Below are 57671 nucleotides of genomic sequence, written 5' to 3' on the forward strand. Positions count from 1 at the left end.
TCCAGCAGGATTCTCATAAGTTCAGGAATGGCAAGAACCGGATGTGTATCATTAATATGAATGCTCACATATTCGTGGAAATCTCTTAAACTATTATGCTGCTTTCGATAGGAACGCACAATGGAACGGATACTGGCCGAGACAAGAAAGTATTGCTGCTTCAGCCTCAGAATCTTTCCCTCATCATGGGTATCATCAGGATATAGAAATTCCGAAACAGATTCGGTTTCCCGTTTATATTTTAAAATATCATGATTTATAGGATAAGGAGACGGTTCAGCATTCCAGAGTCTTAGAGTGTTAATCGTATCTGTTTTATAGCCAGCGACAGGCATATCGTAAGGAACAGCTGAAATTGTTTCAGCATTCACATGCCGGAACACAAGCCTGCCATTGTCCTCTTTCATTTCGACTTTTCCCCAAAAAGGAACTTCAATTGCCAGGTCTGCTTTTCTTACTTCCCAGACATGGCCGTTCCGCAGCCACTGCTCCGGAAGCTCCACCTGATAGCCATCCACAATTTTCTGCTCAAATAGGCCATGCTTATAGCGAATACCACATCCATGGCCTGGAAGATTTAAGGATGCCAGTGAATCCATAAAGCAAGCTGCCAGACGTCCCAGTCCGCCGTTTCCAAGCCCTGCATCTGCCTCGATTTCTTCAAGACGGTTCAATTCAATTCCCAGATCAGCCAGACCTTCCTTGACAACCTGCTCAATTCCCAGGTTTATCAGATTATGATGAAGCAGGCGCCCCAATAAAAACTCAATGGATAAGTAATATACCTGCTTTTCACGGTCGATGCGGTAGCGTTCATTAGTATTAATCCACTCTGTGCTCACATGTTCTCTGATCATATTTCCAAGTGTGAAGTAATGATCTCTTTCTGTGCTTTCACCAAAGCTTTTACCGCATGTCATCTCCAATTTCTTCAAGAATTCCTCCTTGAACTCATCGCGATCAGAAAACATGGCTTTCACTCCTTGAAACAAGGCCTGCATATAGCTGATTGTATTTGAAAGCAGATTGCGCCCAGCTGTTATCCATTCCCATTGCATTTTTCATAATTTGCTCCCATATTTTGCTGTTACCGTAAAAGCCTATTGCTCTTCTAATAGTATAGAGCATATCATGGGCATTAAAATGGCTGAAGGAAAAGCCGTTGCCTTCTCCTGTGACTTCATTGTAAGAATGAACAGTATCATTTAATCCGCCTGTTTCCCTGACGATGGGAATGGATCCATATCTCATTGCAATCATCTGCCCTAAGCCGCATGGCTCAAATTGTGAAGGCATTAAGAATAAATCGGATCCTGCATAGAACTCATGTGCAAGCCCTTCATCAAATCCAATATATGCTTTGCACTTATCGGGGTAGCCCGCTTCCATCTCCCTGAAAAATTGCTCAAACTCAGGGTCCCCAGTCCCCAAAACAAGGACTTGAATATCATCCTGCATAAGCTCATGGAACACACATTTAACCAGGTCCAGGCCCTTTTGTTTTGTCAGCCTCGTAACCATGGCTATCAGAGGAACCTCTTCCTTAACCGGCAGGCTGAATTTTTTCTGAAGATCCATCTTATTTTCTTTTTTAATCTGAAGTTTTTCAACGGCATAGTTCTCTTTTATAAATGGATCCTTCTCAGGATTATAAAATTCATCATCAATCCCATTTAAGATTCCTTCCAGATCATAAGCTCTGCGCTTCAGCAAATCATGCAGCTTCTCTCCGTAATATTTCGTCTGAATTTCATCTTTATAGGTAGGGCTGACTGTTGTAATTTTATCAGCAGCGACAAGTCCGCCCTTCATAAAATTGATGTTTCCGAAGAATTCAAGCTTATCTGGATGAAAATGGCTATAGTCAAGCCCTAATAGATCCCCTAAAGCACTCCCCGGCATGATTCCCTGAAACTGAAGATTATGAATGGTGAAGACTGTCCGAATGAACTCATACCCTTTTTTCGCACGATACTCAACCCTCAGCAGAAAAGGAATCATTCCAGTATGCCAATCGTGGCTGTGAATGACATCCGGATAGTAATCAATATGCTGAAGAGCATCCAGCACGGCCCGGTTAAAATAGGCAAACCTCTCTCCATCATCATAATAACCGTATAATTTTTCACGGTTGAAGTAGTATTCATTATCAACAAAATAGAATAGGATTCCCTGATGCTCAAGTTCTTCAATTCCGCAATACTGGTTTCTCCAGCCTACCTGAACTGTAAACTCGCACCTTTTAGTCATTTTCTTTTTTAAATTATCTGATATGGAACCATACTTAGGAAGGATAACCCGTACGTCAGTCCCCTGCTTTGCAAGTTCTTTCGGGAGAGAACCAGCTACGTCAGCAAGTCCTCCGGATTTAACAAATGGAACACATTCAGAAACAGCAAACAATACTTTCACGAGTTCATCAGCGCTCCTTGTACGGTGCCTTTGCGAATAACCATAGGCATTTCACGTCTTCCCTCAATCATGGCACCGGATTCTACCTTAACATCTTTATCTAAAATAACGGAGTCTAAAACACAGTTTTCTCCAATTTGGGTTTTTTGCATAATTATGCAGTTTTTCACGACTGAACCCTTGCCAATTTTTACCCCTCGGGATATAATGCTGTTCTCAACCGTCCCTTCAATCATGCATCCATTCGCAATCATCGAATTCTTTGCACTCGCACCTTTCATATAACGGGTTGGCGGTTCATCTTTTACTTTTGTAAAAATCGGCTGACTTCGCAGAAAAATATTTTTCCAAGCCTCCGGTTCCAATAGACCCATGCTGGCAGCAAAGTAATTTTCAATGGAATCAATCATGACGGCCAAACCGGCATATTCATAATTGCATATCGTGTAAGAATGATGGATGTCTGTAACGACATCACTCATGCATGTGTATCCAGTCTCGTTTCTATTTTCTATTAAGCTAATGAGCAGCGAAGTTTTTACAAGGTACATTTCAAGGGAGCGCCCATCCTGCCGAACAACTGTAATATCACACCCCGTCATAATATGTCTATCAAGAACAGGCCTGAAGTCCATATTAAAAACGGTAAAACAGTTTGAGATCAATGCATACTCCTGCTTACTTCGATAAAAATAATCCAAATTAGCTGCAAAGTGATTGAAAGATCCAATTCCTTTACTTGGACTATCCAGCAAAGGAGATGGGAAAAAGAATAGCCCATCCCTTTTTCTGTTAAGATCCCAATTTTTCCCGGAACCAAGATGATCCATTAAAGAGCGATATTGATACTTCGGAAATATGGCAACACTTTCAATATCCGAGTTGACCATATTGGAGAGAACAAAATCGATTAGCCTATAGCGGCCTGCAAACGGAACAGCTGCGAGCGACCTGTGTACTGTCAATTCCTCTAACTCTTCATGGTAGGTTGTTGCGTCTATCACACCAAGCATTCTCTTCTTCATGACATTCCCTCCCGTTTTATTGGCCAGGCGCCGTTTTGGCATCCAGGCTGTGAATTAAGAACAAATTCCCTGTATCATTTCCTGTGTTATCAGAATAATTTCATCTTCTTCTTCGGAAGCACTAATAACAACGCCATCAGGTATGTTCATTCCGCTTGGCACTATAGCCTTTTCTATATAGACATTTTCACCAATTACAGCATCAGGCATGATGACCGATTCACGGATCACAGTATTCTTTCCAACCAGAACCCCTTGAAATAGCACTGACTTTTCAACTTCCCCTTCAATTGTACAGCCTTCATTTATCAAAGACTCTGCAACCTCTGCTTGAGTTGAAATAAACTGTGGAGGATGATTCGGATTCACCGAATAGATCCGCCAATCATGATCGAAAAGATTCAGCTCGCATTCATCATCCAATAAATCCATATTTGCTTCCCACAGGCTCTTGACTGTACCGACATCCTTCCAGTAGCCATTGAATGGGTAAGCGAACAGCTTTTTATTTTCATCAAGCATCAGTGGGATAATATCCTTTCCAAAGTCATGACTTGATTCCGGATTGCGGTCATCCATTTCCAGATATTCCTTTAAAACAGACCAATTAAAAATATATATTCCCATGGAGGCCAGATTATTTTTTGGATATGCTGGTTTTTCCTCAAATTCTGCAACCCGCATCTCGTCATCGGTGTTCATGATTCCGAACCTGCTTGCCTCCGGCCAAGGCACTTCAATTACAGAAATAGTGGCATCCGCGCCTTTTTCAATATGATAATTCAGCATCAGCTCATAATTCATTTTATAAATATGATCACCAGATAAAATCAGGACATATTCAGGATCATACTGCTTTAAATAATTGAGGTTCTGATAAATGGCACTCGCTGTTCCCGTATACCACTTCACTTCCGATGATTCACTGTAAGGGGGCAGTACGGTCACACCTCCGTTCTTTCTATCAAGATCCCATGCGCTGCCTATGCCAATATACGAATTCAGAACCAGCGGCTGGTATTGGGTAAGAACACCGACTGTATCAATTCCGGAATTGGTGCAATTGCTCAATGTAAAATCAATAATCCGGTATTTCCCTCCAAAGGGAACTGCAGGTTTCGCAAGACTTTTTGTCAGAGAACTAAGCCTGCTCCCTTTCCCTCCTGCTAATAACATTGCGACGCACTTTTTCTTTCCCATTTCCCTTCCTCTCCTTCCGATGTTTTACAGGGCGTAAGATTGAAATGCCAAATGGCGGAATAGACATTTCCAAACTGAACGGCTTGCCATGAAACTCTAATTGCTCTGTCTTAAGGACCCTCTTGTTAGTGCAATTTGATCCTCCAAAGCTATCACTGTCACTGTTGAGTATTTCCCGATAGGAACCCGCCTTTGGAACTCCAATACGATAATTAAGGTAGAAAGCAGGTGTGAAATTGCAGACAATCACAAGAAAATCATCCACTTTAGAGCCTTTCCTGATAAAAGAAAAGATGGATTGGTCTGCATTATGACAATCAATCCATTCAAAACCATCCTGAAGATGATCAAGCTCAAAAAGAGCCTTTGAACGTTTATAAACCTTTATTAAATCTTTCACATAATCATTTGCTTTTTTATGCATCTCGTAATCAAGCAGATGCCAATCAAGCTGTTCTTTGTCTTTCCATTCCGAAAACTGCCCAAGTTCACTTCCCATGAAAAGAAGCTTCTTACCGGGGTGGGCAATCATATATCCAAGCAGGAGCCTGAATTGAGCAAATTTTTGCCAGTAATCTCCCGGCATTTTATCAAGCAGCGATTTTTTTCCATGAACAACTTCATCATGTGAAAAAGGCAGTATGAAGTTTTCTGTAAAAGCATACAAAAGCGAAAATGTCATCTTTCCATGAACACCAGATCGCCTCTCAGGCGCTGTTTCCATATATGTAAGAACGTCATTCATCCAGCCCATATTCCACTTGTAATGAAAACCCAGCCCTCCATAATGGACTGGTGCAGTCACTTGCGGCCAGTCTGTTGAATCCTCTGCCATCATGAGAAAGGAAGAGTCATATTGAGAAACAACTTTATTTAAGTTCTGCAGAAAACTGGTGCCGAATGGATTTTCTGTCTTCCCATCCCGGTTAGGCCAATAGATAATATTAGCGACCGCATCAACCCGGAAGCCATCAATATGATATTTCTCCATCCAAAAAACAGCGTTGGAAATAAGAAAGCTTTGAACTTCATTTTTGCCGAGATCAAAATTGGCTGTGCCCCATACTCTGTTCTCTCTGTCGCCCTCAGTTTCATACTCATACAAATACGAACCATCAAACTGATAAAGACCATGGGCATCTTTGCAGAAGTGCCCCGGCACCCAGTCCAGAATGACACCAACACCATGCTGGTGGCACTGATCAACAAAATACATAAAATCATGCGGGCTGCCATAACGGCTTGTAACAGAGTAATAGCCTGTTCCCTGATAGCCCCAGGAAGCGTCGAGCGGATGCTCAATTAGAGGAAGCAATTCTATATGCGTAAACCCATGTTCGACCACATAAGGAATTAGCTCATCTGCAAGCTCCCTGTATGTATACAGACTTCCAGATTCTTTTTGCTTCCATGAACCCATATGGACTTCATAAATGACTGCAGGCTCCGTATAAATAGACTTCATTTCTTTTTTTTGGATCCATTTGCTGTCATTCCACTGATACCCGTCCAGCGAATATACTTTAGATGCTGTATTGGGCCTTACTTCTGAAAAAAAGCTATAAGGATCAGCCTTTAATAAAACATCTCCTTTCTTTGTTTCAATTTCATACTTATACAAGGCACCTTCCATGTTTCCATCCAGCTGAATAAACCAGACACCTTCATTATTCACTCTATGTAAGGTATAGCCTTCTCCATTCCAATCATTAAAATCACCGACTAATCTGATAACTTCAGCATTCGGTGCCCAAACACAAAAGCGGGTAAACACATCTCCGCCATTGGAAACAACATGTGCACCAAATAACTGGTGACTTTCATAATATGTCCCTTCATGGAACAAATGCAGCTGATAATCGGTTGGAAACAAAGTATCCACTACCATCCTTCTCCCCACCCAGTCTCGTTTCTTTTGACTTTCCTGTTATATTCGCGGAACATGAGAAAAATCCTTGTAAAAGTTTTTTTAATTTTATGACAACAATGTCTAAAACCCGCTATAATCCGATAACATTCTGCCCAATTTAACAGACTTCGACATAATCTCCGGTAAACTCAGACAAAATAAGACAAAGTATGCAAGCAAAAAATGAAAGGAGAATAATATTTTGAGTAATAAAGAAGAGGAATTATTATTGAATGAGGCATCAAAAAATGAAGTAAGAGTTCCGTTATTTGAAGCACCGGATGGAAAGATTATGGCCACTGGTGATATGTTTAGAGGCCCCTATACGGGGATATCTTCCGAGATCGATTTGAATAATCCAGGCAATAAATTAAGCAAGGAAGAAGAGAAGTTTGATTAAAAAACAGAGATGTAACTAACTGAAGGTATGCTGGAACAGAACAGAAAAGACAGAAAAAAAGCTGCCAACAAATTGTTGACAGCTTTTTTGTATGACCCCTACGGGATTCGAACCCGTGTTACCGCCGTGAAAGGGCGGTGTCTTAACCGCTTGACCAAGGGGCCAATATGGCGGAGAAGGAGGGATTTGAACCCTCGCGCCGGTTACCCGACCTACACCCTTAGCAGGGGCGCCTCTTCAGCCACTTGAGTACTTCCCCATATATGGCTCCGCAGGTAGGATTCGAACCTACGACCGTTCGGTTAACAGCCGAATGCTCTACCACTGAGCTACTGCGGAACAATAATATAAAATGGTGGGCCTAAATGGACTCGAACCATCGACCTCACGCTTATCAGGCGTGCGCTCTAACCAGCTGAGCTATAGGCCCATTTTGGAGCGGGTGAAGGGAATCGAACCCTCATCATCAGCTTGGAAGGCTGAGGTTTTACCACTAAACTACACCCGCGTTAAGATTAAAGATGGTGGCTCAGGACGGAATCGAACCGCCGACACAAGGATTTTCAGTCCTTTGCTCTACCGACTGAGCTACTGAGCCGTATATTGTTTATTTTATAAAAATGGCGGTCCGGACGGGACTCGAACCCGCGACCTCCTGCGTGACAGGCAGGCATTCTAACCAACTGAACTACCGGACCAGATTGCGGGGGCAGGATTTGAACCTGCGACCTTCGGGTTATGAGCCCGACGAGCTACCGGACTGCTCCACCCCGCGATAGTATTATTAAAAATATGGAGGAGGAAAGGGGATTCGAACCCCTGCGCGGTTTGACCCGCCTGTCGGTTTTCAAGACCGATCCCTTCAGCCGGACTTGGGTATTCCTCCGTATAAATGAAAGTGGTGGACCTTGTAGGACTCGAACCTACGACCGGACGGTTATGAGCCGTCTGCTCTAACCAGCTGAGCTAAAGGTCCAGCATTGTTTAATTAAATGGTAGCGGCGGAGGGGATCGAACCCCCGACCTCACGGGTATGAACCGTACGCTCTAGCCAGCTGAGCTACACCGCCGAAATGTTAAAATAATAATGGTGGAGCCTAGCGGGATCGAACCGCTGACCTCCTGCGTGCAAAGCAGGCGCTCTCCCAGCTGAGCTAAGGCCCCAATAATAAATGGTCGGGAAGACAGGATTCGAACCTGCGACCCCTTGGTCCCAAACCAAGTGCTCTACCAAGCTGAGCTACTCCCCGTTAATAATGGCGCGCCCGAGAGGAGTCGAACCCCTAACCTTTTGATCCGTAGTCAAACGCTCTATCCAATTGAGCTACGGGCGCATTATTAAATTCTTCTGGTGCCGAGGACCGGAATCGAACCGGTACGGTAGTCACCTACCGCAGGATTTTAAGTCCTGTGCGTCTGCCAGTTCCGCCACCCCGGCAAAAAATGGAGCGGAAGACGGGATTCGAACCCGCGACCCCCACCTTGGCAAGGTGATGTTCTACCACTGAACTACTTCCGCTTAAAGAATGGTGCGGGTGAAGGGAGTCGAACCCCCACGCCTTGCGGCGCCAGATCCTAAGTCTGGTGCGTCTGCCAATTCCGCCACACCCGCAATATTAAATTAAAATGGTGAGCCATGAAGGACTCGAACCTTCGACCCTCTGATTAAAAGTCAGATGCTCTACCGACTGAGCTAATGGCTCATATTTTATGAGACTTCCTAAAGCCTGAAATGTGCAGTCAGATGTTCCAAAGCTAAACGCTTTGTCACAGATTGCTATTCGGGTGAAGTAATTCACTGGTGCTGCAATCTGCTCTACCGACTGAGCTAATGGCTCGCTAAAGTGGTGCCGGCGAGAGGACTTGAACCCCCAACCTACTGATTACAAGTCAGTTGCTCTACCAATTGAGCTACACCGGCAGCTTGTATAATTAAATTGATGGTGGAGGATGACGGGATCGAACCGCCGACCCTCTGCTTGTAAGGCAGATGCTCTCCCAGCTGAGCTAATCCTCCATTATTAACGCCCGGCAGCGTCCTACTCTCACAAGGGGACAGCCCCTAACTACCATCGGCGCTGAGAAGCTTAACTTCCGTGTTCGGTATGGGAACGGGTGTGACCTTCTCGCTATCGCCACCAGACTATTTTTCAAAGACAAGTTTTATTATACCGTCTTTTTAGGATTTTTCAAGAGGAAATTTCATATTTTTCATTCCCTCAAAACTAGATAATGCATGAAGAAGTTTTCCGAGTATTCACCAATGACTTGTCTAGCTTCGGCTCCTAACTTCTCGGCCGTTTCGATCCGTCCCTCCAAATCCCAAAACCAGGATTTGAATGGCCGGCTCTCCAACGTCTCTCGAAGTTGAACAGTCGCCTCCGCTTTTCGTTTTGGTTAAGTCCTCGATCGATTAGTATCAGTCAGCTCCACATGTCGCCACGCTTCCACCTCTGACCTATCAACCTGATCATCTTTCAGGGATCTTACTAGCTTGACGCTATGGGAAATCTCATCTCGAGGGGGGCTTCATGCTTAGATGCTTTCAGCACTTATCCCTTCCGCACATAGCTACCCAGCGATGCCTTTGGCAAGACAACTGGTACACCAGCGGTGCGTCCATCCCGGTCCTCTCGTACTAAGGACAGCTCCTCTCAAATTTCCTGCGCCCACGACGGATAGGGACCGAACTGTCTCACGACGTTCTGAACCCAGCTCGCGTACCGCTTTAATGGGCGAACAGCCCAACCCTTGGGACCGACTACAGCCCCAGGATGCGATGAGCCGACATCGAGGTGCCAAACCTCCCCGTCGATGTGGACTCTTGGGGGAGATAAGCCTGTTATCCCCGGGGTAGCTTTTATCCGTTGAGCGATGGCCCTTCCATGCGGAACCACCGGATCACTAAGCCCGACTTTCGTCCCTGCTCGACTTGTAGGTCTCGCAGTCAAGCTCCCTTGTGCCTTTACACTCTGCGAATGATTTCCAACCATTCTGAGGGAACCTTTGGGCGCCTCCGTTACTTTTTAGGAGGCGACCGCCCCAGTCAAACTGCCCACCTGACACTGTCTCCCGCCCCGATCAGGGGCGCGGGTTAGAATTTCAATACAGCCAGGGTAGTATCCCACCGACGCCTCCACCGAAGCTGGCGCTCCGGCTTCTCAGGCTCCTACCTATCCTGTACAAGCTGTACCAAAATTCAATATCAGGCTACAGTAAAGCTCCACGGGGTCTTTCCGTCCTGTCGCGGGTAACCTGCATCTTCACAGGTACTATAATTTCACCGAGTCTCTCGTTGAGACAGTGCCCAGATCGTTACGCCTTTCGTGCGGGTCGGAACTTACCCGACAAGGAATTTCGCTACCTTAGGACCGTTATAGTTACGGCCGCCGTTTACTGGGGCTTCGATTCAAAGCTTCGCTTGCGCTAACCTCTCCTCTTAACCTTCCAGCACCGGGCAGGCGTCAGCCCCTATACTTCGCCTTGCGGCTTCGCAGAGACCTGTGTTTTTGCTAAACAGTCGCCTGGGCCTATTCACTGCGGCTCATCAGGGCTATGCACCCTAATGAGCACCCCTTCTCCCGAAGTTACGGGGTCATTTTGCCGAGTTCCTTAACGAGAGTTCTCTCGCTCACCTTAGGATTCTCTCCTCGCCTACCTGTGTCGGTTTGCGGTACGGGCACCTTTTCCCTCGCTAGAGGCTTTTCTTGGCAGTGTGGAATCAGGAACTTCGGTACTAAATTTCCCTCGCCGTCACAGCTCAGCCTGTGTGGTAACGGGATTTGCCTCGTTACCGGCCTAACTGCTTGGACGCGCTAATCCAGCAGCGCGCTTACCCTATCCTCCTGCGTCCCCCCATTGCTCAAACGGTAAAGAGGTGGTACAGGAATATCAACCTGTTGTCCATCGCCTACGCTTTTCAGCCTCGGCTTAGGTCCCGACTAACCCTGAGCGGACGAGCCTTCCTCAGGAAACCTTAGGCATTCGGTGGATGGGATTCTCACCCATCTTTCGCTACTCATACCGGCATTCTCACTTCTAAGCGCTCCACCAGTCCTTGCGGTCTGGCTTCAACGCCCTTAGAACGCTCTCCTACCACTGACATCGAAAGATGTCAATCCACAGCTTCGGTGATACGTTTAGCCCCGGTACATTTTCGGCGCGGAGTCACTCGACCAGTGAGCTATTACGCACTCTTTAAATGGTGGCTGCTTCTAAGCCAACATCCTGGTTGTCTAAGCAACTCCACATCCTTTTCCACTTAACGTATACTTTGGGACCTTAGCTGGTGGTCTGGGCTGTTTCCCTCTTGACTACGGATCTTATCACTCGCAGTCTGACTCCCATGGATAAGTCTTTGGCATTCGGAGTTTGTCTGAATTCGGTAACCCGATGGGGGCCCCTAGTCCAAACAGTGCTCTACCTCCAAGACTCTTACTACATGAGGCTAGCCCTAAAGCTATTTCGGAGAGAACCAGCTATCTCCAAGTTCGATTGGAATTTCTCCGCTACCCACACCTCATCCCCGCACTTTTCAACGTGCGTGGGTTCGGGCCTCCATCCAGTGTTACCTGGACTTCACCCTGGACATGGGTAGATCACCTGGTTTCGGGTCTACGACCACATACTCATTCGCCCTATTCAGACTCGCTTTCGCTGCGGCTCCGTCTCTTCAACTTAACCTCGCATGTAATCGTAACTCGCCGGTTCATTCTACAAAAGGCACGCTATCACCCATTAACGGGCTCTAACTACTTGTAGGCACACGGTTTCAGGATCTCTTTCACTCCCCTTCCGGGGTGCTTTTCACCTTTCCCTCACGGTACTGGTTCACTATCGGTCACTAGGGAGTATTTAGCCTTGGGAGATGGTCCTCCCTGCTTCCGACGGGATTTCTCGTGTCCCGCCGTACTCAGGATCCACTCTGGAGGGAACGAAGTTTCAACTACAGGGCTTTTACCTTCTCTGGCCGGCCTTTCCAGACCTGTTCATTTACCTCGTTCCTTTGTAACTCCGTGTAGAGTGTCCTACAACCCCAGGAGGCAAGCCTCCTGGTTTGGGCTAATCCCGTTTCGCTCGCCGCTACTCAGGGAATCGCGTTTGCTTTCTCTTCCTCCGGGTACTTAGATGTTTCAGTTCCCCGGGTCTGCCTTCAATACCCTATGTATTCAGGTAAAGATCCTATCCCATTACGGATAGGGGGTTTCCCCATTCGGAAATCTCCGGATCAAAGCTTACTTACAGCTCCCCGAAGCATATCGGTGTTAGTACCGTCCTTCATCGGCTCCTAGTGCCAAGGCATTCACCGTGCGCCCTTTCTAACTTAACCGTATTTGACGTGTTCATCGAAGATGAACAAGATCAAAGGTTTTTAACTCTATTTAACATAGAGAGAATTGACTAAAATGGCGATTACTCGGTTATTGCTTCTTCATTAACATTATCTAGTTTTCAAAGAACGACTCTTTCATTGAGAGATTGAACTCTCAAAACTGAACGAACAAAACACGTCACGTTTCATGTAAATATCCTTAGAAAGGAGGTGATCCAGCCGCACCTTCCGATACGGCTACCTTGTTACGACTTCACCCCAATCATCTGTCCCACCTTAGGCGGCTGGCTCCAAAAGGTTACCCCACCGACTTCGGGTGTTACAAACTCTCGTGGTGTGACGGGCGGTGTGTACAAGGCCCGGGAACGTATTCACCGCGGCATGCTGATCCGCGATTACTAGCGATTCCGGCTTCATGCAGGCGAGTTGCAGCCTGCAATCCGAACTGAGAATGGTTTTATGGGATTCGCTTAACCTCGCGGTCTCGCAGCCCTTTGTACCATCCATTGTAGCACGTGTGTAGCCCAGGTCATAAGGGGCATGATGATTTGACGTCATCCCCACCTTCCTCCGGTTTGTCACCGGCAGTCACCTTAGAGTGCCCAACTGAATGCTGGCAACTAAGATCAAGGGTTGCGCTCGTTGCGGGACTTAACCCAACATCTCACGACACGAGCTGACGACAACCATGCACCACCTGTCATCCTGTCCCCCGAAGGGGAACGCCCTATCTCTAGGGTTGTCAGGAGATGTCAAGACCTGGTAAGGTTCTTCGCGTTGCTTCGAATTAAACCACATGCTCCACCGCTTGTGCGGGCCCCCGTCAATTCCTTTGAGTTTCAGCCTTGCGGCCGTACTCCCCAGGCGGAGTGCTTAATGCGTTTGCTGCAGCACTAAAGGGCGGAAACCCTCTAACACTTAGCACTCATCGTTTACGGCGTGGACTACCAGGGTATCTAATCCTGTTTGCTCCCCACGCTTTCGCGCCTCAGCGTCAGTTACAGACCAAAGAGTCGCCTTCGCCACTGGTGTTCCTCCACATCTCTACGCATTTCACCGCTACACGTGGAATTCCACTCTTCTCTTCTGCACTCAAGTTCCCCAGTTTCCAATGACCCTCCCCGGTTGAGCCGGGGGCTTTCACATCAGACTTAAGGAACCGCCTGCGCGCGCTTTACGCCCAATAATTCCGGACAACGCTTGCCACCTACGTATTACCGCGGCTGCTGGCACGTAGTTAGCCGTGGCTTTCTGGTTAGGTACCGTCAAGGTACCGGCAGTTACTCCGGTACTTGTTCTTCCCTAACAACAGAGTTTTACGATCCGAAAACCTTCATCACTCACGCGGCGTTGCTCCGTCAGACTTTCGTCCATTGCGGAAGATTCCCTACTGCTGCCTCCCGTAGGAGTCTGGGCCGTGTCTCAGTCCCAGTGTGGCCGATCACCCTCTCAGGTCGGCTACGCATCGTCGCCTTGGTGAGCCGTTACCTCACCAACTAGCTAATGCGCCGCGGGCCCATCTGTAAGTGATAGCCGAAACCATCTTTCAGCTTTCCCTCATGTGAGGGAAAGAATCATCCGGTATTAGCCCCGGTTTCCCGGAGTTATCCCAGTCTTACAGGCAGGTTGCCCACGTGTTACTCACCCGTCCGCCGCTGACTTCAGGGAGCAAGCTCCCATCTGTCCGCTCGACTTGCATGTATTAGGCACGCCGCCAGCGTTCGTCCTGAGCCAGGATCAAACTCTCCATATAAGAGTTGATTAAGCTCATAAGTTGTCTTTTCAAAAAAGACTAAAGAATTAACGTTGACGTTTTTGTTCGTTCAGTTTTCAAAGATCAATTTCTTTTTGTTATATTTTACCTTATCGCTCAGAAGCGACTTTATCAATATAACATGTTATCCCTTAGCAAGTCAACATTTTTTTAAAATCTTTTTTCTTTGTTTAACATGCCTTGTTGAGGACAAGAATTAATATACCATGACTTATTAAATGTTTGCAATATAATTTTTAAAAATGTTTATCTTTATATTTTCAGTGCATATTATTATAAATCTCTTCTCTATTAAATTGTTGTTTTGAAATCAATTTAAAGACGGTACCTTTACGAAAACTTTATTCATTGTAGCCAGATCTCATAAAATGTGCATTTTCTTAACATCAAATTTATACGCATTTCACCTGAACTCTAGAAAATTCATTATATCATTAACATATTTTTCGAAACCTTCATTTCATATACCCACAAACTTATCCACCACTAAACACTTATTAATTCAGTTGTCAACAAAGTTATCCACATCGTGTGAATAACTTTGTTCAGCTTTCCACACTTTTATAAGCTTCTTTTAACAATAATTAAATTTATACATAATTTATTGATTAGCCGTCACGGGAGTGAGAAAACAAGTTTTAAATAATAACAATATAAAGATATAGTAATAGTTTTGGTTATTTTTCATAAAATCTATTAACTCTACTTTAAACGGAAGGTGTGAATGACACTGGAAACCGCTGCCCTATATCTATCTGTAATCATGGCCATATTTTTGTTTGCCTATGCCTATGCAGAGGGGATTAAAATTGCAAATTCAGATGAAGAGGTCTATGGAGGCACCTTCATCTTTTCTGTTACAGCTGCATTTATTTTTTCTGCTCTGACCTATGTATTTAGATAAAAAAAATCTCCCCATTCCCAGGGAGATTTTTCTCTTATATACTTCAAAATATATTACTCATCTATTTATCCGGAAGCCGCTGTTTTTTTCTTTAATTCTTTCATTCGAATCCTTCTCTCATCTAATAAGAAGAGAGTTATTCCTCCAATTACAATTGTTCCCCCAAGAACTTGCGTCCATAAAATAGACTCCTGAAGTAAATAATATGCTAAAACAGCAGCACCAACTGGCTCAAATAAGATGGCCATAGAAATGGTTGAAGTGCTTAGCCACTTTATTGACCAATTGAATAATGTATGTCCGAGCAGAGTGGGAACAAGAGCAAGCAAGATAAAATATACCCAATCACTGGTTCCATATGGGAGTAAAGGTTCTTCGACGATTAACACGTAAAAAAACAATGTAATAGTGCTTATACTATAAACAACAAAGGTGTAAGTAACGAGCGATAGTCTTTTTCTGACTGTTTGGCCAAACATTAAGTAAGCCGTTACCAGGGCGCAGGCAATGATTGCAAGTATATCCCCGAACAAAGCAGTCCCGCTGATTTGAAAATCTCCCCAGCTGATAATAACACTGCCCGCAATTGCCAGAAACCCGCTTAAAATGGCTTTCCAGGTAAACTTTTCTTTAAAAAAGAGATATGTGCCTGCAAATGCAAATAAGGGCTGGAGAGTCACAAGGACTGTGGAACTGGCTACAGAGGTGTAGTTCAGTGACTCAAACCAGAGAATAAAATGGAATGCAAGAAACACACCGGCAATGATGGAATAGATCCAATCCCGCCGTGTAATAAGACGAAGTTCCGGAACATACTTTATAAGAAATACAGGCAGCATGAAAAGAACGGAAAATAATAATCTGTAAAAAGCAATGACTCCCGATGGAGCGCTGGATACCTTCACCAATATGGCTGATGTAGAGACAGAAATGACGCCAATTGCCAGGACAACATAGGGGTTTATTTTTTTATCTGACATTTTTTTATTCTCCTTGTTTCTGTTTCCTAATAATTAGGGTATATTTCATTTTACAACGTTTAGTCAAACTTTTACTACGGTTTTATTTTAGCAGGATTTTAAAGATCATATTTTGGATATATAATACTTAAAAAAGCGGGAGATATTATGAGCAGTTTAGAGATAGAAATATTAATGAAGCTGGGTATTTCAGCAGTCCTGGGTCTTGTAATCGGCCTGGAGAGAGAATTAAAAAGAAAGCCTGTCGGCCTAAAGACCAGTTTAGTTATTTCCATAGTAAGCTGCCTGCTGACTATTGTGTCTATAGAATCGGCTTATATGTTTCCCGGTAATGATGACATCAACATAACGATGGATCCTCTCCGTTTAGCTGCCCAGATTGTATCAGGAATCGGCTTTTTGGGTGCAGGCGTTATTTTAAGGCGGGGAAATGACAGTATTTCGGGTCTTACAACAGCAGCTTTAATTTGGGGGGCAGCAGGAATTGGAATTGCTGTAGGAGCAGGCTTTTATATTGAAGCAATGGCAGGAGTGGCGCTGCTTATTATTTCAGTAGAGGTAATTCCTCTTATCATGGGCATAATTGGCCCCAAACGCTTAAGAGAAAAAGAAATCAATCTGCAGCTGAAAGTAAGGGATAAAGAAAATATCGCTGACATCATCCCAGCGGTAAAAGACCTTGATATCTCTATAAAACATATTCGCATAAAAGATTTAGAAGATGAACATCTGCATCTTGTACAGCTGATTGTTGCCGTCGACTATAAAAGAAGAACTACTGATGTTTATTACAGCGTTTCAAGTATCCCTGGAGTGCAGTGCATGGAAATCGATAGCATGCAGTAAAATTTTTTAATAATTCCTCTTGCAAGATAACTCCGATGTGGTTATAATTTTTCTTGTACCACTTCTCGGGGGATTAGCTCAGCTGGGAGAGCGCAACGCTGGCAGCGTTGAGGTCAGGGGTTCGAGCCCCCTATTCTCCATACTAATATCAAAACGCTCAACCACTTTATGTACAAGAGGTTGAGCGTTTTGATTTTTTCTTTGCCTTTTATCAGATTTTCTATATTTACTATTGAGGGGCACGAATTGGTCACTTCACTTTTGCGTGACCATTTATAAGCAATTAGTTAAGGAATAAATTCTTTATAATGGAGTTTTTTCGTTTAGTTTTTTATTTTCTCTAATGGCACTTCAGTTTTTTTCACAAATAGTAATAATTTTATTCGTTATCCTATTGGCAATAATATTTGCTCTTATATTTTAAAGAGAAGCTAAATTTATCCCAATGTAATATTATTTTAAATAACTAATGCCAGCTTTTTGGTTATATATATTATTAAGCTAATCGAATTTGCTTGGTGAAAGATGGCTTTGGCAGTTAAAAAATCCAAGCATTGTTGATTTTATTAGATATTTCTTTTCGAAAACCTCAGAAAACTTCACTATCTTCAACAATGAGAATCTCTTTATGCATATCTCTTTTCCCCGCTGTCTCCAATTACATGTGCATAATGTCCCAGCAGATCTTCAAAAATTCTATCCCACTTTTGTGTTAAAGCGAATTCCCTTCCTTCAAATCCCATTTGTGTCCGATGCTTTGGATTGGTCAGCATATTTATAATTGCTTCAGAGAATTCTTCAACATTGCCCGGTTGACATAAGTGACCAGTTACCCCGTCCTGAATAATGCTCTTGACTCCTCCTGAGTCCGCGCCAATAACAGGGGTTCCGCTTGCCAGCGATTCCAGAACAACATTTCCAAATGTCTCGGTTGAAGACGGAAAGACAAATAAATCCGATGCGGAGTAAATTTCTGAGAGCTCCCTGCCTTTTAAATAGCCTGTAAACATCATATTTTTTGGGGCATTAGCCTGTAGTTGCCCACGAATCGGCCCGTCCCCGACAATAAGCCACTGAACGTTTTCTTTGAGATATGTTGGGAGTATTTTTGCTATCTCTATAAGAATTTCTGCATTTTTTTCAGGTGCCAGTCTGCCTGCATACATTATTAGGTATTTTCTTCGTATTGAATATTTCTTGCGCAATGAAAGCTTATCGTGGTACGGATGGAACAGCTGACAGTCGACACCTCTCGGCCAGATTTCCAGATTAGTGAAGCTGTGCTCCTTTAATTGATTTAAGGTCTCAATTGATGGAACAAAGGTTTTTTTAAAGGGACTGTAAAACCATGTCATATATTTCCAAAGTATACTTGATAGAAATTTAAGATCATAGAATTGCAGATACTGGTCAAAATCAGTGTGATAGGAACCCACAAGAGGGATGTTTAGTTTTTTTGAACAATAAACACCGCTTAGCCCAAGATTGAAAGGTGTGGCAACGTGTACGATATCAGGCTTGAACGCTTCTAATTCATCCTTAATTTGGAAATAGCTAGGAAAAGCAACTCGGCATTCAGGGTATAAGAAAAAGGAAGCGCTTTTAAAACGGTGAATATGTTTGGAAACATACTCGTCTCGCTGGTTAGCAGGTGCGAAAATTTTAACCTCAATGTTTTGTTCACTTAAATAATCGGTGAACCTTTTAAGTGTCCGGGCGACTCCATTGATGTCTGGATAAAAGGTATCAGTGAATAGGGCAATTTTCATATGTGCCTCCTTGCCATTATTTCAGCTCTTTTCTTTAAAGAACTAATAAATAAAAACTTCAAATACCAGCTATAGAACCAAGAGCTCCTTCTCCAATCACACCTGACGGAAAGCGAAGAACAATACAAATGTTGGAAATAACCACAAGAATATCCAATGTTATTCACATGATAGAGACGGAGGAAAGGCAAGGAGCATTTTCAGAATGACTAATCCTCTCTTTGTGTGTTTAACTGCTTTTAACTCTAGTCATCTGGTCATGTAAAATAGAAGATCTTCCTATGGAAATATAGGTTAATGGATGTTTACGGACATCCGAAAGAGAGTAGCAGTTTCTTCCGTCAATAATGACAGGAGATTTCATTCTTTCAGCGTATACCTTCAAAGACAGATGTTTGATTTCGTCCCATTCTGTTGCAATAATGGCAAAGTCAGCACCTTCAAGTGCTATTTTAATATCCATTGTATATTCGATTGTATTCCCTAAGACACTTCGAGCATTAGGAATCGCAGCAGGATCATAAGCGATGACGAAGGCACCTTCTTCCAGAAGCTTTTTGGCTATGATAAGAGACGCTGCTCCTCGAACATCATCTGTATCCGGCTTAAATGCAAGGCCAAGAAGAGCCGCTCTTTTGCCTTCCAAGGAGCCCAATACGTTTTCGGCTTTACGGACAGCTAAGGTCTGCTGCCGATTATTCACTTTAATAACCGATTCAAGGAGCTCGAATTGATGCTGTATATTACCCGCTAATTGAACAAGAGCTTTTGTATCTTTTGGGAAACAAGAACCACCATACCCTAATCCAGCTTGAAGAAAGTGCGGTCCAATCCGTTTATCCTGTCCTATCCCATATGCGACATCTTCAATGTTAGCTCCTACTTTTTCACATATTGCCGCAATTTCATTAATAAAACTGATTTTTGCTGCCAGGAAGGCATTAGAAGCATATTTAATCATTTCTGCACTTCTTGTATCTGTTTTATAGATTGGTATATTTAGAGGAAGGTAGATTTCTTCCAACTTTAATGCTGCGCGGCTCGATTCTGTTCCTAAAATTATTCGGTCACCATTGAAAAAATCTAAAATGGCAGACCCTTCGCGCAAAAATTCAGGATTAGATACGACCTCTACCTTGAAAGGCGGAGGATTTACACTTTGAATAATTTCTTTTATTTTTTCATTTGTTCCTACTGGGACTGTGCTCTTTGTGCAGATAATAACTTCATTTTCAATGCATGTGCCAATTGCATATGCTGCAGCATGAATGTAATCAAGATTTGCTGTACCGTCATGATTTTCCGGTGTGCCAACTGCAATAAAAATTATATCTGCATCCTTATAGGCAATTTTAGGGTTTGCAGTGAATGCCAAACGGCCATTTGAGAGATTTTTTTTCAGCATTGGTTCAAGTCCCGGTTCGAAAATAGGTGATTGCCCCGTTTTAAGCAGCTGAATTTTTTCTTTCCGTATATCTGTGCAAATCACATGATGGCCCATTTCAGCTAAACAAACCCCCGTAATTAATCCCACATAACCTGTTCCGGCAACAGCAATTCTCATGCAATCCCTCCTGAGCATTTCTTACTGCAATTTTATTAGCTAAACCTTAAAGACAATCCTGACGGCATGTTAATCTATTGTAATAAATTTAAGAAAAGGTAAACTTTCAGCTCCCAGCGCGCTCAATCAATTCTCTTTCCAATATTTCTAATAGATAATCAAGAAGCTGATTCCTTAATTCTTCTCTTTGCAGCGCAAATTCGATATTTGTTTGAATAAATCCCATTTTTTCACCTACATCATTCCGTGCCTTCAAATTCACAGGCATACACCTTTTGATATTGATTGAGACTGTTAATTGCATCAGTCAGCTTACCTTCAGCATTATCACCTTCTCCTCTTTTCATCCAATTATAAAGAGTGAATATAATGCTCAATTGATTTCTTTGTTAAGAAAAAGTTAAAAATTCAAATTTTTCTTAACAATAAAAAAAGACCAGCCCTATAAGGGCTGGTCTACAAGTTACTCCTCTATCCGCCCGTCCTTCCCAGCCAGCCAGAAAGCCGCTGCAATGGAAGCAATGATCACAATAAACGGTGCATAAAACATCACAAATTCTGCCATGGTTTTTCCCTCCTATGCATGATCGTCCCGCTTTCCCTGGACATAGTCTTTATTGAAAAGGAATAGCCTGAGAAGCAGATAAAGGGACGGCAGGAGCAATCCCAGTCCTGCTATGAAGGCAATGATGAGAGCGATGGCCATAGCTTCGTTTGTAAAACCATCATAAATAGTCAGGTATGGATAAAGCAGGTATGGATAATGCGAGATTCCATAGGCAAAGAACGCCACTAAGAATTGTCCTGCCAAGAGCCCAAATGCGAGTCCGTATAATTTACGCTTCCATATTAGATAAACAGTCCCTGCAAACAGGATGAATGAGATGCCAAACAGCCACCATAGGTCCATTAATCTGCTGAAATGCTCAGGATTATGATCCCGCAGTTCGACAATAATGCCTGTCGCTGTTACAATAGCAGGCACCGCCCATATTAGAGCGTATTTTCTAAGCAGCTCTGTGGCCGGTTCATCGGTTGCTTTATTGGCATACCACGTCAGGAATACTGCCGATATATATAAAACTGCTGATATACTCAGTACGACGATGCTCCATGTCAGCGGACTGGTGAACAATGCCCAGTAGTCAAGCTCCAGGCCTGATGATGTTTCACTAACGAATCCGCCTTCTGAAATGGTCAGGACAATGGACAGAGATGCAGGAATGAAAAGACCTGAAAGTCCATACAGATAGGTCCATTTTTTTTGTCTTAGCCCGCCGTAGGTGGTAAAAGCGTAATAAGATCCGCGGATGGCCAGCAGGACTACTGCAATGCTTGCCGGCACCAGCAGGACTGTTCCATAATAATAGGCTGTTTTTGGAAAGAATCCGACAATGCCTACGAAGAAAAACACCAGGAACACATTCGTAACTTCCCAAACCGGTGATAAATAACGCTGAATAATACGGGTTAAAATATGCTGTTTTCCGCGGAATAGACTGTATGCGTTGAAAAATCCTGCACCAAAGTCAATAGAGGCAACGATGACGTATCCAAATAGAAACAGCCATAAGACGGAAATTCCGATGATTTCAAGCGTCATCGCAGCTCACCTTCTTTCTCCAGCTCACGGTCGGACAATTCCTGTTCGACCGGATTTTTGCGGAACATTCTGGTGAGGACAATAATGCTTCCAATTGCCAGCACCAGATATAATCCTGCAAACAGCAGAAGCATAAGGTCTACTTGACCGCTTGAGGTTGCGGCGTCTTCAGTACGCATGATGCCCCTCAGAATCCACGGCTGCCGTCCAACCTCAGCAAACCACCATCCCGCTTCAATTGCGATTATGGATAAAGGGCCACCCAAAACGATCAGCCAGCGAAACCACTTCGACGAAACAAAACGCATTTTAAACCAGGTGCCTAAGACGTAGAAAAGCGAAAGTGCCGTCATCCACATGCCAATCGTCACCATAAGGTCAAACAGGTAATGGATATATAGCGGCGGAATTTCATCCTCTGCAAATTGGTCAAGTCCGATCACTTCGGCATTCGGATTGCTGTGCGCAAGGATGCTGAGTGCATATGGAATCTTAATGGCATATTTCACTTCTCCGTCATCAAGAACCCCATAGAGCATTAATGGTGCCCCTTCTTCTGTTTCAAAATGCCACTCGGCGGCAGCCAATTTTTCAGGCTGGTATTCCGCAAGGTATTTTCCGGAGAAGTCACCAATTACCGCTGTAGCGATCGAGAAAATCAATCCGATTTTCATTGTGAGCAGCAATGCCTTCTTATGGTAGATATGATTCGATCCTTTTAGAAGGCGAAAAGCTCCTATTGATGCAAGGACAAACGCTGATGTCATATAGGCTGTTGAAAGCACATGCGTAACCTTCGTTGGCATGGCGGGTGTGAACATTGCCAGTATCGGGTTAATATTTACCAGCTGGCCATTCACAATGTCAAAGCCCTGCGGTGCATTCATAAATGCATTTACAATGGTAATGAAAATAGCAGAAAACGAAGCCCCTATTGCAACTGGGATTAATAAAAGCATATGCTTTTTCTGGTTCTCAAACCGATCCCATGTATACAGATAAATCCCAAGGAAAATCGCTTCAAAGAAAAAGGCAAAAGTCTCCATAAACAAAGGCAGCGCAATGACATTGCCTGCTAGTTCCATAAAGTTAGGCCACAGCAATGATAGCTGCAGGCCGATGGCTGTCCCCGTAACAACACCGACAGCCACCGTAATGACAAAACCGCGCGTCCATCTTCGGGCGAGCAAAATATAATGTTCATCCTGTTTTTTTATCCCCACCCATTGTGCAATCATAATCATGAGCGGGATGCCGACACCAATGGTGGCGTAAATGATGTGGAAGGATAATGTCAGCTCAGTTAAGACACGGCTGAAAAAGACAGATTCCTCATTTCCCATTTAACATTCTCCTTTTCCTATCCTGCAAAAATACGTCCAATAAAAGAAAGCCCCATTATGATAGCCACTGTAAAAGCAAGCCACATTAATATGCGTTCCTGTTTTTTATACATTCACTCACTCCTCTTGAATGCTCATTACATCACATTATTCCACAGTTTTGAAGAAAAAGCTGTGACACTAAAACAGCATTTGTATGAGGAAAATATGAAATCTTATGTATTTCCTTTTACAATTCCTTATTCCCTATTGAGAAGCAATTAAAACGAAAAGGACATTGGAATTTGCCAATGCCTGGTTCAACTAATCTTCTAACTTATATGTGTTTAAGTATAAGCAGCCCTTAAGGCAAAATCTCTGCTTTTGTTAATTCTACTCTTTTCCTCCATTGGGCAGACTCCTGTTTTTTCTAATTTAATTTTCTCTAAGCGGGATAATTTATACTTGAATTTGCCGAAAAAAATCCCGGTGCATACACACCGGGCAAAAGTTATATATTTTTCAATGCTGCTTCCGCATCTTCTTCACCTGAAACCAGATCAAATGCGCGTTTATAGGTGCTTTCACTATCCAGGACATCATAAAGAGTTTTAGCTACATCCTCACGGGGAATGAAGCCACGCTCCAAACTTTCTGCTGCTTTGATTTTGCCGGTTCCCGCTTCATTTGTCAGGCCCCCTGGACGAACGATTGTGTAATTCAAGCTGCTGTTTTCCAGGATTCTGTCGGCATAATGCTTCGCAGCGTAATAAGGCTTGATTTTTTCATTCCACTTATCACGATTATTCGCCTGTATAGCGCTGACCATTATAAACCGGTCCACACCAGCCTTCTCCGCCGCTTCTATTGTTTTTACAGCTCCATCAAGGTCAATCAGAAGAGTTTTGTCATAGCCTGTATGTCCGCCTGAACCTGCAGTAAACACAATTGCATCACAGCCTTTGGCAGCTTCAGCCAATTCATCAACCGTTCCTTCAAGGCTTGCGACTGCCGTCTCCACACCCGTATCTTCAAACTTCCGGGCCTGCTCTTCTTTTCTGATCATCGCCCGTACTGTATGTTTATCTGCTTCTTTTATAAGCTTTACCAGCTGCTTTCCGATTTGTCCGTTTGCTCCGACGATTAGAACTTTCATGGATACCTGCCCCTTTCTGTTTATGTGGTCTTTATTATTTCAAAAGAAAAATGCCATATCAAATGAACTGTTTAGGAACCCATACGGAAAATCCGCTTTTTATAAAGTGCCGCAATTGTATTCATGATTAAAACAGGGATCTTCTTTGGAAAATATCTTTTTCTGTAAAATCTATAGAATGCATGCTTCAAGTCGTCCCACTGTGTACAATTCTTCGTTTGTTTAAATCGGGCAACATCAATGATTTTAATATGGTCATCCTCTGTAAGAATAATGTTGCGCAGGTGGATATCCGAAGGGTTAAGCCCTCTTTCCCTCGCAAGCTTTAAAGCCTCATCTATTTGCCTGATTTTCTCCTCTTCTATCGGGACTCCTTTTGCTAGACATTCAAACAAAGTCAGTCCCTGTACATAATCAATTACAATATAGTTATCTCCAGAGCAATATAATGAGGGATAGTACGGATGGTCGGGCAACGACCTGTATATCTCCGCTTCTTCCCTGGCGGTTCTTTTAAACTCCGGAAAAAATACCTTTAATACAAGATTGGTTTCTTTTAACCTAAAAGCAAATGCACTTCTCCCTGCTCCTATAAATTCCAAACTGTCGTCCTTCTCGAGAAGTCTGGTCCAATTAAGGCTTCTGGAAAACTTTACACTGTCTGCAAGCTGCTGATATGATTTCATCTCTAAACCTCCCTGTTCCAGACTCTTCCCTAAAAATAAAAGGCACTGAACCATTTATTGGTCTCAGCGCCTTAAAAACAAAAGAGACCTTACCAAAATAAATGGTAAAGGTCTCGCAAGCAACATTTTGTTGCCAGTAAAGCCGGAGATTCATTATCTCGTATTGACGACTCTACTTGACAGCTACTCCCCTTTAGGAAGAATCCGAACTATTTTGTTAAATTAATTATATGATTAATTAATCTATTCGTCAAATGATACGTTTTCGGCAGCCTGCTTTTCAAAGCGCACTCCAAATGCCATCATATTCTTGAGTAAATTGGTATAAACGATGTGTTTACGTGCAAAATATGAGGGTAAACTATATTCGTTCTAAATTTCATTTGCAAATTATTAAGGGATTTACCGTTTAAATGGAAAAGAAATCGGGTAACATAATTGTAACATTATAAAGGAATTTACTATCTGCCCGATAGTCCTATATATCCCTAAAGGAGGGAGTCATCATGGATTTTGAACACGAGGCTGTCATACTAAAAAGAGAACTCTCCCTTCTCATGGATGAATATGAAAGGTGCGAGATTGACGTCGTGAGAAATGAAATATCAAAGGATATTCAACTGCTGAGCCGTGCAATAGACGATATACTTAACTAAAGTATATGCTGGCATGGCTTTTTTTATATTCTATACGGCTGGCATTTTTTAGCAGTCAGCTGCTGAAACCTTTTGTAAATTAGGAGGGGTATTTTTATGCCTCAGCACATCTATTACAGTTTTATACGTCTCCCTTTAGTAATCAGAATTCTGCTGATTGCCCTGATGGTGATCTTTCTTTTTGGGGGGTTAATACATATTATTGAGCCGACCTCCTTTCCGACTTTTTTTGATGGAATCTGGTGGGCGGTTGTAACTGCTTCAACTGTCGGTTTTGGAGATTTTTATCCCAAAAGCACTGCAGGGCGTATTGTGGGCATTGCGCTTATTTTTACTGGTGCGGGTTTTCTGTCTACCTATTTTATTTCACTTGCAACAGCAGCAGTTACCCGGCAGAATGACTTCCTGGAGGGGAAAATCGAATATCGGGGTCAAAACCATATTGTTGTAATTGGCTGGAATGAACGTTCAAGGGAGATCGTTAATACTCTCGGAGGCGATGGGATGAACCATTCCATTGCTTTAATTGATGAAACACTGAGGTCAAATCCTGTTCCCCATAATAATGTACATTTTATTCAGGGACGCGCTAACAGAGATGATGTCCTCATGAAGGCAAATATATTTGATGCCAAAAAAGTAATTATCACAGCTGATCAGAACAAAGATGAACTGCATGCTGACATGAATTCAATTTTAACCTTATTGGCCATCAAAGGATTAAATCGCGATGTTCAATGCATCGTTGAAATATTAACTTCAGAACAGGCAGCCAACGCTAAAAGAGCGGGGGCTGATGAAATCGTTCAGACGAATGTTCTAACGAGCTTTGTCATGATCAACAGCATTTCTTCCCAGGAGCTCGTTACTTCTTTTCTTGATTTGCTGGGACAGCTCGATAAACGAAAATTAACTTTTCAGCCTGCATCAGAAGATATAGAAAATAAGACTTTTGCTGAACTTAGTGCCGAACTTATGAAAGAAGGCATTCTGCTCTTGGGTGTTAAAAGAGGGGAAGAAACCCTTGTTAATCCTCCCCAGCCTTTTATAATTCTTCAGCAGGATCAGCTGATTGTTATACTCGGTTAATCTCTTAATAAAATAGACTCCAGCTCTTCGACAAGCGCTTTGCCGAGATCAATAAATTCTTCCGGAAAACGAGCGTCCTTATCTACAGGCTCCGAGAATTGATCAAAGGAGGCGCTGAAATTCCCTGTATAAGCGTGGTCATCCAGGCCGCGCTGATACTTATGTGAAAGCAGAAACGGCCTGCCAATTTCCACCGTACAGCTTGGATCATCAAGCTGCCCATCAATTGCCTTAAATGGGACCCTTAAAAACTGGTACCCCACCTCATCATCAATTTTATAATCAAAAGACCCGTGATCATAATCCCAGTTCCCGCCAACCGAATAGCCAATCGGCTTTAGAGCCTGCTCCAGCTTATACAAATCAAAATGCTTTCCTTCCACTTTTGAAGGTATTTCAATCACTGAATCCATCCCCTTTTACTCTTTTTGCTTAGTTTCTCCAAAGTAAGGGATATCATGAATGCGATTTAGCAGCGGCATCTTTTTCTCCAATAAAAAAACGCCCACCCGCAGGCAGACGTTTTTCACTATTACTTTAATCTCTTTTCAAGTTCAGCTTTTTTCTCTTCAAATCCTGGTTTTCCTAATAGGGCGAACATGTTCACTTTGTATGCTTCCACACCAGGCTGGTCGAACGGGTTCACTCCCAGCAAGTAGCCGCTCATTGCACATGCTTTTTCAAAGAAGTAAACCAGGTAGCCAAATGTGTAGGCATCCATTTTCGGAATGGAAACGATCAGGTTTGGCACTCCGCCGTCTGTGTGGGCAAGCATTGTCCCTTCAAAGGCTTTGTTATTTACAAAGTCGACAGTCTCACCCGCAAGATAGTTCAGGCCATCAAGATCATTCTCTGCTTCTTCAATGGTAAGCTCATGGCGTGATTCTTCCACCTTGATAACCGTTTCGAAAAGGTCCCGGCGGCCTTCCTGCACATACTGGCCTAATGAATGAAGATCAGTAGAGAAGTTTGCTGATGAAGGGAAAATTCCTTTCTGGTCTTTTCCTTCACTTTCACCGAACAGCTGCTTCCACCACTCTGCAAAATATTGAAGTCCTGGTTCATAGTTGATCAGCATTTCAATCGTTTTGCCTTTGTTATATAGAACATTGCGGACAGCAGCGTACTGGTATGCTGCATTATCCTGAAGCTCAGATTTGCTGAAGTCCTCGCGTGCCTGTGCAGCACCGCTCATCATATCTTCAATGCTTGCACCGCTGACAGCAATCGGCAAAAGACCTACTGCTGTGAGGACAGAATAGCGGCCACCGACATCATCAGGAATAATAAATGACTCGTAGCCTTCCTCTGTCGCAAGAGTCTTTAAAGCCCCTCTTGCTTTATCGGTTGTAGCATAAATTCGTTTACGCGCTTCTTCCACACCATATTTTTCTTCCAGCAGTTTGCGGAAAATACGGAAAGCCAATGCAGGCTCAGTCGTTGTGCCTGATTTGGAGATAACATTGATGGACCAATCTTTGCCGTCAAGAAGGTCCATTAGATCCTTCATATAAGCGGAACTAATATTGTTGCCCGCAAATAATACCTGCGGAGTTCCGCGCTTTTCTTTTGGAAGTGCATTATAGAAGCTGTGCTGAAGCATTTCAATAGCCGCACGCGCTCCAAGATAGGAACCTCCAATTCCAATGACGATAAGGATATCGGAATCACTTTTAATTTTCTCAGCAGCTTTTTCGATGCGGGAGAACTCTTCTTTGTCGTAGTTTGCAGGCAGATCAATCCAGCCTAAAAAGTCACTGCCAGCGCCAGTTTGTTCATGAAGGGAGTGATGTGCTACCTTCACGGCATCCTGCAGATATGTAATTTCATGTTCGCCAAAAAAAGGAAGTGCTTTTGCGTAATCAAAACGAACGTGTGTCATGAATGTCCTCCAGTTTTTTTCAAATTTAAACAGCCTGCAGTAATTCTGGCTGTCATCCTTATACCACTTTAACGAAAGCATCAAAGTTAATCAAGAATCATCCCCTAATGTAAGCGTGTCCAATTTTGACATATTTTTTACGCGCAAATGGTGATTGTCATTTTTCGGCGAAAAATGTAAAAGGACTCTGCCTATGGCAGAGTCCAGCCTGGTATTTATAAAGAAGCGCGGTAGATTGAAACCACGTCATCATGATTTAATTTCGCGAAATTGCCGAATTCTCCGTTGACAGTCGCTTTGTCTGCCATCAATTCAATCTTGCTGTCATCGATATCATAATCAGCCAGGCGTGACGGTGCACCAATGCTGTTCCAGAATGCACGAAGCTTTTCAATGCCTTCAAGCGCAATATCCTCATCTGTTTTTCCTGCGGGATCCACGCTAAATACACGGGTAGCCAGCTGCTTGAATCGCTCAGGCTTCACGTTCAGATTATGCTTCATCCAGTTCGGGAATAGAATGGCCAGACCGCCGCCATGAGGAATATCATAAACGGCCGATACTGCATGCTCGATATTATGCGTAGCCCAGTCTCCCCGGTAGCCCATATTCAGAAAACCGTTCAATGCCATTGTGCCGGAATATAAAATGGTCGCACGATGGTCATAGCTTTCAAGATCTTTAAGGAGCTTAGGAGCAGCTTCCATAATGGTAATCAGCAGCGATTCACACATACGATCCTGGAAATCTGTATTTTCTTCAAGATGGAAATAATGCTCCAGTACATGGGACATCATGTCCACAATTCCATAAACCGTCTGATTACTTGGCACTGTGAATGTATTAACAGGGTCAAGGATTGAAAATTTTGGGAAAGTAACAGGACTGCCCCATCCATATTTTTCATTTGTTTCCCAGTTTGTAATAACAGATCCTGCATTCATTTCAGAACCGGTAGCCGCTAATGTAAGAACGGTTCCAAAAGGCAGAGCTTTTGCAGCAAATGCTTTCTTAATGACCAGATCCCAGGCATCGCCATCATATTTAGCACCAGCTGCGATTGCCTTAGTGCAGTCAATTACACTCCCGCCGCCAACAGCCAGCAGGAAATCGATGCCTTCAGTTTTACAGATTTCAACGCCTTTGCGGACAGTGGAAACTCTTGGATTAGGCTCAACACCTGATAGTTCAAACACTTCAGCACCAATTTCATTTAGCTGTGCCATCACTTTATCATATAAACCATTGCGCTTAATGCTTCCGCCGCCATACACTACAAGAACCTTCTTGCCATACTGCGGAATTTCAGTCTGCAATTGGGATAGCTGATCTTTCCCAAAGATTAATTTAGTCGGATTATAAAAGGTAAAATTTTGCATATCACCATCTCCTTTTCCACATTATTATCTTTCAAATTTTCAGCTATTGCAAAAAGTACGATTCGAAAGGTGAGCATTAGATATCCCGGGTTCTCAGATCATCTTTTTCATTATGGCTATTAACGATTATTACAATGAATATTTTTTATTTCCCTGCAGCAACATAATATTGAACCTATACTACAAGGAGGAAACATCATGAGTGGCATTCAGCGTATTGCACTGGTTCTAACAATTATTGGCGCTATTAACTGGGGTTTAATCGGATTCTTCCAATTTGATCTTGTCGCAGCTATCTTTGGCGGTCAGGATTCAGCCCTTTCACGAATTATATACGGTCTTGTGGGCATCGCGGGCTTAATCAATCTGGGGCTTCTTTTCAAACCAAATGAAGAACTGGAAAGAGAACCTGAAGCAAGGCCAACCCGTTAAAAGAATGCAAAAAATCCTTGCACATTGTGTGCAAGGATTTTTTTATTGAATCAGTATTTATATACCGTTTACTGAATTAAACCCAGCCTCTGAAGCGGGATGCTTCAGACATTTTCCTCGCGCCGACCATATAAGCAGCAAGACGCATATTTACTTTTCTTTGCTGTGAAGTCTGATAAACATTATCGAAAGCCTGAACTAGCACTTTTTTCAGCTTTTCTGTAACTTCCTCTTCAGTCCAATAGTACCCCTGATTGTTCTGTACCCATTCGAAATAGGATACCGTCACACCGCCAGAACTGGCTAACACATCAGGAACAAGCAGGATTCCCCGGTCTGAAAGAATTTTTGTAGCTTCAAGAGTGGTTGGGCCATTTGCAGCCTCTACTATGATGGAAGCTTTAATATTATGGGCGTTTGCAGCGGTAATCTGATTGGACACAGCCGCAGGAACCAGGATATCGCAATCCAGTTCAAGCAATTCTTCGTTTGTCAAAGTGTTATCGAAAAGGGTCGTTACCGTTCCAAAGCTATCGCGCCTATCAAGAAGGTAATCAATATCCAGTCCATTTGGATCATATAGAGCACCATAAGCATCTGAAATGGCGACCACTTTAGCGCCTGCATCATGCATGAATTTCGCCAGGAAGCTTCCTGCATTTCCAAATCCCTGAACAGCCACACGTGCTCCTTCAATGGAAATGCCGCGCTTTTTCGCAGCTTCCTCAATGCAGATCACTACACCCTGCGCAGTTGCCTTTTCCCTTCCTTGAGACCCGCCGAGAACAAGCGGCTTGCCTGTGATAAATCCGGGAGAATCATACTCACGGAGTCGACTGTATTCATCCATCATCCAGGCCATGATCTGTGAATTCGTATAAACATCCGGAGCAGGTATATCTTTTGTAGGGCCAACGATCTGGCTGATTGCCCTTACATATCCTCGGCTTAAGCGTTCCAGCTCCCCCATTGACATGGAACGGGGATCACAAATAATGCCGCCTTTACCTCCTCCATAAGGAAGATCCACAATTCCGCACTTTAAACTCATCCACATGGATAAAGCTTTTACTTCATCCTCATTTACTTCAGGATGAAAACGGACACCGCCCTTTGTCGGTCCTACCGCATCATTATGCTGTGATCTATAGCCGGTGAAAATTTTTATCGACCCGTCATCCATTCTTATCGGGATTCTTACCGTGAGCATCCTCAGCGGCTCTTTCAGCAGCTCATACATCTCATCTGCATAGCCGAGCTTGTTCAAAGCTTCTTTGATCACAACTTGAGTTGAAGTAAATAAATTTAAAGACTCTTCCATTTTTTGTTCAGTTTCTTTACCAGCTACTCCTGCAGCTCCCATCATGGCACCTCTTGATTTTAATATTTAGGAAAATTACAGCAATACTCCATAACCGGCGGCCCTGCATCACAAATTCAGACACAAGGCCAACTGTCCGTATAATTGTATTAGCTTAATACTTTATTGATCTTTTCAATTGCCCAATCAAGCTCTTCTTCAGAAATGACTAAAGGAGGGGCAAAACGAATAACCGTGTCATGCGTTTCTTTGCAAAGCAATCCTTGTTCTTTAAGCTCTTCACAATATTTGCGGGCTGGCTCATTCAGCTCAACACCAATAAATAAGCCGCGGCCGCGCACTTCTTTAATGACAGGATTATTAATTTCTTTTAATTTGCTCATGAAATAGTCGCCCAGTTTAAGGGAACGTTCTGCCAGCTTTTCTTCAACCAATACGTTCATGGAGGCAACAGATACGGCACAAGCCATTGGGTTTCCTCCAAATGTTGAACCATGTGATCCAGGATTAAATACCCCAAGAACATCTTTATTCGCAACTACGCATGAAATCGGGAATACTCCTCCACCAAGCGCTTTCCCTAAAATGAACATGTCAGGATCTACATCTTCCCATTCGCATGCAAACATTTTTCCGGAACGCGCAAGGCCAGCCTGAATTTCATCTGCAATGAATAATACATTGTTTTCCTTACAAGTTTCATATGCTTTTTTCAGGAAGCCTTCCGGAGGAATCACAATTCCAGCTTCACCCTGGATTGGCTCAATTAAGAAAGCCGCCGTATTCTCAGTGATTGCTTCTTTAAGAGCGTCAAGATCTCCGTAAGGAATCAGCTTAATGCCTGGAAGCATAGGTCCGAAGCCCCGCTTATATTCTTCTTCAGAAGAAAGCGAAACCGCTGTCATTGTACGGCCATGGAAGTTACCGATACAAGCAATGATCTCTGCCTGGTTATCTGCTACGCCTTTTACATCATAGGCCCAGCGGCGTGCAGCTTTGATTGCCGTTTCAACCGCTTCCGCACCAGTGTTCATCGGAAGGGCCATTTCTTTATTTGTCAGTTCACAGATCATTTCATACCAAGGTCCCAGCTGATCGTTATGGAAAGCACGGGAAGTTAGCGTTACGCGGTCAGCCTGATCCTTCAGCGCCTGGATGATTTTTGGATGGCGGTGCCCCTGATTTACTGCTGAATAAGCACTTAGCATATCCATGTATTTATTGCCTTCAGGATCTTCCACCCAGACACCTTCCGCTTTCGAAATAACGATTGGAAGCGGGTGATAGTTGTTTGCACCGTATTTTTCAGTTTGTTCGATAAGTGAATGTGATTTTGTCGCTTCAGTCAATTAAAATTCCTCCTTTTTCAGAATAGTCCTTTATATTGTAACGTTAAGCTATTCTTCTTTAAACTATTTAGGGTTTTAGCATGCACAGATATGAAAATCCTGTGCATGCTTTACAAGTCTTAGTACATTTCAGAAGTAGTCTTTGCCTGCATGTGCAGAAGAATGTAATCAGGCCCACCCGCTTTGGAGTCTGTTCCTGACATGTTGAATCCGCCGAATGGCTGGTATCCAACGATCGCTCCTGTACAGCCGCGGTTGAAGTATAAGTTCCCAACATGGAAGTCTTCGCGCGCTTTTTGGATGTGCTCACGGTTCTGCGTGATCACAGCTCCTGTTAAGCCGTACTCCGTGTTGTTGGCGATTTCAAGCGCATGGTCGAAATCTTTTGCCTTTGTGAAGCCAACAACTGGCCCAAAGATTTCTTCCTGCATTAATCGTGCATCCGGAGCAAGGTCAGCAAATACAGTCGGCTTGATGAAGAAGCCTTTCGAGCTGTCTCCCTCTCCGCCTGTCATCAGCTTGCCTTCTTCTTTGCCGATTTCGATGTAGCTCATGATCTTGTCAAAAGCGCCCTGGTCGATTACAGGACCCATGTAGTTGATTTGGTCTTCAGGGTTGCCCTGTGTTAACTCATTCGTTAACTCGACAACACGGTTTAATACTTGATCGTATACATCTTCTACTACAACCGCACGTGAACATGCCGAGCACTTCTGGCCGGAGAATCCGAAAGCAGAAGCAACGATTGAAGTAGCCGCCAATTCAAGGTCTGCTTCTTTGTCCACAACGATTGTGTCCTTACCGCCCATTTCAGCGATGACACGCTTCAGCCAGATTTGGCCTTCGTTCAATTTAGAAGCGCGCTCGTTGATGCGAAGACCTACGTCACGTGAGCCAGTGAAGGAGATGAAGCGTGTGTCTTTATGGTCAACCAAGTAGTCGCCCACTTCTGCACCGCTTCCCGGCACGAAATTCAGAACGCCCTTCGGAAGGCCTGCTTCTTCCATCACTTCAACAAATTTCGCAGCCACAACAGGTGTTGTAGAAGCTGGTTTTAATAGAACTGTGTTTCCAGCCACGATCGCTGCAACAGTTGTACCGGCCATGATCGCAAGCGGGAAGTTCCAAGGAGAAATGATGATCCCCACTCCCAATGGAATATAGTCATAACGGTTATATTCGTTCGGACGGCTGTTGACTGGAACACCGTCTTTGATTGTTAAGATTTGGCGTGCATAGTACTCAAGGAAGTCAATGGCTTCCGCAGTATCAGCATCTGCCTCGTTCCAAGGCTTTCCTGCTTCCTTTGTTAAAAGAGCAGAAAACTCATGCTTGCGGCGGCGGATAATCGCAGCAGCTTTGAATAAAACATCTGCGCGTGTTTCCGGCTTCACTTTTCTCCATGTTTTGAATGCTTCAACAGCAGCCTGCATCGCTTTTTCAGCAAGCTCGCGGTTTGCCTTTGAAACACGGCCAACTACTTCTTCTTTATTAGAAGGATTGATGGATAAGATTTTTTCATCAGTGGAGATTCTTTCTCCGCCTATTAATAAGTCATAGTCCTGTCCTAAATAGCTTTCGACTGTTTTTAATCCCAGTAAGTATGCTTCACGGTTTTCTTCTGTTTTAAAATTTGTGAAAGGTTCATGTTTGTACGGCTGTACCATGATGCCATCCCCCTTTAATAAATTCGTTTTTTATCCACCATTTTATTATGCAAGAACTGTGCCAAATATAAAAAGCTGATAAATAAGTATTTTCATAAACTGAAGGCAAAATATTTTTGCCCTTTTTAAATCACTAATAGTTATTGGTGCAAATTTTCATTGCATATATTCGAATTAGTATATACTATTGAATAAACTGCCGAGTGAAGGAGATCACAATGAATCAAAGGGAATTTGAACAGCTCCAATTGAAAAGCAAGTTCTTTCAGCGGATATTAGATGAAATTGATGTTGGTGTCCATGTAGTGAATGAGGAAGGAAGAACAACATTCTACAATAAAAAAATGGCCCAAATAGAAGGCATGGATTATGAAGATGTATTGGATAAAAATCTGCTGGATGTATTTTCTTTCAACCAAGATGAAGACAGCACCTTGCTTCAGGCGCTCAAAAATGGCAGCAAAATTAAAAATGCCAAACAAACCTATTTTAACAATAAGGGACAGGAAATCACCACGATCAATAATACTTTCCCAATTATGGAAGATGGTGAACAGATTGGCGCCATGGAAATCGCACGTGATGTCACCAAGCTTGAAAAGCTGATCAGAGAAAATATGAATAAACGCGGAGACACCCGCTATACTTTCGATAGTATTATTGGCAGCAGCGACGAAATCCATGAAGTGATTGAAGCGAGCAAAAGAGCAACCCGGACAAGTTCTTCTGTCCTGATTATCGGGGAGACCGGCACAGGGAAAGAGCTCTTTGCCCAAAGCATCCATAATGGCAGCAGCCGCTCTTCAAAACCATTTATCTCCCAAAATTGCGCTGCTCTTCCGGACAGTCTGATAGAGGGTCTTTTATTTGGTACAAAAAAAGGAGCTTTTACAGGCTCCATTGAAAGGCCAGGATTGTTTGAACAGGCAAATGGCGGGACTTTGCTGCTGGATGAAATCAATTCACTTAATCCATCCCTGCAGGCAAAGCTTTTGAGAGTTTTGCAGGAAAAAACGATCAGAAGGATCGGTGATACTAAAGACCGGGCAGTAGATGTAAGAATTATAGCAACCATTAACGAAGACCCGATTGATGCTATCTCAGAAGACCGTATGAGAAAAGATTTATATTACAGGCTAAGTGTTGTTTCCCTCTTCATTCCCCCTCTGCGCGAGAGAAGAAAGGATATCCGGGACCTTGCACAATTTTTCATAGAAAAATACAATCAGCTATTTGGTATGAATGTAGCGGAAATCGATGAAGAAGTAATGAGCAAATTTGAGCAATACGATTGGCCGGGCAATGTACGGGAACTGGAGCATATTATCGAAGGGGCCATGAATCTGATTGATCAGGAAGAAGCGATCAGCTATGTGCATTTGCCTCTTCACTTCCGAAATAAGCCTCAATTCAAGGTGGAATCGAACGAAACCGGTCATTTGGAGGATTTGCTTATACAGAAAAACAAGCCTATTAAAACACTCGAACAATATATACAGGAAGCTGAAACCTACTATCTAAAGAAAGTCCTTAAACACCATGGCAATAATATAACCCAGTCCGCAAAATCCCTTGGCATGAGCCGGCAAAACCTGCAATACCGGCTAAGAAAATACGGAGTCAGGAAAGAAACAGCTGATTGATGCTGCTTGAGATTAAAATAATAGTTTCGCAGATAAAACTAGATTTTCGAGATTAAAATCTAATTTTAGCGGATAAAAAAATATTTTCCGCAGTTATATTCTAATTTCTGCAGATAAAAAACGAAAAGCTCCCCCCAGGGAGCTTATTTGTATAGAATATCGTCCCTAAGCGCTGCAACGCGGGTCAAAGCTTCGTCGATATCCCTCTCACTCACTCCAAAGCGGGCAAGCGCATCATGCAGATGCTTGGCAATCGCGTTAAAGTGTTCGGGCTGCAGGTTCATACCTTCATGTGCTTTCGCCATGGAATTGCCTGAATATTGATTAGGACCGCCTAATGCATAGCTGATAAACTTGGATTGATGACGTTTTTGCTTAACCATGTCCGTATGTTCAAAAAACTGATTGACAGTCGGATCCTTTAATACCAGTTCCTCATAAAAATAATCAACCACTTTTTCAATGGCTTCTCCGCCGCCTGCTTTTTCGTAAAGTGTCTGTTCTGCCATAACTATCTCTCCTTTCAACAAAATGTATTCTTTGACTAACTTAAAGTCCCTATTCAAAAATCTCAACAGAGCTCCCGTTTACTTTACCCTATCACTTCCTCAAAAAACAAAAGACTCCGAAGGTCGGAGCCTTATGACGCTATTTGATCTTTTTCTTCCATTTCTTTTCGTTCCTGATCACTCATGAAAGTAATTTTGTAGCCAAGCATGGCAAAGATAATAGCCAGGATCGGCACAGTGAAATTTAAAATCGCGTAAGGGGCATATTCAAAGGGATGAACGGCCAATGTTGACATAATAAATACCGCACAAGTATTCCATGGAACAAAAACAGAAGTGACCGTACCGCCATCTTCAAGTGCCCTCGAAAGGTTTTTGGATTGCAGATTTTTATCCTTAAATGCCTGTGTGTACATTCTTCCCGGGAGCAGAATGGAAATATACTGCTCTGCAGCCGCCACATTTGTAAAGAAGGCAGATAGCACGGTAGTTGCTACTAAGCTTCTTGCCGAACGGGCCAATTTCAGTATCTGTTCAACAATGGCTTTTAGCATGCCTGTCTGCTCCATAACTCCGCCGAAGGCCATCGCCACAATCGTAAGGGACACGGTGTACATCATATCGTCAATGCCGCCTCTATTGAAAAGCTCGTCCACCATTGTGTTTCCTGATTCAATCGAAAAGCCGCCCTGTAGAGTGTTGACGGCATCCCCCACAGCACTGCCCTGGACAAAAATATGGCATAGCCAGCCAAGGAAGACACCAACCGCAAGCGCTGGAAGTGCAGGCACCTTTTTTGCCACTAACCCTATAACAATTACAGGCACCAGTAAAAGCCAAGGGGAGATGACGAAATTCTCTGATAAAACATTCATGACACCAGTAATTTTATCACTATTCAAATCATCCCCGCCAAATTGCCTTCCCAAAAACCAATAAGCAATAATGGCAATGGCCAGCGCCGGAAGGGTTGTGTAAAACATATGTTTTATATGCTCAAAAAGATCTGTGCCTGTGATTCCCGCAGCCAAATTAGTCGTGTCGGACAGCGGTGACATTTTATCTCCGAAATAGGCGCCTGAGATGATAGCACCTGCCACCATCGGAGCCGGGATGCCCATGCTGATCCCAATTCCCATTCCGGCGACGCCAATCGTTCCCATTGTAGACCATGAGCTTCCGATTGCCAGAGTGACAATGGCACAGATAATACAAATGGAGACTAAAAACATGGATGGCGTCATCAGCTTTAATCCGTAAAAAACCATAGTCGCTACAATTCCCCCGCCAATCCATGAGCCAATTGTCAAACCGACCATTATAATAATCAAAATAGCCGGGAGCGCTAACTTAATGCCTTTATAGAAGCCTTCCTCAATATTGTTCCACTTATAGCCAAAGCGCCAGGCGATGAAAGCGGATACAATTGTTCCGGTAATTAAAGGCACATGAGGGCTTCCCTCAAACTTAACAATTGTAATAATCATGGCAGCAATCATCACCAGCAGCGGCAGCACTGAAAACCAGAAAGGGATTGTCTTTCCTGTTTCTTGCATGTATGTTCCTCCTTTAAAAGTTGCAATTGGTTTAACTATTGCAAGATTAATGCCAAGATATAAAATTCCAACATTTTTCAGACTATTTATCTTAAAAAATAGATATTTCTTCTGTTTTATGTAACTATGGGTGCAAAAGAATTTGTCGAGCGCTCGCTCATTTTGCACGAACAAGCAAATAATTTTTGCATCTGAATAAAAATAAAAAACCGGGCAGGAAACCCGGTTTATCCATTTTATTACTTCTTAATAAGATCCTCGCGCTGGGACTGGTCAATCCACTCTTGAAGCTTATCCTTAAGTGTGTTGAATCCCTGTGCAGATTCGTCTTCCATTTTGATTGGAGCTGCCTGGCGCTTGCGAGGCTTTCTAGCTTTCGCTTCTGCTTGTGGAGCTTCTTCTGTTGCACGGATTGATAAACCAATTTTACCTGCTTCTTCGTCAACAGATAGCACCTTCACCTTTACTTCATCGCCCACTTTAAGATGCTCATTGATATCTTTAACGAAACCATGAGTCACTTCGGAAATGTGGACTAATCCCTGTGTATTCTCATCTAATGCCACAAACGCACCATATGGCTGAATACCTGTTACCTTTCCTGTAATAACACTGCCTACTTCGATTTTCTCAGACATGAAAACACTCCTATTTAAATTCAAATTTTATCTCTTTATACGCAATAAAAAATTATATCATAACTTCACAAAAATATCAAAAATGATTTTAATGCCATTCACATCCATTTTATACCATAAATAATTCTGACAGCCATTCATTATAATAAATCAATCCGCAAACAATATGCAGACATCTTTTTTTGTTTGTTAACGAAATGTTCATGAAGTAAAGAATGGATCTTAGGTTTCTAGTGATAAAATAAAGCTTGAAGAAATTGACAGTGGGAGTGATGGATATGTCAAATATCGGCCATAACATTAAAGCTTACCGTGAACGGGCAAATATAACCCAGCAGCAGCTCGCTTTGAAAGTGAGAGTTGGAACGGGGACAATTGCAAAATATGAAAATGGAGACCAGGTTCCTGATACCCAGACTGTTTTAAAAATCTCAACCGCCCTCGATATTCCAGCTTCTGAGCTCCTTGAACAGGAACTTCAAAAGGGACAGTCAGGTATCGATTATGAAATCGAACAGCTTGTGCGTGAAATTGGCACCAAAAAAGCTAAGCTCATCTTGCGCAAAGCAAAGGAATTCAGCGAGGAGGATTTCCTCCGTGTCATGCAAATGCTATTTGAAATCAAATATAATCAAAAAGTTTTATAAAAGGGAGTATATAAAAAAGGAATACTGGTTAGCCTTGTAGTGTAAGGCTTTCTAGTATTCCCCCCTTTTTGAAGTTGACAATCTGTTGTGGATTGTCCTTTTTTTATGCCTTTTGGTTTCGCTTTAAGAAATGGCCAATTCTCTTAATTGCTTCTTGCAGAAGTTCCATGGAAGTGGCATAAGAGCAGCGTACATGGCCTTCCCCGCTTTCGCCAAAAATATTGCCTGGGACCACCGCCACCTTTTCCTCCAGCAGCAGCTTTTCTGCAAATTCTTCAGAAGAAAGTCCCGTACTTTCAATAGATGGGAAAGCATAAAAAGCTCCGCCCGGCACATGACATGTTAAACCCAGCTCATTTAGGGACTGAACGAAATAATTCCGCCTGCGCTTATAGCTCTTTTTCATATCCTCGACATCTGATCTGCCAGTTTTCAAGGCTTCCAGAGCGGCAAACTGAGCCATCGTAGGCGCACACATCATCGCATACTGGTGAATTTTCAGCATTGCCTGGCAGATCGTCTCAGGAGCGCAGACAAATCCCAATCTCCAGCCTGTCATGGCAAACCCCTTTGAAAATCCCGAGATCAGGATGGTTCTTTTTTTCATTCCGCTGATTGTGGCAAAACTCGTATACTCTCCATCATAAGCAAGCTCCGCATAAATTTCATCAGAAAGAACCAGCAAATCGTACTTTTCAGCTACTTGGGCGATGGCCTCCAGTTCACTTCCACTTAACATTGTTCCGGTCGGATTATTGGGTGAACAAAGTATAATGGCTTTAGTCCGGTCAGTGATTACATTTTCCAGCTGCTCAGGCAGAATCTTAAACCCATTCTCTTTTAAAGTTTGGACCTGAACAGGCACACCGCCCGCAAGAGACACTAATGGCACATAGGATACAAAGCTTGGTTCTACAGCAATGACTTCATCACCCGGATCGAGGATTGCCCTAAGAGCTATGTCCAGCGCTTGACTCGCTCCCACCGTCACAATTATTTCACTCTGGGGAGAATAAGAAACTCTGAAGCTTTTCTGCATATAGCCTGCAATTTCCTCCCGAAGCTCCATTAACCCTGCATTAGCCGTATAGGAGGTATATCCCTGCTCAAGGGATAGGATGGCTGCTTCACGCACTGACCAGGGTGTAATGAAATCAGGTTCCCCCACACCAAGGGAAATGACTCCTTCCATTCCTGCAGCAAGATCAAAAAAGCGGCGAATCCCGGAGGGCTTCAGCTCTTCTACCGTTTTGGATAAATAAGACTTAGTTCCATTCATTACGGTGACACCACAATTCGTTTGTCGTCTTCACTTTGTTCAAAAATAGTGCCGTCATGCTTATATTTTTTTAGAATAAAATGTGTGGTTGTCGATAAGACAGAATCGAGAGTCGACAGCTTTTCTGATACAAATCGGGCAACCTCATTCATGGAACGCCCTTCGATGATGACAGAAAGATCATAGGCACCGGACATTAAATAGACAGACCTAACTTCTTTAAAACGGTAAATTCTCTGTGCAACTTCATCAAATCCCACCCCGCGCTTTGGAGCGACCTTCACATCAATCATAGCGGTAACTCCTTCATGACCGTCGACTTTCGACCAGTCAATAACGGAATTATAACGAACAAGCACTTTCATTTCCTCGAGTTTATCTAAAATAGTTTCAGTTTCCGCTTTACTTAATTCAGCCATTTTTGCAATGTCTTCCACAGGGATTCGCGCACTGTTGTTTTCTAAAATTTCCAAAACCTCTATTTGCTTTTCAGTTAATTTCACCTTTGTCGCTCCCATTCTTTAGTGATTTACTCTATAAAATAGTTACATTATAGCAAAAACTTCGGAAAATAAATGTGTCACTTTCATTATTTATTAATTTCTTTAAAATCATATGTGTCAAGATTAAGTTTAAGGGGAAAATAAAGTAAAACTGGGACCAGGAGGGGAAGGCCAATGATACAAGCGACTTTTTCAGGAACAGAGCCAATTAATGGAACAGATGTTTATTATGAATACTACCAGCATGAGTCCTCCATGAATACTCTGGTTCTGCTGCATGGTTTTCTGTCATCCACCTTTAGCTATCGGAGGCTGATTCCTCTGCTGCAAACGGAATTCAATGTGGTATCAATGGATTTGCCGCCCTTCGGCAAAAGCGGGAAATCCCAGCAGTTCATCTACTCATACAAAAACCTGGCGGACACGGTTATCCGCTTATCAGAAAAGCTGGGATTTGAAAAAGTTACTTTAGTAGGGCATTCCATGGGAGGCCAGATTGTTTTAAATGTCGCACACTCCAAGCCTGAACTCGTAGACCAGGCAATATTGCTGTGCAGTTCCGGATATATGAAGCGAATGAAGCCGCATGTCATTTTTTCAAGCTACATACCTTTCTTTCATCTGTATGTTAAATTATATCTTCAGCGCTCAGGGGTAAAGCAAAATTTAAAAAATGTTGTCTACGATCATTCCATGATAGATGATGAAATGCTTTACGGATATTTGTCGCCATTCTTAGAGGACGATATTTTCCGGGCATTAACAAGGATGATCCGCGACAGAGAAGGCGATATGCCTGCCTCTGCATTGAAGAAAATAGAAACACCTTGTCTTTTAATTTGGGGAGAACAGGACAGAGTCGTCCCGCTTCATATCGGCAAACGTTTGAATAAGGATTTGAAAAATTCCAAGCTGGTGGTTTTAAAAGATACCGGGCATCTAGTGCCGGAAGAACGGCCGCAAGATGTTCTGAAGCACATCAGGAGTTTTATGAATACCGTTCGGGTACAGGAGAGTGTATAGGGAGTATAGTATTGTCAATAAAAAATGGCAGCCCCAACGTCTGAGAGCTGCCGTTTTTTATCTTATATAGCACAGGAGCCATTATTCTTGATTTCCAGAAGACGCCCTGAGATTTCTTTGCATTTTTCCAAAGGAATGATTTCCTCAAACGAAAATTCATAAATGGATTGAATCTTCCTGGCCAATTTCATTAAATCATTTAAATCATGGACTGCCTGGACTGAATCCGCAATTTCAGTATCATAATTACCCGGCCCCACTCCAAATGGATCCCACTGATCCAGGGTGTAGACAAGCAAAAGATTCGTTTGCTGAATTTCCATGTATATCACCTTTTTATTATTCGGCCGATTGAGCCGCATATTTTAATTTTTAGCATCAATATCATATCATAGAGTCAGGGTACATAAAAGAATTCTTAAGGCGGTGACAGGATTGAATCGTTTTAATTTCCATCAAAAAATCAGCAGAGAAAATACAGCTTCTGTTAAGTGGGATCGGACCAGGGAGGTTTTTGGCAGATCCGATGTACTGCCTATGTGGGTAGCAGACATGGACTTTCAGCCTCCTGAAGAAGTAAAGCAGGCGATTGAAGACAGAATGGCTCATGGGGTCTACGGATATACGTATGCACCGGATTCTACTGCAGAATCTATCGGACAGTGGCTTAACAAGCGGCATGGCTGGAAAATCGAAAATGAGTGGATTCTATACAGCACGGGAGTGGTTCCCTCCATCGCAACTGCCATCCAGGCTTTTACTGAAAAAGAGGATAAAGTATTGCTGCAGTCTCCGGTATATACTCCATTCTTTGAGATGATTAAACAGAATGGGCGCACTGTCGTTAATTCTCAATTGAAACTCGAGAATGGCCGGTACGAGATTGATTTTGCCGATTTTGAAAACAAATTGAAAGAGGGCGTGAAGCTATTCCTTCTCTGCAATCCGCACAATCCGGGCGGCCGAATGTGGACAGAAGAGGAACTGAGGAAAATAGGGGAGCTATGTGTTAAATATGATTGCCTTATTCTTTCTGACGAGATCCACTCTGATTTAATCTATAAAGGGCATAAGCATTATCCCATTGCTTCACTGGATCCGCGATTTGCAGACCTCACAATCACCTGCATAGCTCCGACAAAAACCTGGAACCTTGCAGGGATTCAAGCTTCAGCTGCCATTATAAGCAATGAGAAGCGGCGGAAGGCTTTTCAGGCAGAACAGCACAAGCAAGGATTCTTCACGCTATCCGCCTTTGGAATTATCGGCATGGAAGCAGCTTACCGCCATGGTGAAGAATGGCTCGATGGTCTAATGGATTATTTGGCTGAGAATAAAAGAACTGCTGCGGAGTTTATTGGGGAACACCTCCCAGGTATTCGCCTGATGGAGCCGGATGGCACCTATCTTCTATGGCTTGATTGCCGCGGATTGGGATTAACTGATGCCGAACTGCGCCAAAGCCTTTTGGAAAAAGGGAAACTCGCCCTGGAACCAGGCCCGAAATACGGTCCCGGCGGTGAAGGCTTCGTCCGGATGAATATTGCCTGCCCGCATGAAGTATTGGCGGAAGGGCTGGAGAGGCTGAAAAGAGCTTTTGCGTAATAGTGTTTGCGGAGGCACGGCTGAGCCGTGCTTTTTTTGTGTGCTGGGATATCGCGGTTTTTATTAATTACCATACTCTCTTGTTTCTCTTTTTTTCTTCGCAAATACTGCTGATTAACTGCCATTTTTCTTTCCCTCTCCTATTTTCGGCGTTAATCCATCCGATTAACTACCATTTTTCTCTCCCCTCTCCTATTTTCGGCATTAACCCATCCGATTAACTACCATTTTCTCTCCTCTCTCCTATTTTCGGCGTTAATCCATCCGATTAACTACCATTTTCTCTCCTCTCTCCTATTTTCGGCGTTAATCCATCCGATTAACTACCATTTTTCTCTCCCCTCTCCTATTTTCGGCATTAATCCATCCGATTAACTACCATTTTCTCTCCTCTCTCCTATTTTCGGCGTTAATCCTTCTTTTCCCAATTCCCTTGCTACTATTAATCTATCTGACCTCCATTCATTTTTTCTTCCATTTGGCATGCTTGGTAATAAGAAGCTTTCCCCCTCCCCTTTTTCTCATAATTTCTCCCCAGTATCCTCTGCACCACTTTCCCAGAACCAATACCACCGCACCAATCCACTATTGCATTTGTAGTAATTTTCCTATCAGGAAACAAAACCCTAAATTCTTTCACACAGCGAAGTACCGCATTGTCCACTTTTTCTTTCAAACCACATTCCCCGCATTTTAAGTAACCTTGAGTAAAGGGGGCTAAAAACGAAGTACGCGAACTGCATATAATCCCTTTCCTCAATTGGCCATAAGTGAATTCTGGAATCCGCACATAGGGATTCTCCTTCAAGCAGCGGGCATTTAACTGCTCTGCCAGCTTCAGGTTTCTCGATTTAACCGCATTAGGGATATTTTTTAATTTCTCCAGGAATCGTTTAAGCTGCGAAGGAAATACTGCAGGAATATTGATAGGAGCTTGATAAAGCTGAAAGCCAGGATTAATGAAGATCAGATGTGATTTGATGGGAAGATGGTAGCCGAATTCTTTAAGGAGGCCCCGTAAAAGGGTTTCGCTTCTTTGCAGCTGGAGGAGGGGGTTTTTTATTTCTGTTCTGGATAGCAGGGAATACCATCTTTCATTTTCTATGTAATAGTCCCCTTCGTAGTTTTTCACTTCAAAGATGAATATGATGCCGCCGGCGATAAGAAGAGTATCGATTTGAAAATGGGTACTGCCGTTTTCCAGCAATAGATAATTTATAATAATGCAAGAATCTGGCAAGTCCTGAAGCTCCCTGTCAAAATGCTGCTCGCCTGCATAGCCCTTCTCTAAATATAGATACTGATTTTCATTTTTCAAAGGCAGTTCCAGGCGGCGGGACAGAAAGCGGAGGATTTCCAGTTCCTTTGGTTCGAAACGGAGTTTGTTTATCATCACTCACATCCTTTAGTAAGATAATTTAATTTTATGAAAACTCCACCAAGACTACAAGCAAAATCCCCTTGGCTTTAATAGCAAGGGGATTTATAGTACATATTCAGCAAGCACGCTCTGCACTTCGTATATGTTCAAGTTTTTATTAAAATGCTTTTCTATTGGTTCGTCTGATCCTGAGATCCAAATTTTTAATTCGGCCTCCAGATCGAAGCTGCCTGCAGTTTCAATGCTGAAGTGGGTGATGTTTTTGTATGGGATGGAATGATACTCGATTTTTTTCCCTGTGATTCCTTGCTTATCCACCAGAATCAGGCGCTTGTTTGTAAAAATGAATAAATCGCGGACGAGCCTGTATGCTTTTTCAACCTGTTCACTCGGGGCAAGGACTGCTGCAAATTCCTCCTGAACCTCATTAATGTCCGCTTCAGATGCATTGCCGATAAAACCATCGAAAATTCCCATTTAACCAACCTCCATTATAAGGTTTAACTCCATTATACGGATCGTACGGAAAAATTCCCAGTGATAAAGGCTCTCCATTCCAGGAAAGCCTTCAATTACTTATTCTTCTGTTGATTGATCGTCCTGCGCTTTTTTCTGCCCTTCTTCTTCTTTATCTTTTGAAATACGGCCGCAGGCAATGCGTTCTCCTGAATCTCCTGCCGGCTGAGTCATGCCATCATCTGGCCCTTCATGGATGACAATGGAGGTCCCTTCCTTTGTGAGCAAAGAATTTTTGTCTTCTTTTAATGTGACCTGGGGCGCCATAAAGTCAATCTTAACCTTGCCGTCATCCTCAACAATCAGGTTGGGAAGATCACCCGCATGTGAGCCTTTCGGGTGAAGAAGCCCATGGTCCTTATTGTCAGGATTGAAATGATTTCCTGCCGATTTAAAGTCAGGGGGTTCGCATTTTGCTTCTTCATGGATATGTATGGCGAGTTCCCCCGGCGGCAGTCCGCTCAGATCCCCACTCAATTTTACTCCGCTCGCCTGTTCCTGCACCTTAATGATTCCTAATGAATCACCTGCAGCATTAAACATTTCAACTTCCGTATTTGTAATATTCTCTTCTCCGCAGCCGGACAGAAGAAGAACAAAACCAAGCATTAACGCTTTTCTCATGATTGAATCCTCCATCAAGACATTTTGTCTTTAGTGTTGCCCAATCATATAATCAATAAACAAAAAAGAAGAACAGCCGATCAGCTGTTCCCTCCTTGTCTATTTTGCCTATCGATGCGCTCTTCAAGCTCTTTCGCTTTGGCTGCTTCGCGCTTTGATACACGGATAATTAATCTCATCGTAAGAATGGCCGCAACTAAAAAGATGGCAAACGTTACAGCTGCTGGGCCATATTCTGACTTATCTTCCGGAAAATATAGAAACAGCGACAGTACATACCATTGCAACAACCTAATCAATCCTTTCTGCTAAAAGCAGTGTCCACCCGAATTATTATATCAGCAATGAATACACAGTCCAATGTTTAAAACCTTATTTTAAAACCTCGATCTTTTCAATGACCACATCTTCCGCAGGCTTGTCCTGTTCGGCAGTTTTAACTGCTGCGATGCTGTCGACTACATCCATTCCCTCAACAACCTGTCCAAAAACGGTGTGCTTATTGTCAAGCCAAGGTGTACCGCCTTTTTCATAAGCTTTGATAATTTCTTCCGGATAACCGGCCTTTTCCATTTGCTCTTTCAAGCTTGGATCAAGCGTTGTGTTCTGAACAATAAAGAATTGGCTTCCGTTAGTATTGGGACCAGAGTTCGCCATGGATAAAGCTCCGCGGATATTATATAGCTCATTAGAGAATTCATCCTCAAATGCTTCACCGTAAATGCTTTCTCCGCCCATGCCGGTTCCCTCGGGGTCACCGCCCTGAATCATAAAGTCCTGAATGACCCGGTGAAAAATCAAGCCGTCGTAATAGCCATCTTCACTATGCTTAATGAAATTTTCAACGGCTTTGGGAGCCTGATCCGGGAAAAGTTTAATTTTAATATTCCCTTTCGATGTCTGCATTTCCACTAGTCTTTCATTTCCCTCGGCTTCTCCTGTTAATTGCGGAAAGCTGTCCGGTGCTTCTTCACTTGCCTGGTTATTTGTCTGGCTTTCTTCAGCATCAGAGCCATTTGCCTTGTCCGCTTCTTTTTCAGTGCTTGTCCCGCAAGCTGACAGGATTAGCATCAGAAAAAGAATCGGAGTTAAAAAATGCCATTTCATTTTCTCATCCTCCTATGAAAAAACTAATCATTTTTTAGCTTACCTGATTTATTGAAAATTTGCACTTTGTTTTTTCAAGCTTCATAATAGGGCTAAAGAAAAACGAAAGGGAGAGGTTAGGTTGACAGAAGTAAAGATTGGCGACAAAGTAACAGCCATCTATAAAACAGGCAAATATATCGGGGAAGTTACAGATGTCCGGCCACAGCATTACCTGGTGAGAGTGCTGGCGGTCTTAAAGCACCCAATGCAGGGCGATTTGCATAATCCTAAGGAGGCGGACGTAATGCTTTTCCATGAGCGCCGCGCGCTTGCATACAGAGAGCAAACGAATGTGCCTAAGCAAATGGTAAAGCCATTTGAAGAAGAAATGCCGGATTATAAGGATTCGCTGCAAATAGCTTTGGATAAATTGAGAACGGAGCTGGAAGGAGATTCTTCTCCCTGGGCAGAACAAAGCATAAGGAATCTTGACTCATTGGAAAAGGATTATTTTAAGTAAAATGAAAACAAGCCAAATCGTTTTGATGGATTTGGCTTGTCAGGCAAATTTATTAAACAGCTTCGAGAAGTCCACCCGATCTCCAATTGTAGTAGGTTCCGGCTTCTGCAGATATTTCTTATCTTTTTCTACCAATCTGAAAATATTGTAAGTTGTTAAGGCATCATCTAAAGCCCGGTGATGTTTTCCTGTTCCTTCCTTGCCGTATTCCTGAACGGCTTTCCATAATCCTGTCTGGTTTTGGTCCCCAAAAAACCGTTTATATTCCATCGAAAGATCCACTTCCCTGCCTCTGAACGGAAAATCAACTCCAGCCTGGCTGCAATTATTCCTAAGCACCTTCATATCCATATTTCCCCACGTAACGATCGTGCATGGACGGTTCCTGTTCATATCTATCATTTTTTTCACCAGCTCAAGAAAATCGATGCCCTGGTCTACCTGTTCCTGTGTTATATGCAGAAAGGATTTGCAGCGCTCGGACAATTTCGGAAACCGGACAGGAGTTACATATGAAGAGAACTCTTCACAAACTTGATTGCTGATGACTGATACAATTCCCGCTTCGATAATTTCCGGAAAAAACCCTCTGAATGCACTGCCTTTCTCGGGCATGGTAAATTCAAAATCAATAAATAGGTATTGGTGTTCCTCCCCCATGTTTTCACCTGCTTTCCATTGAAAATTTACGCACATAATTTCTTATATTATAGCATGAAATATCTCAATTTTCTGAGTAAATTGCATTTAAGCTGGAATTTTTCAGCAGTGTCTGCCTTCTTTTAAAAAAGCTTAACTCCTCAGAAAAAAAGCCGAAAAATAGGATAGAAGTTTAACATAACGGAGGCGGATTCCTTTGCGTACCTGGTCTGGATTTATGATTATCATTCTTTTGCTTCCTATTTTTTCTTTACTTGTATTTGCTGTCTCTGCTGAATCGCAAAAAGTCCAGGGATTTCATGAGCTGCTGGATGAAAGGCTTGAATTAAAAGAAGTCAGCCTGCCCCAGACAAGTTATATTAAAGCAGGCAGTGGCAAGGTAATCTCTGAAATATATCATCCGGTAAACAGAATCAGCCTATCGTCAGGTGACATTTCCCCTTTTCTTAAGGATGTATTTATCACAGCTGAAGACCAGCATTTTTTTTATCATGCCGGATTCGATGCTGCTGCCATTGGACGTGCCCTGGCCGTCAACATCCAATCGGATGATATTGAACAGGGGGCCAGCACCATTACCCAGCAGCTGGCGCGCAATATTTTTCTGAATCATGAACAAACCTATAACCGCAAACTCAGTGAACTCCTATATGCATATGAACTGGAGCGGAAATTATCCAAAGAAAAAATTCTGGAATTGTATATTAATGCAATTTATTTCCATAATGGAGCTTACGGAATTGAGGCTGCATCCCAGCTCTATTTTAATAAAAGCGCCAAAGACCTGACCAAAGCTCAAGAAGCTTTTTTGGCTGCCATCCCAAACAATCCATCCTTATATGATCCAATGAAACACTTTGGCCATACAAAAGAAAGACAGGAGCGGCTGATTGATCAATTAACTGAAGAACAGCTGATTTCCTCTAAGGAAGCTGAGACGATAAAAAGTGAACGGATTCAGCTTCAGGTCAAACAAAGAATAGATTTATATCCGGATTATAATTCATATGTGGAAGCGGAGCTGCGGGAATTGATATCAGTTCAAGAAGGCTATCAGGATAAGCTTCTTAAAGCAGGTGAACAGGAAACAGCATCATTGAGCGCCCAGCTTGAAAAGAGAATATCCCAAATAATGCAACAAGGCATAATCATTGAAACTGCCCTGAATCCTGCCCTTCAGGAAAAGGCTGCAAATTCCCTTAATAAGCGTCTCCCCTACAAGGATGTGGAAGGTGCAGCAGCCGTAATCGATAATGGAACATATGAGATTACAGCGCTTGCAGGCGGAAAGAATTATAAGAAATACGACTTTAATAGAGCTTTTCAGGCATACAGGCAGCCCGGTTCCGCTATTAAGCCGTTGCTTGTTTATGCACCATACATTGAGCACACCAGCGCAGCTATTCATGATCGAGTGAATGCTGGACCTTTCTGCAAAAATGGGTATTGCCCCCAGAATTATGGCGGTGCCAAATATGGAGTGACAACACTCGAAAAAGCCTTTATCTATTCGTATAATACACCTGCAGTAAAACTGCTGGACGAAATAGGAATTGAAAATGGTTTTCGTGATTTAGATAAATTTGGTTTTAAACAGGTTTCAGAGAAAGATCATGCCCTGTCTGCAGCTATAGGCGGTTTCACATACGGAATGACACCGCTTGAGCTCACATCAGCATTTACTGTGTTTGCAAATGATGGTTTTTACCGGCCGGCAAGATCCATCCGTAAAGTCACTGATCTGAAAGGAAATTTGCTTTATAGCTGGGCGGATTTACAAACGCAGATTTGGAGCGAAAAAACGATAGAAAAAGTGAGGGATTTAATGGCCAGGACCGTTCAATCCGGCACAGCCCGGAAAGCACGCCTGCCAGATGGCTATGCCGGCGGCAAAACAGGAACCACTAATGGCTATTATGATTTCTGGTTCGTAGGCTTAACTGGCAAGTACACAGCAGGTGTCTGGGTCGGAAAAGATCGGCCCGGCAGTCTGGCTGCTATCGAATCGGATTCTCCCCAGCTGCTGATTTGGAAGGATATAATGTCTGATTAAAATGATTGGTTTACCCTAAAAGGAGGCCCTTTACAGCGGCCTCCTTTTACTATATCGGCAAACTGGCCAGGATGCTGTTGTATATTTTCAAAGAAAGATAGAGTATACCTGTTAAAAGAGAAGACCAGACCATAACCTGAAAAAAAATCACACCAGCGATGCCGGCTGCAGTCAATGAAGAACTGGCTTTATAAACAAAATAACTGAAATAAATAAAGGTAGCGGCCGCAAAGAGGATGCCAATTCCGGCATAACTGAACAAACTCAGAAGTGACAAGGCACCTCCAATAAAATAGATGGCTGAACCTTTCCTTGCCTTTGTCAGACTTTCCCCTTCCAGATCTTTTGAAAAAAATAGAAGTGAAAGTCCGTTTATCGTATCTGCAACCAATTTCAGGGCGGCAAACACCATAAAAAAAATGGCCAGGAGGAGAACCGTCAGTGACAAATTTACGCCACCTTCTGAAAAGAACTCCAGCATCCCCTGGTAAATTCCTGATTTTTTCAGAAAATAAACTAGTTCCATCTGGGTTTTTAATGCCAGAGATGTACTAAACAAAATTATCGCCAAGAGCGGAAAATAACTCGTCAGATATGTATTTTTCATTTTTCCCCATCCATATGCGGCTTTCTTTACTCTAGCTATCTATTATCTGTTATTTTCATAATTTTTACAACAGCATATCCCATCTGTATATTTCAGTGTTTCCCGGCATAGACATAAACCATATTCTAGTAAATCTTAATAGAGAGAAGGGGGCAGGAAATGAAAAAAGGAATATGCTGTTTTTTGTTTGCCGTCTTGCTGTCAGTTCAGTACATTATGCCTGCGAAAGCTGCTGCTGCTGAAAAAGAGTTCGAGGACATAATTGAAGAACATCTTCGCAGCACAGTCCATTATTACAGCGAAGATTCCTTTTCGGTCATTGATGCATACGGCATGCAGGGGCAAGTAACAAAGGTTGCTGCACCTGATGACCCGAAAACATCAGAAAACGAGGAGGAAATTGAAGAGTATTCATCTCACATCGGAATTGTTTTTTTGGAATTAGAACAAAAAAGAGATGACTTATTTATTTTTAAGAAGAAAGATTTCTTTTACTATGATTTTGATAAAAATAAATTCCTTACAGCATCCAATGTGCTCGGCAATGAATCAATAAGGGATTTTTTTGAATTGTATGCGGATAATATTGAGAAAAATATTACGCCCTTCTCCAAACTTATGTTATTATTCTTAATTTCCTTCATCGTTACGGTCCCGCTTTTCATCATGATTTTTCATAACCGCGGCCGAAGCAAATTTTAATACAGCAGTAAGAGAGGATGAGCCATATCTCATCCTCTTCTTGTTGTCTGGCTTCGCAAGGAACGTTTCTCCAAGCTTTTTGGAGGAGCGTTTCCCCCTTCCAGGTGTCGGAACTGGCAAGGCGATTTCCGCCTTTCTTATAAAGCTGTCTGTATCCTCACATATTCTCTCGGTTCAAATACCTTCATCTTTTGTTTATTTTCAGCTTCCATTTTGTAATTTGCCGGTAATAATTCGACCACTTCTTCTTCGTCTGAGGGAGTATAGAATTCCCTTTTGGTTTGGTGGTCCAATATCCAGGCGCCTGCAAACAACAGGGCAAAGATTGTAATGGCTGCTGAAATTTTATGCTTAATCATGCACAACACCACCTAAGAGTAGTGTGCGTAGATTAATGATTTTTTATACAAAAAGGCTGCTTTTAGTGAAATTTTTTCAAAAAAATTTTTCCTGATTAGTTCGTGTTTCTACCTATTTAATAAGAATGGATAAATCCTTTACTGATAAGGGTTTGAAGAATGCACAGACTTTATTTTTAGGTTATAATTTGTTCAGAGGTGCATGAGCGGATAGTAATGATGAATATGGCACGCCTGTCACGCCTGCCCTGGCTGGATAATATGGGGGAAGGTGGAAAAACTTTTATTAAGCGCTTTACATATAGCAGAAAAAGTTTTATACATGCTGCGGAAGAAAAATACAGTTTTCCAAATATGCTGAACTGTTAGATGCCATATAGCCGCTTCATCAAGCTGCATAATAGGATCCTTTGTTGAGTAACACACAATTAATTTAAAGGGGGTAATGTTTTGTCTTTGCTTCACCTGGCAATAATTTCACCATTTTTGCTTGCCATCCTTGTGCCTATTGTGTACAAGCTGTTTAGGCAGATACATACGGGTTGGTTCGTACTTCCTCTGCCAATCCTTTTATTCAGTTATTTTATCTCTTATTTATCCATCACCTCCAATCAGCAATCCGTCACAAAATCTTTTTCATGGATTCCCACTCTTGGAATCGATTTCACGGCTAAAGTAGACGGTCTTGGTTTGCTTTTTGCTTTGCTGATTACCGGAATAGGGGCATTGGTTGTTCTGTATTCCATCTATTATTTGGATAAAAACAAAGAAAAACTGAACACCTTCTATGTTTACTTGCTTCTATTTATGGGGGCTATGCTTGGAGTTGTCCTCTCGGATAACTTGATTGTGCTTTATACTTTCTGGGAATTTACGAGCTTTTCTTCATTCCTGCTAATCGGGTACTGGTACCACAGAGAGAAATCAAGATATGGTGCACAGAAGTCGATGATCATCACGGTTTTCGGCGGTCTTTCTATGCTTGGAGGCATCATACTTCTTTATATAATGACTGGTACTTTCAGTATTTCCGAAATTATTGCTCAATCAGATGAGATATTTTCACACGCATTATTCGTTCCTGCTTTGCTTTGCATTTTGCTTGGAGCTTTTACCAAGTCTGCACAATTTCCATTTCACATCTGGCTGCCGGATGCCATGGAAGCTCCAACACCGGTCAGTGCATATCTTCATTCGGCAACAATGGTTAAAGCAGGCATTTATTTAGTAGCACGTATGAGTCCGGTATTTGCGGAGCACTCGCTCTGGCTCTGGCTCATTGCAGGATTTGGCATTACAACATTATTTTGGGGTTCCTTCTCAGCTGTCAAACAGACTGACCTTAAAGCCATCCTGGCTTTCTCAACGGTCAGCCAGCTGGGGATGATCATGTCCCTTCTCGGCATTGGCGCTGCAGCACTTCACTTCGAAGCAGTAGAAGACAGTATTTATACGGTTGCCACTACAGCTGCTGTCTTTCATTTGATCAACCATGCCACCTTTAAAGGAAGCCTATTCATGGTAGCTGGAATCGTTGACCATGAAACCGGAACCCGTGATATCCGCAAGCTTGGCGGTTTGATGAACTTTATGCCGATTACCTTTACTTTGGCGATCATCGGCACATTTTCTATGGCCGGGCTTCCGCCTTTTAATGGGTTCTTAAGTAAGGAAATGTTCTTCACAGGAATGGTCCGTGTTCTGGAAATGGATATTTTTAATTTGGATACATGGGGATTCTTATTCCCTGTTCTTGCCTGGGTAGCAAGTGTATTCACGTTCATTTACAGCATGATTCTTGTGTTTAAAACGTTCACAGGCAAGTTCCAGCCTGAACAATTAGAAAAGAAACCGCACGAAGCTCCAATCGGGATGCTAATATCACCCATTATCCTGGCTTCACTCGTGATCATTATCGGTTTCTTCCCTAATATTATTTCAAATACACTCATCTCTCCTGCACAGGCCGCTATCATGCCTATTGAAGGGTATGTGTATGATACTCATATATACTTCTGGCATGGATTTACACCTGAGCTGTTCATGACTTTGGGTGTTATTACATTAGGAATTCTGCTTTTTGTCACTCTGCCGAAATGGAGAAGTGTGTATAATTGGTTCCCTGAAAAATTGGCGTTAAATCGTTTTTACGATTCTATGCTGGAAGTATCACAAAGAGCTTCCTTAAACTTAACAAGATTATATATGAACGGATTCATCAGAACCTATCTTGTGTATATTTTTTCATTTTTCATTGTTGCTTTGGCTGCCACACTGGTTCTGAAAGATGCTTTTAAATTCGACACGAGCGATGTGGCCACCATTCATTATGCGGAGGTTCTTCTGGCATTAGTCATCGCTGCTGCATCTGTTTCCATTCTTTTTGTAAAATCCAGAATGACATCCATCATTCTTCTGGGGGCAGTCGGATATACCGTTTCATTATTTTTTGTTATTTTCCGGGCGCCTGACCTTGCATTAACACAGCTTGTAATCGAGACTATATCTGTTTCTTTATTCCTGCTTGCTTTCTACCATCTGCCAAAGCTTCGGCATGAGGAGCGGATGAGATTTAAAATGACGAATGCCCTTATTTCTGTCGGGGTAGGTGCAATTGTCACAATGATTGCCCTATCTGCCCACAGCAATAAGATGTTTCCTTCAATTGCACAATATTACGTCGAGAATACGTATAAGGAAGCAGCCGGGAAAAACATGGTAAACGTTATTCTTGTTGATTTCCGGGGCTTTGATACCATGTTTGAGATTACGGTTCTTGGAATTGCAGCTCTTGGAATTTTCGCTATGATTAAACTTCGCCTGGAAGGAGGAAAGAAAAATGAAAACAAATGATATTATTTTGCAGACCGCTACGAAAGTAGTTTTGTTTCTCATTGTTCTTTTCTCTGTCCATATCTTTTTTGCCGGCCACTATACACCGGGCGGCGGATTCGTTGGCGGTTTGCTGACATCGGGGGCAATCGTGCTGCTGCTGCTGGCTTTTGACATGAAAACTGTCTCAAAGATTCTTCCTGTCAATTATATTCACATGATTGCAGTTGGACTGCTCTTTGCAATTGGTACAGGGGCGGGAGCATTGCTATTTAATGTCCCTTTCCTTACCCATGCTTTTGGACATGTTGACTTGCCAGTACTTGGGGACACTTCCCTTCACACAGCTACACTGTTTGACCTGGGTGTTTTTCTGGTTGTTGTTGGCGTTACGATGACCATTATTCAAACGATAGGGGAGGATGAATAATGGAAATATTAATGGCTTTTGTAATTGGAATTTTATTCATGTCAGCTACTTATCTTATGCTGTCAAAAAGCTTGCTTCGCATTATTGTCGGAACCGGGCTTTTAAGTCATGGGGCACATATGCTGATATTAACGATGGGCGGTTTAAAAACAGGAGCTGCCCCGCTGCTGGGTGAAAACGCACCCTCATATACCGATCCGATTCCCCAGGCTCTTATCCTGACGGCAATTGTAATCAGCTTCGGGGTCACTGCGTTTTTCCTTGTACTGGCATACCGTGCCTACCAGGAGCTTGGCACTGATAATATGGATCGAATGAGAGGAACTGAAGGAAATGATTAACTTTTTAATATTGCCCATCCTGATCCCTTTAGTTACGGGTGTCCTTCTCATCTTCGCCGCTAAAAGAATTATGCTGCAAAGGTGGATTACAGGCATTTCATCAGTGATTGCGATCATTTTTTCCGCCTTGCTGGTTCAGAAGGTTCGAGTTGACGGGATACAAACGCTGGATGTTTCAAGCTGGGAGGCTCCGTTTGGGATCACGCTTGTTTCTGACATGATGTCAGCTCTGCTGGTGCTGACAACCAGTATAATAGCATTTCTATGCTTGATTTATTCATTTTGGAGCATTGGGGAAGCCAGAGAGAAGTTTTACTATTATGCTGCATTCAACTTTTTAATTGTTGGCGTAAACGGTGCCTTTACAACAGGAGATATCTTCAACCTTTTCGTATTTTTCGAAGTTATGCTGATGGCTTCCTATGTTTTGCTTGTACTGGGAGGAAAGAAGGCACAGCTTAGGGAGTCCATTAAATATATCCTGGTAAATGTTATATCTTCCGCTCTATTTGTTATAGCTGTGGCCTATCTTTATTCCGTTGTTGGAACACTCAATATGGCGCATATATCCGTCCGCATCAGCGAAGCCAGCCAAGGGAATCCCCCAGGAATCATTACAGTGATTGCTGTGCTGTTTTTAATCGTATTTGGATTGAAAGGAGCCATTTTTCCTTTATATTTCTGGATGCCGGGCTCTTACTATGCACCGCCTGCTCCTGTTTTGGCTTTATTCGGAGCGCTGCTGACAAAAGTCGGAGTTTACTCTATTACCAGAACCTATACGTTGTTCTTTTATCATGATACTGGCTTTACCCATCAGCTCTTGAGCTTTTTGGCGATTATGTCGATCATCGCCGGAGTCATTGGAGCAATTGCCTACTGGGATATTAAGAAAATTATCATCTACAATATCATCATTGCTGTAGGGGCAATTTTGTTTGGAGTATCAGCGATGACGACTGATTCCCTTACCGGGTCCATCTTCTATTTGATTCATGATATGATTATTAAGGCGGCTCTATTTTTACTTGCCGGCATCGTTATAGCGATAGCCGGTACAAGCAACCTGCATAAGATAAGCGGGTTGATCAAGCGCTATCCTGGTCTGGGCTGGACCTTTTTCATCGCAGCGCTTGCTCTTGCGGGAATCCCGCCGTTAAGCGGATTTGTTGGAAAGCTTCTAATTGTTAAAGGCGGATTCGAAGCTGAACATTACTGGGGAGCAGGGATTGTCTTAATGTCCAGTCTTCTTGTGCTGTTTTCAATCATGAAAGTCTTCATTAATGGCTTTTGGGGTACACCTCGCGCCTATAAAGGGGAAGACAAAGTACCTGTCGGCAAAATGATGATTGCCCCGGTTATCCTTGTTGTCATTGCCGTTTTCTACGGAGCCGGCTCGGAGTATGTATATCCGTATATCTCACAGGCTGCTGAAACTCTTGCAAATCCGGAAATATATATTGAAGCAGTTTTAAAGGAGTATTGAGTATGGCATTT

52 protein-coding genes, 21 tRNA genes and 3 rRNA genes (2 of these 76 cut by a window edge) are annotated in these 57671 nt (G+C 42.9%); 19 read left to right on the plus strand and 57 right to left on the minus strand.

Annotated features, from left to right (window positions below; translation table 11 throughout):
• The 5 genes in view from ACXAD1_RS20195 to glgB are tightly spaced (at most 54 nt apart) and all read right to left on the minus strand, a layout consistent with a single transcriptional unit that may run on beyond the window.
• Positions 1-971, minus strand: partial view of a glycogen/starch/alpha-glucan phosphorylase gene (locus ACXAD1_RS20195; RefSeq protein ID WP_370221399.1) — the 5' end (the start) only. The gene continues 1444 nt to the left of window position 1, outside the view; the window shows 971 of its 2415 coding nt (coding positions 1-971); the start codon lies at positions 969-971; its stop codon lies off the left edge, out of view.
• Positions 961-2412, minus strand: coding sequence for a glycogen synthase GlgA (glgA, locus tag ACXAD1_RS20200; protein ID WP_474910846.1), 1452 nt, complete (start codon positions 2410-2412; stop codon positions 961-963). The genes ACXAD1_RS20195 and glgA overlap by 11 nt, the downstream gene beginning before the upstream one ends.
• A complete protein-coding gene (locus ACXAD1_RS20205; protein ID WP_474910847.1) occupies positions 2409-3437 on the minus strand; it encodes a GlgC family sugar phosphate nucleotidyltransferase in 1029 nt (342 codons plus the stop codon). The genes glgA and ACXAD1_RS20205 overlap by 4 nt, the downstream gene beginning before the upstream one ends.
• Before the next feature lie 54 nt (positions 3438-3491).
• The gene (locus tag ACXAD1_RS20210; protein ID WP_206839262.1) at positions 3492-4637 is read right to left on the minus strand and encodes a glucose-1-phosphate adenylyltransferase; all 1146 of its coding nucleotides are present in this window, start codon (positions 4635-4637) and stop codon (positions 3492-3494) included.
• Positions 4579-6525, minus strand: a complete 1947-nt coding sequence (glgB, locus tag ACXAD1_RS20215; RefSeq protein WP_206839264.1) for a 1,4-alpha-glucan branching enzyme — start codon at positions 6523-6525, stop codon at positions 4579-4581. Before glgB ends, ACXAD1_RS20210 begins: the two co-directional genes overlap by 59 nt.
• Positions 6526-6748: 223 nt before the next feature.
• Here glgB and ACXAD1_RS20220 point away from each other — a divergent pair, with 223 nt between their 5' ends.
• The gene (locus tag ACXAD1_RS20220) at positions 6749-6946 is read left to right on the plus strand and encodes a hypothetical protein (RefSeq protein ID WP_370221402.1); all 198 of its coding nucleotides are present in this window, start codon (positions 6749-6751) and stop codon (positions 6944-6946) included.
• 92 nt (positions 6947-7038) lie between these two features.
• Here the strand turns inward: ACXAD1_RS20220 and ACXAD1_RS20225 are convergent.
• From ACXAD1_RS20225 to ACXAD1_RS20335, 23 genes are all read right to left on the minus strand, one after another.
• Positions 7039-7110: transfer RNA gene (locus ACXAD1_RS20225), tRNA-Glu, on the minus strand.
• A 4-nt stretch (positions 7111-7114) separates the two neighbouring features.
• A tRNA-Ser gene (locus ACXAD1_RS20230) sits at positions 7115-7205 on the minus strand.
• A gap of 5 nt (positions 7206-7210) precedes the next feature.
• Positions 7211-7285, minus strand: a tRNA-Asn gene (locus tag ACXAD1_RS20235).
• A gap of 14 nt (positions 7286-7299) precedes the next feature.
• Positions 7300-7376 (minus strand) — tRNA-Ile (locus ACXAD1_RS20240).
• A 4-nt stretch (positions 7377-7380) separates the two neighbouring features.
• A tRNA-Gly gene (locus tag ACXAD1_RS20245) sits at positions 7381-7454 on the minus strand.
• 14 nt (positions 7455-7468) lie between these two features.
• Positions 7469-7544: transfer RNA gene (locus ACXAD1_RS20250), tRNA-Phe, on the minus strand.
• 23 nt (positions 7545-7567) lie between these two features.
• Positions 7568-7644, minus strand: a tRNA-Asp gene (locus ACXAD1_RS20255).
• Between the two features lie 3 nt (positions 7645-7647).
• Positions 7648-7721, minus strand: a tRNA-Met gene (locus ACXAD1_RS20260).
• 18 nt (positions 7722-7739) lie between these two features.
• Positions 7740-7832 (minus strand) — tRNA-Ser (locus tag ACXAD1_RS20265).
• Between the two features lie 13 nt (positions 7833-7845).
• A tRNA-Ile gene (locus tag ACXAD1_RS20270) sits at positions 7846-7922 on the minus strand.
• A gap of 17 nt (positions 7923-7939) precedes the next feature.
• Positions 7940-8016: transfer RNA gene (locus ACXAD1_RS20275), tRNA-Met, on the minus strand.
• Between the two features lie 18 nt (positions 8017-8034).
• Positions 8035-8110, minus strand: a tRNA-Ala gene (locus ACXAD1_RS20280).
• A gap of 9 nt (positions 8111-8119) precedes the next feature.
• Positions 8120-8196 (minus strand) — tRNA-Pro (locus ACXAD1_RS20285).
• Positions 8197-8203: 7 nt separating this feature from the next.
• Positions 8204-8280: transfer RNA gene (locus ACXAD1_RS20290), tRNA-Arg, on the minus strand.
• Between the two features lie 15 nt (positions 8281-8295).
• A tRNA-Leu gene (locus ACXAD1_RS20295) sits at positions 8296-8384 on the minus strand.
• Positions 8385-8390: 6 nt separating this feature from the next.
• Positions 8391-8465 (minus strand) — tRNA-Gly (locus ACXAD1_RS20300).
• 8 nt (positions 8466-8473) lie between these two features.
• Positions 8474-8558, minus strand: a tRNA-Leu gene (locus tag ACXAD1_RS20305).
• Between the two features lie 15 nt (positions 8559-8573).
• Positions 8574-8649: transfer RNA gene (locus ACXAD1_RS20310), tRNA-Lys, on the minus strand.
• 142 nt (positions 8650-8791) lie between these two features.
• Positions 8792-8867 (minus strand) — tRNA-Thr (locus ACXAD1_RS20315).
• 20 nt (positions 8868-8887) lie between these two features.
• Positions 8888-8963 (minus strand) — tRNA-Val (locus tag ACXAD1_RS20320).
• A 9-nt stretch (positions 8964-8972) separates the two neighbouring features.
• Positions 8973-9089, minus strand: a 5S ribosomal RNA gene (rrf, locus tag ACXAD1_RS20325).
• A gap of 250 nt (positions 9090-9339) precedes the next feature.
• Positions 9340-12275, minus strand: a 23S ribosomal RNA gene (locus ACXAD1_RS20330).
• 206 nt (positions 12276-12481) lie between these two features.
• Positions 12482-14031: ribosomal RNA gene (locus ACXAD1_RS20335) — 16S ribosomal RNA — on the minus strand.
• Together the 16S, 23S and 5S rRNA genes with 20 tRNA genes alongside form the textbook arrangement of a ribosomal RNA operon.
• 745 nt (positions 14032-14776) lie before the next feature.
• Here ACXAD1_RS20335 and ACXAD1_RS20340 point away from each other — a divergent pair.
• The gene (locus ACXAD1_RS20340) at positions 14777-14956 is read left to right on the plus strand and encodes a hypothetical protein (protein WP_206846148.1); all 180 of its coding nucleotides are present in this window, start codon (positions 14777-14779) and stop codon (positions 14954-14956) included.
• Between the two features lie 65 nt (positions 14957-15021).
• Here the strand turns inward: ACXAD1_RS20340 and ACXAD1_RS20345 are convergent, their stop codons facing one another.
• The gene (locus ACXAD1_RS20345) at positions 15022-15936 is read right to left on the minus strand and encodes a DMT family transporter (RefSeq protein ID WP_474910848.1); all 915 of its coding nucleotides are present in this window, start codon (positions 15934-15936) and stop codon (positions 15022-15024) included.
• A 147-nt stretch (positions 15937-16083) separates the two neighbouring features.
• Here ACXAD1_RS20345 and ACXAD1_RS20350 point away from each other — a divergent pair, with 147 nt between their 5' ends.
• Together ACXAD1_RS20350 and ACXAD1_RS20355 are read left to right on the plus strand one after the other, a co-directional pair.
• On the plus strand, positions 16084-16782 hold the full coding sequence (locus tag ACXAD1_RS20350) for an MgtC/SapB family protein (RefSeq protein ID WP_206846152.1): 699 nt from the start codon (positions 16084-16086) through the stop codon (positions 16780-16782).
• A gap of 67 nt (positions 16783-16849) precedes the next feature.
• A tRNA-Ala gene (locus ACXAD1_RS20355) sits at positions 16850-16922 on the plus strand.
• A 486-nt stretch (positions 16923-17408) separates the two neighbouring features.
• On the opposite strand, the gene ACXAD1_RS20360 is transcribed toward ACXAD1_RS20355, so the two are convergent.
• The 8 genes from ACXAD1_RS20360 to ACXAD1_RS20395 all read right to left on the minus strand — a co-directional run bounded on the left by ACXAD1_RS20360 (position 17409) and on the right by ACXAD1_RS20395 (position 24882).
• Positions 17409-18551, minus strand: a complete 1143-nt coding sequence (locus tag ACXAD1_RS20360; RefSeq protein WP_474910849.1) for a glycosyltransferase family 4 protein — start codon at positions 18549-18551, stop codon at positions 17409-17411.
• Positions 18552-18780: 229 nt separating this feature from the next.
• Entirely contained in the window at positions 18781-20115 is a 1335-nt protein-coding gene (locus ACXAD1_RS20365; RefSeq protein ID WP_474910850.1) for a UDP-glucose dehydrogenase family protein, read from the minus strand.
• Positions 20116-20221: 106 nt separating this feature from the next.
• Complete coding sequence (locus ACXAD1_RS20370; RefSeq protein ID WP_206846157.1) at positions 20222-20377, minus strand: hypothetical protein; 156 nt, start codon at positions 20375-20377, stop codon at positions 20222-20224.
• A 201-nt stretch (positions 20378-20578) separates the two neighbouring features.
• The gene (cydS, locus tag ACXAD1_RS20375; protein ID WP_414635288.1) at positions 20579-20680 is read right to left on the minus strand and encodes a cytochrome bd oxidase small subunit CydS family protein; all 102 of its coding nucleotides are present in this window, start codon (positions 20678-20680) and stop codon (positions 20579-20581) included.
• 12 nt (positions 20681-20692) lie between these two features.
• Positions 20693-21718 (minus strand): cytochrome d ubiquinol oxidase subunit II, encoded by a 1026-nt coding sequence (locus ACXAD1_RS20380; protein WP_370225221.1) that lies wholly within the window; start codon positions 21716-21718, stop codon positions 20693-20695.
• Complete coding sequence (locus tag ACXAD1_RS20385; protein ID WP_206846163.1) at positions 21715-23061, minus strand: cytochrome ubiquinol oxidase subunit I; 1347 nt, start codon at positions 23059-23061, stop codon at positions 21715-21717. Before ACXAD1_RS20385 ends, ACXAD1_RS20380 begins: the two co-directional genes overlap by 4 nt.
• Before the next feature lie 490 nt (positions 23062-23551).
• Positions 23552-24196, minus strand: coding sequence for an SDR family oxidoreductase (locus ACXAD1_RS20390; RefSeq protein WP_474910851.1), 645 nt, complete (start codon positions 24194-24196; stop codon positions 23552-23554).
• Between the two features lie 71 nt (positions 24197-24267).
• Positions 24268-24882, minus strand: coding sequence for a protein kinase family protein (locus tag ACXAD1_RS20395; protein ID WP_206846167.1), 615 nt, complete (start codon positions 24880-24882; stop codon positions 24268-24270).
• Between the two features lie 506 nt (positions 24883-25388).
• Here ACXAD1_RS20395 and ACXAD1_RS20400 point away from each other — a divergent pair.
• Together ACXAD1_RS20400 and ACXAD1_RS20405 are read left to right on the plus strand one after the other, a co-directional pair.
• Entirely contained in the window at positions 25389-25538 is a 150-nt protein-coding gene (locus tag ACXAD1_RS20400; protein ID WP_474910852.1) for a hypothetical protein, read from the plus strand.
• A gap of 96 nt (positions 25539-25634) precedes the next feature.
• Positions 25635-26627, plus strand: a complete 993-nt coding sequence (locus ACXAD1_RS20405; protein WP_206846169.1) for a potassium channel family protein — start codon at positions 25635-25637, stop codon at positions 26625-26627.
• Here ACXAD1_RS20405 and ACXAD1_RS20410 read toward each other — a convergent pair.
• The 3 genes from ACXAD1_RS20410 to ACXAD1_RS20420 all read right to left on the minus strand — a co-directional run bounded on the left by ACXAD1_RS20410 (position 26624) and on the right by ACXAD1_RS20420 (position 29888).
• Positions 26624-27031 (minus strand): YugN-like family protein, encoded by a 408-nt coding sequence (locus ACXAD1_RS20410; RefSeq protein WP_206846170.1) that lies wholly within the window; start codon positions 27029-27031, stop codon positions 26624-26626. The two genes, ACXAD1_RS20405 and ACXAD1_RS20410, sit on opposite strands and share 4 nt — an antisense overlap.
• Before the next feature lie 128 nt (positions 27032-27159).
• Positions 27160-28509, minus strand: coding sequence for a glucose-6-phosphate isomerase (locus ACXAD1_RS20415; RefSeq protein WP_474910853.1), 1350 nt, complete (start codon positions 28507-28509; stop codon positions 27160-27162).
• 215 nt (positions 28510-28724) lie between these two features.
• A complete protein-coding gene (locus tag ACXAD1_RS20420) occupies positions 28725-29888 on the minus strand; it encodes an iron-containing alcohol dehydrogenase (protein ID WP_474910854.1) in 1164 nt (387 codons plus the stop codon).
• A gap of 198 nt (positions 29889-30086) precedes the next feature.
• On the opposite strand from ACXAD1_RS20420, the gene ACXAD1_RS20425 reads away from it, so the two are divergent.
• Positions 30087-30320 carry a DUF378 domain-containing protein gene (locus ACXAD1_RS20425; protein WP_009331627.1) on the plus strand — a complete coding sequence of 78 codons (234 nt, stop codon included), beginning with the start codon at positions 30087-30089 and terminating at the stop codon, positions 30318-30320.
• Between the two features lie 76 nt (positions 30321-30396).
• Here ACXAD1_RS20425 and ACXAD1_RS20430 read toward each other — a convergent pair whose 3' ends face one another.
• From ACXAD1_RS20430 to pruA, 3 genes are all read right to left on the minus strand, one after another.
• Positions 30397-31641 (minus strand): Glu/Leu/Phe/Val family dehydrogenase, encoded by a 1245-nt coding sequence (locus ACXAD1_RS20430; RefSeq protein WP_254178640.1) that lies wholly within the window; start codon positions 31639-31641, stop codon positions 30397-30399.
• A 149-nt stretch (positions 31642-31790) separates the two neighbouring features.
• A complete protein-coding gene (locus ACXAD1_RS20435; RefSeq protein WP_474910855.1) occupies positions 31791-32990 on the minus strand; it encodes an ornithine--oxo-acid transaminase in 1200 nt (399 codons plus the stop codon).
• A gap of 119 nt (positions 32991-33109) precedes the next feature.
• On the minus strand, positions 33110-34657 hold the full coding sequence (gene pruA, locus ACXAD1_RS20440) for an L-glutamate gamma-semialdehyde dehydrogenase (protein ID WP_474910856.1): 1548 nt from the start codon (positions 34655-34657) through the stop codon (positions 33110-33112).
• Positions 34658-34875: 218 nt separating this feature from the next.
• Here pruA and ACXAD1_RS20445 point away from each other — a divergent pair, with 218 nt between their 5' ends.
• Positions 34876-36300 carry a sigma-54 interaction domain-containing protein gene (locus ACXAD1_RS20445; protein WP_370225343.1) on the plus strand — a complete coding sequence of 475 codons (1425 nt, stop codon included), beginning with the start codon at positions 34876-34878 and terminating at the stop codon, positions 36298-36300.
• A gap of 143 nt (positions 36301-36443) precedes the next feature.
• Here the strand turns inward: ACXAD1_RS20445 and ACXAD1_RS20450 are convergent, their stop codons facing one another.
• The 3 genes from ACXAD1_RS20450 to yugI form a co-directional block, all read right to left on the minus strand.
• Entirely contained in the window at positions 36444-36809 is a 366-nt protein-coding gene (locus tag ACXAD1_RS20450) for a group I truncated hemoglobin (protein ID WP_206840401.1), read from the minus strand.
• 131 nt (positions 36810-36940) lie between these two features.
• Positions 36941-38365, minus strand: a complete 1425-nt coding sequence (gene nhaC / locus ACXAD1_RS20455) for a Na+/H+ antiporter NhaC (RefSeq protein WP_206840399.1) — start codon at positions 38363-38365, stop codon at positions 36941-36943.
• A gap of 239 nt (positions 38366-38604) precedes the next feature.
• Entirely contained in the window at positions 38605-39003 is a 399-nt protein-coding gene (gene yugI, locus ACXAD1_RS20460) for a S1 domain-containing post-transcriptional regulator GSP13 (RefSeq protein WP_009331635.1), read from the minus strand.
• A 278-nt stretch (positions 39004-39281) separates the two neighbouring features.
• On the opposite strand from yugI, the gene ACXAD1_RS20465 reads away from it, so the two are divergent.
• Complete coding sequence (locus ACXAD1_RS20465) at positions 39282-39650, plus strand: helix-turn-helix domain-containing protein (RefSeq protein ID WP_206840397.1); 369 nt, start codon at positions 39282-39284, stop codon at positions 39648-39650.
• 103 nt (positions 39651-39753) lie between these two features.
• Here the strand turns inward: ACXAD1_RS20465 and ACXAD1_RS20470 are convergent, their stop codons facing one another.
• Positions 39754-40929: an aminotransferase gene (locus tag ACXAD1_RS20470; protein ID WP_370223043.1), complete on the minus strand. Its 1176-nt coding sequence runs from the start codon at positions 40927-40929 to the stop codon at positions 39754-39756.
• Positions 40929-41432 carry an Lrp/AsnC family transcriptional regulator gene (locus ACXAD1_RS20475; RefSeq protein ID WP_206840393.1) on the minus strand — a complete coding sequence of 168 codons (504 nt, stop codon included), beginning with the start codon at positions 41430-41432 and terminating at the stop codon, positions 40929-40931. The genes ACXAD1_RS20470 and ACXAD1_RS20475 overlap by 1 nt, the downstream gene beginning before the upstream one ends.
• A 174-nt stretch (positions 41433-41606) precedes the next feature.
• On the opposite strand from ACXAD1_RS20475, the gene ACXAD1_RS20480 reads away from it, so the two are divergent.
• The gene (locus tag ACXAD1_RS20480) at positions 41607-42455 is read left to right on the plus strand and encodes an alpha/beta fold hydrolase (protein WP_370223045.1); all 849 of its coding nucleotides are present in this window, start codon (positions 41607-41609) and stop codon (positions 42453-42455) included.
• 62 nt (positions 42456-42517) lie between these two features.
• Here ACXAD1_RS20480 and ACXAD1_RS20485 read toward each other — a convergent pair whose 3' ends face one another.
• Positions 42518-42778 carry a DUF1871 family protein gene (locus ACXAD1_RS20485; RefSeq protein ID WP_009331640.1) on the minus strand — a complete coding sequence of 87 codons (261 nt, stop codon included), beginning with the start codon at positions 42776-42778 and terminating at the stop codon, positions 42518-42520.
• Positions 42779-42890: 112 nt separating this feature from the next.
• Between ACXAD1_RS20485 and ACXAD1_RS20490 the strand changes: the two genes are divergently transcribed.
• Positions 42891-44060, plus strand: coding sequence for a MalY/PatB family protein (locus tag ACXAD1_RS20490; protein WP_370223047.1), 1170 nt, complete (start codon positions 42891-42893; stop codon positions 44058-44060).
• A gap of 442 nt (positions 44061-44502) precedes the next feature.
• On the opposite strand, the gene ACXAD1_RS20495 is transcribed toward ACXAD1_RS20490, so the two are convergent.
• The 5 genes from ACXAD1_RS20495 to ACXAD1_RS20515 form a co-directional block, all read right to left on the minus strand.
• Positions 44503-45453 (minus strand): nuclease-related domain-containing protein, encoded by a 951-nt coding sequence (locus ACXAD1_RS20495; RefSeq protein WP_474910857.1) that lies wholly within the window; start codon positions 45451-45453, stop codon positions 44503-44505.
• Positions 45454-45543: 90 nt separating this feature from the next.
• Positions 45544-45918, minus strand: a complete 375-nt coding sequence (locus tag ACXAD1_RS20500) for a PH domain-containing protein (protein WP_206840387.1) — start codon at positions 45916-45918, stop codon at positions 45544-45546.
• A gap of 99 nt (positions 45919-46017) precedes the next feature.
• The gene (locus tag ACXAD1_RS20505) at positions 46018-46581 is read right to left on the minus strand and encodes a superoxide dismutase family protein (protein ID WP_206840386.1); all 564 of its coding nucleotides are present in this window, start codon (positions 46579-46581) and stop codon (positions 46018-46020) included.
• A gap of 80 nt (positions 46582-46661) precedes the next feature.
• Positions 46662-46871 (minus strand): hypothetical protein, encoded by a 210-nt coding sequence (locus ACXAD1_RS20510; RefSeq protein WP_009331645.1) that lies wholly within the window; start codon positions 46869-46871, stop codon positions 46662-46664.
• Positions 46872-46953: 82 nt separating this feature from the next.
• On the minus strand, positions 46954-47688 hold the full coding sequence (locus ACXAD1_RS20515; RefSeq protein WP_474910858.1) for a peptidylprolyl isomerase: 735 nt from the start codon (positions 47686-47688) through the stop codon (positions 46954-46956).
• A 121-nt stretch (positions 47689-47809) separates the two neighbouring features.
• Here ACXAD1_RS20515 and kapB point away from each other — a divergent pair, with 121 nt between their 5' ends.
• On the plus strand, positions 47810-48190 hold the full coding sequence (gene kapB, locus ACXAD1_RS20520; protein ID WP_206840384.1) for a kinase-associated lipoprotein KapB: 381 nt from the start codon (positions 47810-47812) through the stop codon (positions 48188-48190).
• Positions 48191-48229: 39 nt separating this feature from the next.
• Here kapB and kapD read toward each other — a convergent pair whose 3' ends face one another.
• Positions 48230-48850, minus strand: a complete 621-nt coding sequence (gene kapD, locus ACXAD1_RS20525) for a 3'-5' exonuclease KapD (protein WP_370223053.1) — start codon at positions 48848-48850, stop codon at positions 48230-48232.
• A gap of 196 nt (positions 48851-49046) precedes the next feature.
• Between kapD and ACXAD1_RS20530 the strand changes: the two genes are divergently transcribed.
• A complete protein-coding gene (locus ACXAD1_RS20530) occupies positions 49047-50903 on the plus strand; it encodes a transglycosylase domain-containing protein (RefSeq protein ID WP_474910859.1) in 1857 nt (618 codons plus the stop codon).
• A 49-nt stretch (positions 50904-50952) separates the two neighbouring features.
• On the opposite strand, the gene ACXAD1_RS20535 is transcribed toward ACXAD1_RS20530, so the two are convergent.
• The gene (locus ACXAD1_RS20535) at positions 50953-51510 is read right to left on the minus strand and encodes a DUF5366 family protein (protein ID WP_206840378.1); all 558 of its coding nucleotides are present in this window, start codon (positions 51508-51510) and stop codon (positions 50953-50955) included.
• Positions 51511-51669: 159 nt separating this feature from the next.
• Here ACXAD1_RS20535 and ACXAD1_RS20540 point away from each other — a divergent pair, with 159 nt between their 5' ends.
• Positions 51670-52212, plus strand: coding sequence for a hypothetical protein (locus tag ACXAD1_RS20540; RefSeq protein ID WP_474910860.1), 543 nt, complete (start codon positions 51670-51672; stop codon positions 52210-52212).
• Positions 52213-52349: 137 nt separating this feature from the next.
• On the opposite strand, the gene ACXAD1_RS20545 is transcribed toward ACXAD1_RS20540, so the two are convergent.
• On the minus strand, positions 52350-52571 hold the full coding sequence (locus tag ACXAD1_RS20545; RefSeq protein ID WP_474910861.1) for a hypothetical protein: 222 nt from the start codon (positions 52569-52571) through the stop codon (positions 52350-52352).
• Positions 52572-53021: 450 nt separating this feature from the next.
• On the opposite strand from ACXAD1_RS20545, the gene ACXAD1_RS20550 reads away from it, so the two are divergent.
• The 5 genes in view from ACXAD1_RS20550 to ACXAD1_RS20570 are tightly spaced (at most 2 nt apart) and all read left to right on the plus strand, a layout consistent with a single transcriptional unit that may run on beyond the window.
• A complete protein-coding gene (locus ACXAD1_RS20550) occupies positions 53022-55424 on the plus strand; it encodes a Na+/H+ antiporter subunit A (protein WP_474910862.1) in 2403 nt (800 codons plus the stop codon).
• Positions 55411-55833, plus strand: coding sequence for a Na(+)/H(+) antiporter subunit B (locus ACXAD1_RS20555; protein ID WP_206840368.1), 423 nt, complete (start codon positions 55411-55413; stop codon positions 55831-55833). The genes ACXAD1_RS20550 and ACXAD1_RS20555 overlap by 14 nt, the downstream gene beginning before the upstream one ends.
• Positions 55833-56174, plus strand: coding sequence for a Na(+)/H(+) antiporter subunit C (locus ACXAD1_RS20560; RefSeq protein WP_206840367.1), 342 nt, complete (start codon positions 55833-55835; stop codon positions 56172-56174). The genes ACXAD1_RS20555 and ACXAD1_RS20560 overlap by 1 nt, the downstream gene beginning before the upstream one ends.
• Positions 56167-57660, plus strand: a complete 1494-nt coding sequence (locus ACXAD1_RS20565; protein WP_474910863.1) for a Na+/H+ antiporter subunit D — start codon at positions 56167-56169, stop codon at positions 57658-57660. Before ACXAD1_RS20560 ends, ACXAD1_RS20565 begins: the two co-directional genes overlap by 8 nt.
• 2 nt (positions 57661-57662) lie before the next feature.
• A protein-coding gene (locus tag ACXAD1_RS20570) for a Na+/H+ antiporter subunit E (protein ID WP_258744518.1) crosses the window boundary here: on the plus strand, positions 57663-57671 show its start. Its footprint extends 468 nt past the window's final position; 9 of the gene's 477 nt are visible here — the first part of the coding sequence; the start codon lies at positions 57663-57665; its stop codon lies off the right edge, out of view.

It is taken from the genome of Cytobacillus sp. ABV4_503 (assembly GCF_056158445.1).

Coding starts and splice junctions, on each gene's coding strand:
- ACXAD1_RS20360 (WP_474910849.1), bottom strand. CDS start 18,551: ATGAAAATTGCCCTATTCACTGATACCTTTTATCCAGACATCAATGGA.
- cydS (WP_414635288.1), bottom strand. CDS start 20,680: ATGGCAGAATTTGTGATGTTTTATGCACCGTTTATTGTGATCATTGCT.
- ACXAD1_RS20495 (WP_474910857.1), bottom strand. CDS start 45,453: ATGATAAACAAACTCCGTTTCGAACCAAAGGAACTGGAAATCCTCCGC.
- ACXAD1_RS20350 (WP_206846152.1), top strand. CDS start 16,084: ATGAGCAGTTTAGAGATAGAAATATTAATGAAGCTGGGTATTTCAGCA.
- ACXAD1_RS20540 (WP_474910860.1), top strand. CDS start 51,670: ATGAAAAAAGGAATATGCTGTTTTTTGTTTGCCGTCTTGCTGTCAGTT.
- ACXAD1_RS20210 (WP_206839262.1), bottom strand. CDS start 4,637: ATGGGAAAGAAAAAGTGCGTCGCAATGTTATTAGCAGGAGGGAAAGGG.
- ACXAD1_RS20545 (WP_474910861.1), bottom strand. CDS start 52,571: ATGATTAAGCATAAAATTTCAGCAGCCATTACAATCTTTGCCCTGTTG.
- ACXAD1_RS20395 (WP_206846167.1), bottom strand. CDS start 24,882: ATGAAATCATATCAGCAGCTTGCAGACAGTGTAAAGTTTTCCAGAAGC.
- ACXAD1_RS20560 (WP_206840367.1), top strand. CDS start 55,833: ATGGAAATATTAATGGCTTTTGTAATTGGAATTTTATTCATGTCAGCT.
- ACXAD1_RS20385 (WP_206846163.1), bottom strand. CDS start 23,061: ATGGGAAATGAGGAATCTGTCTTTTTCAGCCGTGTCTTAACTGAGCTG.
- ACXAD1_RS20445 (WP_370225343.1), top strand. CDS start 34,876: ATGAATCAAAGGGAATTTGAACAGCTCCAATTGAAAAGCAAGTTCTTT.
- ACXAD1_RS20430 (WP_254178640.1), bottom strand. CDS start 31,641: ATGGAAGAGTCTTTAAATTTATTTACTTCAACTCAAGTTGTGATCAAA.
- ACXAD1_RS20380 (WP_370225221.1), bottom strand. CDS start 21,718: ATGACGCTTGAAATCATCGGAATTTCCGTCTTATGGCTGTTTCTATTT.
- ACXAD1_RS20345 (WP_474910848.1), bottom strand. CDS start 15,936: ATGTCAGATAAAAAAATAAACCCCTATGTTGTCCTGGCAATTGGCGTC.
- ACXAD1_RS20565 (WP_474910863.1), top strand. CDS start 56,167: ATGATTAACTTTTTAATATTGCCCATCCTGATCCCTTTAGTTACGGGT.
- ACXAD1_RS20450 (WP_206840401.1), bottom strand. CDS start 36,809: ATGGCAGAACAGACACTTTACGAAAAAGCAGGCGGCGGAGAAGCCATT.
- ACXAD1_RS20420 (WP_474910854.1), bottom strand. CDS start 29,888: ATGCAAAATTTTACCTTTTATAATCCGACTAAATTAATCTTTGGGAAA.
- ACXAD1_RS20465 (WP_206840397.1), top strand. CDS start 39,282: ATGTCAAATATCGGCCATAACATTAAAGCTTACCGTGAACGGGCAAAT.
- pruA (WP_474910856.1), bottom strand. CDS start 34,657: ATGGTACAGCCGTACAAACATGAACCTTTCACAAATTTTAAAACAGAA.
- ACXAD1_RS20535 (WP_206840378.1), bottom strand. CDS start 51,510: ATGAAAAATACATATCTGACGAGTTATTTTCCGCTCTTGGCGATAATT.
- ACXAD1_RS20470 (WP_370223043.1), bottom strand. CDS start 40,929: ATGAATGGAACTAAGTCTTATTTATCCAAAACGGTAGAAGAGCTGAAG.
- ACXAD1_RS20340 (WP_206846148.1), top strand. CDS start 14,777: ATGACACTGGAAACCGCTGCCCTATATCTATCTGTAATCATGGCCATA.
- ACXAD1_RS20425 (WP_009331627.1), top strand. CDS start 30,087: ATGAGTGGCATTCAGCGTATTGCACTGGTTCTAACAATTATTGGCGCT.
- ACXAD1_RS20415 (WP_474910853.1), bottom strand. CDS start 28,509: ATGACACACGTTCGTTTTGATTACGCAAAAGCACTTCCTTTTTTTGGC.
- ACXAD1_RS20390 (WP_474910851.1), bottom strand. CDS start 24,196: ATGAAAGTTCTAATCGTCGGAGCAAACGGACAAATCGGAAAGCAGCTG.
- ACXAD1_RS20485 (WP_009331640.1), bottom strand. CDS start 42,778: ATGGAAATTCAGCAAACGAATCTTTTGCTTGTCTACACCCTGGATCAG.
- ACXAD1_RS20400 (WP_474910852.1), top strand. CDS start 25,389: ATGGATTTTGAACACGAGGCTGTCATACTAAAAAGAGAACTCTCCCTT.
- yugI (WP_009331635.1), bottom strand. CDS start 39,003: ATGTCTGAGAAAATCGAAGTAGGCAGTGTTATTACAGGAAAGGTAACA.
- kapD (WP_370223053.1), bottom strand. CDS start 48,850: ATGGGGGAGGAACACCAATACCTATTTATTGATTTTGAATTTACCATG.
- ACXAD1_RS20480 (WP_370223045.1), top strand. CDS start 41,607: ATGATACAAGCGACTTTTTCAGGAACAGAGCCAATTAATGGAACAGAT.
- ACXAD1_RS20365 (WP_474910850.1), bottom strand. CDS start 20,115: ATGAGAATTGCTGTTGCCGGAACAGGTTATGTGGGATTAATTACGGGG.
- ACXAD1_RS20555 (WP_206840368.1), top strand. CDS start 55,411: ATGAAAACAAATGATATTATTTTGCAGACCGCTACGAAAGTAGTTTTG.
- ACXAD1_RS20205 (WP_474910847.1), bottom strand. CDS start 3,437: ATGAAGAAGAGAATGCTTGGTGTGATAGACGCAACAACCTACCATGAA.
- ACXAD1_RS20515 (WP_474910858.1), bottom strand. CDS start 47,688: ATGAAATGGCATTTTTTAACTCCGATTCTTTTTCTGATGCTAATCCTG.
- nhaC (WP_206840399.1), bottom strand. CDS start 38,365: ATGCAAGAAACAGGAAAGACAATCCCTTTCTGGTTTTCAGTGCTGCCG.
- ACXAD1_RS20405 (WP_206846169.1), top strand. CDS start 25,635: ATGCCTCAGCACATCTATTACAGTTTTATACGTCTCCCTTTAGTAATC.
- glgB (WP_206839264.1), bottom strand. CDS start 6,525: ATGGTAGTGGATACTTTGTTTCCAACCGATTATCAGCTGCATTTGTTC.
- ACXAD1_RS20505 (WP_206840386.1), bottom strand. CDS start 46,581: ATGAGAAAAGCGTTAATGCTTGGTTTTGTTCTTCTTCTGTCCGGCTGC.
- ACXAD1_RS20500 (WP_206840387.1), bottom strand. CDS start 45,918: ATGGGAATTTTCGATGGTTTTATCGGCAATGCATCTGAAGCGGACATT.